Annotated in this window: 46 protein-coding genes and 1 pseudogene (2 of these 47 running past the window's edge); 26 read left to right on the top strand and 21 right to left on the bottom strand. The window is 64.7% G+C overall.

The features are described 5' to 3' along the window. From DVB37_RS24685 to DVB37_RS24675, 3 genes are all read right to left on the bottom strand, one after another. Positions 1-1,160, bottom strand: partial view of a CaiB/BaiF CoA-transferase family protein gene (locus tag DVB37_RS24685; RefSeq protein ID WP_120157640.1) — the 5' portion only. It extends 88 nt beyond the left edge of the window; the window shows 1,160 of its 1,248 coding nt (coding positions 1-1,160); its start codon is at positions 1,158-1,160; its stop codon lies beyond the left edge, outside the window. Positions 1,161-1,323: 163 nt separating this feature from the next. After that, entirely contained in the window at positions 1,324-2,505 is a 1,182-nt protein-coding gene (locus tag DVB37_RS24680; RefSeq protein WP_046806649.1) for a MaoC family dehydratase N-terminal domain-containing protein, read from the bottom strand. A 19-nt stretch (positions 2,506-2,524) separates the two neighbouring features. Beyond that, positions 2,525-4,171 (bottom strand): acyl-CoA synthetase, encoded by a 1,647-nt coding sequence (locus tag DVB37_RS24675; RefSeq protein ID WP_240433992.1) that lies wholly within the window; start codon positions 4,169-4,171, stop codon positions 2,525-2,527. Between the two features lie 169 nt (positions 4,172-4,340). Between DVB37_RS24675 and DVB37_RS24670 the strand changes: the two genes are divergently transcribed. Together DVB37_RS24670 and DVB37_RS24665 are read left to right on the top strand one after the other, a co-directional pair. Next, positions 4,341-5,141 carry an IclR family transcriptional regulator gene (locus DVB37_RS24670; RefSeq protein ID WP_104141841.1) on the top strand — a complete coding sequence of 267 codons (801 nt, stop codon included), beginning with the start codon at positions 4,341-4,343 and terminating at the stop codon, positions 5,139-5,141. A 4-nt stretch (positions 5,142-5,145) separates the two neighbouring features. Further along, positions 5,146-5,595 (top strand): PaaI family thioesterase, encoded by a 450-nt coding sequence (locus DVB37_RS24665; protein WP_120157036.1) that lies wholly within the window; start codon positions 5,146-5,148, stop codon positions 5,593-5,595. Between the two features lie 15 nt (positions 5,596-5,610). Here the strand turns inward: DVB37_RS24665 and prpF are convergent, their stop codons facing one another. The 12 genes from prpF to DVB37_RS24605 all read right to left on the bottom strand — a co-directional run bounded on the left by prpF (position 5,611) and on the right by DVB37_RS24605 (position 23,666). Beyond that, positions 5,611-6,795, bottom strand: coding sequence for a 2-methylaconitate cis-trans isomerase PrpF (gene prpF, locus DVB37_RS24660; protein WP_120157035.1), 1,185 nt, complete (start codon positions 6,793-6,795; stop codon positions 5,611-5,613). Between the two features lie 49 nt (positions 6,796-6,844). Continuing rightward, positions 6,845-9,463: a Fe/S-dependent 2-methylisocitrate dehydratase AcnD gene (gene acnD / locus DVB37_RS24655; protein WP_120157034.1), complete on the bottom strand. Its 2,619-nt coding sequence runs from the start codon at positions 9,461-9,463 to the stop codon at positions 6,845-6,847. After that, on the bottom strand, positions 9,463-10,173 hold the full coding sequence (locus DVB37_RS24650) for a GntR family transcriptional regulator (protein WP_104141845.1): 711 nt from the start codon (positions 10,171-10,173) through the stop codon (positions 9,463-9,465). The genes acnD and DVB37_RS24650 overlap by 1 nt, the downstream gene beginning before the upstream one ends. Positions 10,174-10,335: 162 nt before the next feature. Then, complete coding sequence (locus tag DVB37_RS24645; protein WP_120157033.1) at positions 10,336-12,138, bottom strand: NAD(P)/FAD-dependent oxidoreductase; 1,803 nt, start codon at positions 12,136-12,138, stop codon at positions 10,336-10,338. A gap of 359 nt (positions 12,139-12,497) precedes the next feature. After that, complete coding sequence (locus DVB37_RS24640; protein WP_120157032.1) at positions 12,498-14,396, bottom strand: sigma-54-dependent Fis family transcriptional regulator; 1,899 nt, start codon at positions 14,394-14,396, stop codon at positions 12,498-12,500. Between the two features lie 178 nt (positions 14,397-14,574). Further along, on the bottom strand, positions 14,575-15,183 hold the full coding sequence (locus DVB37_RS24635) for a hypothetical protein (RefSeq protein ID WP_046807580.1): 609 nt from the start codon (positions 15,181-15,183) through the stop codon (positions 14,575-14,577). Beyond that, positions 15,180-17,750 (bottom strand): M23 family metallopeptidase, encoded by a 2,571-nt coding sequence (locus tag DVB37_RS24630; protein ID WP_120157031.1) that lies wholly within the window; start codon positions 17,748-17,750, stop codon positions 15,180-15,182. The genes DVB37_RS24635 and DVB37_RS24630 overlap by 4 nt, the downstream gene beginning before the upstream one ends. A 49-nt stretch (positions 17,751-17,799) precedes the next feature. Continuing rightward, the gene (locus DVB37_RS24625) at positions 17,800-19,878 is read right to left on the bottom strand and encodes a type VI secretion system Vgr family protein (protein WP_120157639.1); all 2,079 of its coding nucleotides are present in this window, start codon (positions 19,876-19,878) and stop codon (positions 17,800-17,802) included. A 212-nt stretch (positions 19,879-20,090) separates the two neighbouring features. Beyond that, positions 20,091-20,945, bottom strand: coding sequence for a hypothetical protein (locus DVB37_RS24620; RefSeq protein ID WP_120157030.1), 855 nt, complete (start codon positions 20,943-20,945; stop codon positions 20,091-20,093). A 136-nt stretch (positions 20,946-21,081) separates the two neighbouring features. Next, positions 21,082-22,077 carry a tripartite tricarboxylate transporter substrate binding protein gene (locus tag DVB37_RS24615; protein WP_120157029.1) on the bottom strand — a complete coding sequence of 332 codons (996 nt, stop codon included), beginning with the start codon at positions 22,075-22,077 and terminating at the stop codon, positions 21,082-21,084. A gap of 126 nt (positions 22,078-22,203) precedes the next feature. Continuing rightward, positions 22,204-23,076, bottom strand: a complete 873-nt coding sequence (locus tag DVB37_RS24610) for an alpha/beta fold hydrolase (protein WP_120157028.1) — start codon at positions 23,074-23,076, stop codon at positions 22,204-22,206. After that, positions 23,073-23,666, bottom strand: coding sequence for an amino acid synthesis family protein (locus tag DVB37_RS24605; protein ID WP_104141856.1), 594 nt, complete (start codon positions 23,664-23,666; stop codon positions 23,073-23,075). Before DVB37_RS24605 ends, DVB37_RS24610 begins: the two co-directional genes overlap by 4 nt. Positions 23,667-23,786: 120 nt before the next feature. On the opposite strand from DVB37_RS24605, the gene DVB37_RS24600 reads away from it, so the two are divergent. From DVB37_RS24600 to DVB37_RS24525, 16 genes are all read left to right on the top strand, one after another. After that, positions 23,787-24,695: a LysR family transcriptional regulator gene (locus DVB37_RS24600; RefSeq protein ID WP_120157638.1), complete on the top strand. Its 909-nt coding sequence runs from the start codon at positions 23,787-23,789 to the stop codon at positions 24,693-24,695. A 280-nt stretch (positions 24,696-24,975) separates the two neighbouring features. Next, the gene (locus DVB37_RS24595) at positions 24,976-25,842 is read left to right on the top strand and encodes an N-acyl homoserine lactonase family protein (protein WP_120157027.1); all 867 of its coding nucleotides are present in this window, start codon (positions 24,976-24,978) and stop codon (positions 25,840-25,842) included. A gap of 68 nt (positions 25,843-25,910) precedes the next feature. Continuing rightward, a complete protein-coding gene (locus tag DVB37_RS24590; RefSeq protein ID WP_052946134.1) occupies positions 25,911-26,879 on the top strand; it encodes an ABC transporter ATP-binding protein in 969 nt (322 codons plus the stop codon). Further along, positions 26,876-27,589, top strand: a complete 714-nt coding sequence (locus DVB37_RS24585; protein ID WP_046807575.1) for an ABC transporter permease — start codon at positions 26,876-26,878, stop codon at positions 27,587-27,589. The genes DVB37_RS24590 and DVB37_RS24585 overlap by 4 nt, the downstream gene beginning before the upstream one ends. Further along, positions 27,586-28,971, top strand: coding sequence for a Gldg family protein (locus DVB37_RS24580; RefSeq protein ID WP_240433991.1), 1,386 nt, complete (start codon positions 27,586-27,588; stop codon positions 28,969-28,971). Before DVB37_RS24585 ends, DVB37_RS24580 begins: the two co-directional genes overlap by 4 nt. Continuing rightward, complete coding sequence (locus DVB37_RS24575; RefSeq protein ID WP_120157026.1) at positions 28,968-29,582, top strand: electron transporter SenC; 615 nt, start codon at positions 28,968-28,970, stop codon at positions 29,580-29,582. The genes DVB37_RS24580 and DVB37_RS24575 overlap by 4 nt, the downstream gene beginning before the upstream one ends. Positions 29,583-29,848: 266 nt before the next feature. Next, positions 29,849-30,754 carry a branched-chain amino acid ABC transporter permease gene (locus DVB37_RS24570; protein ID WP_120157025.1) on the top strand — a complete coding sequence of 302 codons (906 nt, stop codon included), beginning with the start codon at positions 29,849-29,851 and terminating at the stop codon, positions 30,752-30,754. After that, positions 30,754-31,770 (top strand): branched-chain amino acid ABC transporter permease, encoded by a 1,017-nt coding sequence (locus tag DVB37_RS24565; protein ID WP_104141864.1) that lies wholly within the window; start codon positions 30,754-30,756, stop codon positions 31,768-31,770. The genes DVB37_RS24570 and DVB37_RS24565 overlap by 1 nt, the downstream gene beginning before the upstream one ends. A gap of 2 nt (positions 31,771-31,772) precedes the next feature. Continuing rightward, positions 31,773-32,513, top strand: coding sequence for an ABC transporter ATP-binding protein (locus DVB37_RS24560; protein WP_046807570.1), 741 nt, complete (start codon positions 31,773-31,775; stop codon positions 32,511-32,513). Positions 32,514-32,516: 3 nt separating this feature from the next. Next, positions 32,517-33,173 carry an ABC transporter ATP-binding protein gene (locus DVB37_RS24555; RefSeq protein ID WP_120157024.1) on the top strand — a complete coding sequence of 219 codons (657 nt, stop codon included), beginning with the start codon at positions 32,517-32,519 and terminating at the stop codon, positions 33,171-33,173. 17 nt (positions 33,174-33,190) lie between these two features. Beyond that, the gene (locus DVB37_RS24550; protein WP_120157023.1) at positions 33,191-34,627 is read left to right on the top strand and encodes an aldehyde dehydrogenase family protein; all 1,437 of its coding nucleotides are present in this window, start codon (positions 33,191-33,193) and stop codon (positions 34,625-34,627) included. Between the two features lie 25 nt (positions 34,628-34,652). Then, positions 34,653-35,405 (top strand): glucose 1-dehydrogenase, encoded by a 753-nt coding sequence (locus DVB37_RS24545; protein ID WP_046807567.1) that lies wholly within the window; start codon positions 34,653-34,655, stop codon positions 35,403-35,405. A gap of 132 nt (positions 35,406-35,537) precedes the next feature. Then, a complete protein-coding gene (locus DVB37_RS24540) occupies positions 35,538-36,662 on the top strand; it encodes a zinc-dependent alcohol dehydrogenase family protein (RefSeq protein WP_046807566.1) in 1,125 nt (374 codons plus the stop codon). Positions 36,663-36,698: 36 nt separating this feature from the next. Then, a complete protein-coding gene (locus DVB37_RS24535; RefSeq protein WP_046807565.1) occupies positions 36,699-38,003 on the top strand; it encodes an ABC transporter substrate-binding protein in 1,305 nt (434 codons plus the stop codon). Between the two features lie 529 nt (positions 38,004-38,532). Next, positions 38,533-41,790 (top strand): T6SS effector BTH_I2691 family protein, encoded by a 3,258-nt coding sequence (locus DVB37_RS24530; protein WP_120157022.1) that lies wholly within the window; start codon positions 38,533-38,535, stop codon positions 41,788-41,790. 329 nt (positions 41,791-42,119) lie between these two features. Beyond that, complete coding sequence (locus DVB37_RS24525) at positions 42,120-42,623, top strand: DUF6708 domain-containing protein (protein ID WP_240433990.1); 504 nt, start codon at positions 42,120-42,122, stop codon at positions 42,621-42,623. Between the two features lie 252 nt (positions 42,624-42,875). Here DVB37_RS24525 and DVB37_RS24520 read toward each other — a convergent pair whose 3' ends face one another. The 3 genes from DVB37_RS24520 to DVB37_RS24510 all read right to left on the bottom strand — a co-directional run bounded on the left by DVB37_RS24520 (position 42,876) and on the right by DVB37_RS24510 (position 47,628). Continuing rightward, positions 42,876-43,916: a DUF2235 domain-containing protein gene (locus tag DVB37_RS24520; protein ID WP_120157020.1), complete on the bottom strand. Its 1,041-nt coding sequence runs from the start codon at positions 43,914-43,916 to the stop codon at positions 42,876-42,878. A gap of 298 nt (positions 43,917-44,214) precedes the next feature. Next, a complete protein-coding gene (locus DVB37_RS24515; protein WP_120157636.1) occupies positions 44,215-46,566 on the bottom strand; it encodes a cytochrome P450/oxidoreductase in 2,352 nt (783 codons plus the stop codon). 72 nt (positions 46,567-46,638) lie between these two features. Beyond that, entirely contained in the window at positions 46,639-47,628 is a 990-nt protein-coding gene (locus DVB37_RS24510; protein ID WP_104141876.1) for a tripartite tricarboxylate transporter substrate binding protein, read from the bottom strand. Positions 47,629-47,946: 318 nt separating this feature from the next. On the opposite strand from DVB37_RS24510, the gene DVB37_RS24505 reads away from it, so the two are divergent. The 8 genes and pseudogenes from DVB37_RS24505 to DVB37_RS29020 form a co-directional block, all read left to right on the top strand. Continuing rightward, entirely contained in the window at positions 47,947-48,738 is a 792-nt protein-coding gene (locus tag DVB37_RS24505; RefSeq protein ID WP_120157635.1) for an IclR family transcriptional regulator, read from the top strand. 96 nt (positions 48,739-48,834) lie between these two features. After that, positions 48,835-49,833 carry a tripartite tricarboxylate transporter substrate binding protein gene (locus DVB37_RS24500; protein WP_046807670.1) on the top strand — a complete coding sequence of 333 codons (999 nt, stop codon included), beginning with the start codon at positions 48,835-48,837 and terminating at the stop codon, positions 49,831-49,833. 51 nt (positions 49,834-49,884) lie between these two features. After that, positions 49,885-50,868: a tripartite tricarboxylate transporter substrate binding protein gene (locus DVB37_RS24495; RefSeq protein WP_120157019.1), complete on the top strand. Its 984-nt coding sequence runs from the start codon at positions 49,885-49,887 to the stop codon at positions 50,866-50,868. A gap of 36 nt (positions 50,869-50,904) precedes the next feature. Continuing rightward, positions 50,905-51,549, top strand: coding sequence for a flavin reductase family protein (locus DVB37_RS24490; RefSeq protein WP_046807672.1), 645 nt, complete (start codon positions 50,905-50,907; stop codon positions 51,547-51,549). Positions 51,550-51,585: 36 nt separating this feature from the next. Next, the gene (locus DVB37_RS24485; RefSeq protein ID WP_104141882.1) at positions 51,586-52,200 is read left to right on the top strand and encodes a glutathione S-transferase family protein; all 615 of its coding nucleotides are present in this window, start codon (positions 51,586-51,588) and stop codon (positions 52,198-52,200) included. A gap of 130 nt (positions 52,201-52,330) precedes the next feature. Beyond that, a complete protein-coding gene (locus DVB37_RS24480) occupies positions 52,331-52,945 on the top strand; it encodes a carboxymuconolactone decarboxylase family protein (protein ID WP_120157634.1) in 615 nt (204 codons plus the stop codon). After that, complete coding sequence (locus tag DVB37_RS24475) at positions 52,942-53,811, top strand: amidohydrolase (protein ID WP_120157018.1); 870 nt, start codon at positions 52,942-52,944, stop codon at positions 53,809-53,811. The genes DVB37_RS24480 and DVB37_RS24475 overlap by 4 nt, the downstream gene beginning before the upstream one ends. 15 nt (positions 53,812-53,826) lie before the next feature. Further along, positions 53,827-53,874: pseudogene (locus DVB37_RS29020) on the top strand (hypothetical protein); the annotation flags it as partial. Positions 53,875-53,955: 81 nt separating this feature from the next. Here DVB37_RS29020 and DVB37_RS24465 read toward each other — a convergent pair. The 3 genes from DVB37_RS24465 to DVB37_RS24455 form a co-directional block, all read right to left on the bottom strand. Then, complete coding sequence (locus tag DVB37_RS24465) at positions 53,956-54,918, bottom strand: LysR family transcriptional regulator (RefSeq protein ID WP_120157017.1); 963 nt, start codon at positions 54,916-54,918, stop codon at positions 53,956-53,958. 66 nt (positions 54,919-54,984) lie between these two features. Continuing rightward, a complete protein-coding gene (locus DVB37_RS24460) occupies positions 54,985-55,956 on the bottom strand; it encodes a tripartite tricarboxylate transporter substrate binding protein (RefSeq protein ID WP_046807676.1) in 972 nt (323 codons plus the stop codon). Positions 55,957-55,999: 43 nt separating this feature from the next. Beyond that, on the bottom strand, positions 56,000-57,671 hold the 3' portion of the coding sequence (locus tag DVB37_RS24455) for an acyl-CoA dehydrogenase (protein ID WP_120157016.1). The gene runs 692 nt beyond the window's last position; the window shows 1,672 of its 2,364 coding nt (coding positions 693-2,364); its start codon lies beyond the right edge, outside the window; it ends in the stop codon at positions 56,000-56,002.

Raw genomic sequence — 57,671 nt, 5'->3', positions numbered from 1 at the left:
ACTTCATCAGTGTGTTGCCCAAAGCCGGGCGGGGGGCGGCCGATGCGCGTGGGCGCTTCGGACAAGCGCGTGGCCGGTCCAATGCCTTGATAGCCGTCGCGCGACACGCGCATGCCGCGATGCACCGCGTGCGCCTGTTCAAACGCTTCGGGCACGCTGTTGATGGGGCCGGCCGGCACGCCCAGCCGCATCAGGTCGTGGCAGAGATCGGCACGCGAGCGGTGGGCCAGCGCTTGCTCGATGGCGGCGCGCAAGGCGTCGCGGTGGTCCAGCCGCTGGCGGTTGGTGGCAAAGCGCGCGTCCTCCAGCAAGGCGCCCAACCCGGCGTAATCGCAGAATTTGCGGAACTGGCGGTCGTTCACCACACCCAGAAAAATCTCGCCGTCGCGGCATGCAAACCGGTCGTATGGCGCGATATTCGGATGCGCGCTGCCCATCAGCGCGGGCGTCTGGCCCGTGTGCATCCAGTTGGCCGCGTGCGGCACCAGCAGGCTTAACGCGGTGTCGAACAAGGTCACGTCCACGCGCTGGCCCTGACCCGTGCGTGCGCGGTGGTACAGCGCCAGCAAGATGCCCGACTGCGCGGTGTAGCCGGTCAGGTGGTCGACGATGGGGATGCCGATGCGCGTCGGGCCGCCGGCCGCGTCACCGTTCACGCTCATCAAGCCGCACATGGCTTGCAGGATGGCGTCGTAGCCGGGCATGCCGCCCAGCGGGCCGTCTTCGCCAAAGCCTGAAATGGCGCAATAGATCAGCTGGGGAAAGCGCGGCTTCAAATCAGTTTCGTAATCCAGGCCCCACTTGGCCATGGTGCCGGGCAAGAAATTCTCGACCAGCACATCGGCCTCTTGCAGCAGGCGCAGCAGGACGTCGCGACCGCCGGGCAAGGACAAGTCCAGGCCAATGGCGCGCTTGCCTCGGTTGACCGCGGTGAAGTAGGCGGCGTCGCCGTCCGCGTTGACGGGCGGGCCTAGTGCTCGGGTTTCGTCGCCACCGGGCGGCTCGACCTTGATGACGCTAGCGCCCTGGTCGGACAACATCTGCGTGCAGAGCGGCCCGGCCAGCACCCTGGATAGATCGATGACCCGAATGCCTTCCAGCGCGCCGGCGGCGCGGGCGGGCGGGGCGTGTGCAGCATGCTCCGATGAACCAGACATCATTGACCTCGGTTTGGTCATGTCGGACGCGCGGGCGGCAAACCCGCGCGCGATCATGGCAAGCAGCGGCGGCCGGTCAGCCGTCGGAAATCAGGCAGCGGGGCGCGCGCTGCGCCCGCGCCGCCCATGCATCATGCAGTCATGAGGGCCATGTGCGCGATACGGCTTACGCACGGGTGGGCAATTCAACCACGCCCGAGCCCAGCACGGACAACTCATCGTCCTGGTTGCGCGCTTCCTGTTCGATTTCCACCAGGTGCCGGCCGTCTTCCACGTACTTGCGCTTGACGCGGCCCTTGAAGAACAGCATGTCGCCCTCGGGGTTGTGGCGGCGAATCTTGCACGTGGACTTGCGGAGGAAACCGTCATCGCCCATCCAGTTCGTCAGGTGATGCGTCAACCACGAATTGCGTTCCGGACCGTAGTCGTAGGCGCCCGGCGCGCCCACTTCCAGCGCGAATTCTTCTTCCCAGTGCACGCGTTCCGGCACGTCGGGAATGCCGAAGCGGTTGGTGATGCCCACGCCCGGGTGCGCGTCAATCAGTTGCCAGGCCAGCTTGTTGGCGCGGATGTACAGGCCGCCCCAGCCTTGCGCGTAGGCAATGAAGCCGGTCACCGTCATGGGGCCCTTGAACATCACGGGCAATTCTTCGCCTTCCTTCACGTCTTCCCAGTAACGGGGCGTGGCGCCGCGCACTTCTTCCTGCGCGTACAGCTTGTACGCTTCCTTGATTTCTTCAGGGCTGTAGCGGCGCGGTTCGCGGGCGCGCACTTCCTTGTACTTGCTGCCTTGTTCGCGGGCGTGGTCGCGTTCGGTGCGAAAGCACCAGCTGTCGGCCTCGGCCACCTTGTCGCCGTCCTGGTTGAAAAAATCCACGTGATAGATCTGTTGCACGGCGCGGCCGGCAAAGCGCGTCTGGTGTTCAACCAGGTCTTTAAGGTGTGCTTCGGTCGAGATCACGTCGTTGCGCTTGACGGTCTTGTGCCAGGTCCAGTCGGCCCCTGACCACATGGCGTGCACGCCGGGCAGGCCACCCACGTAGCCCGACACGATGCGGCTGGTGGAAAACAAAAAGCTGGGCAAGGCGATGATGCCGCCATGCTGCGTCTTGGCGGCGTAGTCGGGGTCCGACCACAGCGGGTTGTCATCGCCGATGCCGTGCGCGTAGTGGCGGATGTTGTCGCGCGTGGCTTCGTAGCACCACGGTTCGGCGGTGGCGCCGATCTTCACGCCGATCCGCGCGCGCAGTTCGTCCAGGCCGCGCTCGGTGATCTTCGGGAAGCTGCGTTCGGTCTTCGTGGGGGCCTGGGCTTGGGGCTGCACTTGCGGTTTGGTTTCGGTCAGCATGATGTCTCCTGGGGATGGGTCATACGTGCGCGGCGGGCGCGGCGGGTGTTTTGTTGGTGGGGGCGTCGGTGGAGCCGTCGGTAGGGGTGTCAGGGGAGGTGGCGGCGTTGATGTTCGCGGAGGGCGCTGCAAGTTCCTGTTCGCGCAGTTTGCGGCGATGAATCTTCCCGGCTGGCGTCTTGGGCAGCTCAGGCACAAACACCACCTGGCGCGGATATTCGTGTTGCGCCAATTGGCTGCGCACGGTGTTCTGGATTTCTTCCACGAAGGCGTCGTCACCCGGCCGGGCCGACACCACGAACGCCTTGACGACCTGGCCGCGCAGCGCGTCGGGCACGCCGATGGCGGCGGCTTCGGTGACGTCGCGGTGTTTCAGGATGGCGTCTTCGATTTCAACGGCGCTCATCGTCCACCCGGCGGAAATGATGACGTCGTCGGCGCGGCCGCCATGCCAGAAATAGCCGTCTTCGTCGACGCGGCCCAAGTCCTTGGTGGCTACCCAGGCGTCGCGTCGCCACAGTTTCAGTTCGCCCGTCACCCCGGGCGGGCAGGGCGCGCCGTTGGCATCCTGCACCTGGACGCGCAAGCCGGGCACGGGCTTGCCCAGCGATCCCGCCTTGACGGTGAAGTCTGGCGCGCCCGGGTAGTTCACCAGGCACACGCCGATTTCCGTCGTGCCGTACATGCTGCACACCGGGCGTCCAAAGGTTGCCTGGACAAAGGCAGAGGTCTCGCTGTCGATGGGTTCGCCGGTAAAAGACACCTTGTCTATCTGGTAGCGATATTGGCCCGCCGCGCCAGAGTTGCGCATCATCCGGTAATGCGTGGCGGCCGCCGAGATGTTGTTGAACGCGTGGTCCTGCAAGGCTTGCAGCAGGCGTTCGGCGTTGAACTTGCCGGCATAGGCGCCGATGGTCACGCCCATCGCCAGGGGCGCCAGCGTGCCGTGCCACAGGCCATGCCCCCACGCCGGGGATGATGGGCACATGTAGCGGTCGCCGGGGCGCACGCCGGTGCCGTACAGCGCGGCCAGCATCAAGGTGACCAGCGCGCGATGCGTGTGGCGCACGGCGTCGGGCAGTTCGCGGGTGGTGCCCGATGTGTACTGGAAGATGGCCAGGTCATCGGCTTGCGTGTTGCAGTCGTATTGCGCGGGGAATCGGTCCAGCGATGTCAGGAATGCGTCGTCCGCGATCACCACGCGCATGTCGTCGGCGGCCGGCACCATCGGCGCCTTGTCGGCGTTGGTGACCAGCATGCGCGGCTGGCAATCCTGCACGCGCAGCCGGATGCCGTCCGGCCCAAACAGGGTGAACAGCGGCACCGCGATCGCGCCGCGCTTCATGGCGCCGAACATGGCCACATAGAACGCCAGCGACGGTTCCAGCATGACGGCCACGCGGTCGCCGGCGCCGATGCCCTGATCCGCCAGGTAGTGCGCAAAGCGCGAGGACGCCTGGGCGATCTGTTGGAAGCTGAAGGTTTCATCAGCGCCGGTTGCACGCACCAGGATGATCGCGGGCTGGTCCTTGTGCGCGTGCCGGTCGATGCATTCGTGCGCAATGTTCATGCGGTCGCGGTTGCCATCGAACAACTCCCAAAGCTTCTCGGAAGTGCAAAGCGCGTGCGCGTCGGCGTATGAGGTGGTCTGCGTCAGCATCGTCATGTCGTCGTACCTGTGTGGGTCTGGCAAGCCGTTGAAGCGACTATGCGCGCCGGCTTTTAAATTGTCAATGACGTTTATCGGTTGTATATAGACAATTATCGGCGCCAATTAGGGGACGCGTTTTGTCCCGCGCAAGGTATGCTTGCCGCAATAAAAACCGGAGAGCCCGATGAGTGAAGCCAGTTCCCAGGAATCCACCGCCGCAGCGGGGCCGCGCGTGCGCCCCGTGCCGGCGGTAACGCGGTCAATCGCCATCTTGCGATTGCTGGGCCGTGGCGGCGAGGCCATGACCTTGAAGGCCATCTCGCAGGAGCTGGGCATGGTCACCAGCACCTGCCTGCACATACTTCGTGTGCTGGTGGAAGAAGGCTTGGTGAAGGTCGACACCGGCACCAAGCGCTACAGCCTGGGCGTGGGCATGTTGACCCTGGCGCGCAGCGTGATCGAAAGCAGCCCCTTCCCGGCGTTGGTGCAGCCGGTGCTGGACAAGCTGTCCAGCAGCGCGAACGTCACGGCCATCGGCGTCGAGGTCGCGGGCAGCGAACACATGGTGGTGCTGGCGCTGTCGCGCTCGACCGCGCCCTTCCGTCTGCACGTGGACGTGGGCAGCCGCTTCCCCGCGCTGATCAGCGCAACGGGCCGTTTGGTGGCCGCGTTTTCAGACCTGTCGGACAAAGAACTGGAACGCCGATTCAAGGCGTTGCGCTGGGATCAGGCGCCCGCCTATGCGGAGTGGAAAGCCGACATCGACGCGGTGCGGCGCGAGGGCTATAGCCTGGATCGCAACCACTACATCAACGGCGTCGTCGTCATCGCCGTGCCCGTGCTCGACAGCCACAAGCGCATGACGCATTCCCTGGTGGCCGCGGGCCTGGCCGAACAACTGGACGACGCCCGCGCGCACGCGCTGGCCAAGGAATTGCAAGCGGAAGCGCACACGCTGTCGCAACTGCTGTCCACACGGAGCTGACGCCATGTCGCACCCCGCCAATCCCGAATCCCTTGCCGCCGATGGCTGGCACCGCAAATCACTACCCGGCTTCGCCGGACTGATCGGCCCCTTGTGGGTTCGCAAGGAAGGGCAGGCGTGGGCCTACGGACTCTTGGCCACCGAGAACCACCTGAACCCGGCAGGCGTCGTACACGGCGGCTTGTTGACCGCGCTGCTGGACCACGGCTTAAGCGCCATCGCCTGGCAAGCCTTGGGCCGCCGCGCGTGCGTCACGGTGCAACTGGACACGCACTTCCTGGCGGCGGCACGCGCGGGACAGTTCCTGGAAGTGCGCGGAGACGTTCTGCGCGCCACGTCCAGCCTGGTGTTCATGCGGGGGGAGCTAAGCGTCGCCGGGCAGGTGTTGGCGACGGGGGCGGCGGTGTTGAAAGTGCTGGACCCAGGCCCAGGCGCGAAGCCCGCGCCTGCCTGATTGCGCCGCCCCGCCTTAGAAGCCGATTCGCGGCACGTGCACGCGGCCTTCCATCAGCACGCGCGCGCTGCGGCTCATGATGGCCTTGGTGACCTTCCATTCGCCGTCAACCAACTGCGCTTGTGCGCCTACGCGCAGCGTGCCGGAGGGGTGGCCGAAGTTGACGTTGTCGCGTTCGGTGCCGCCGGCGGCCAGGTTGACCAGCGTGCCCGGCACGGCTGCGGCGGTGGCGATGGCGACCGAGGCCGTGCCCATCATCGCGTGGTGCAGCTTGCCCATGGACAGCGCGCGCACCAGCACGTCGATATCGCCCGCGCCAATCTGCTTGCCGCTGGATGACACGTAGGCCTTGGGCGGCGCCACGAAAGCGACCTTCGGCGTGTGCTGGCGGCTGGCGGCTTCTTCCAGTTTTTCGATCAGGCCCATGCGCAGCGCGCCGTGCGCGCGAATGGTTTCAAAGCGCGCCAAGGCAGCGGCGTCGCTGTTGATGTCGTCTTGCAATTCCGTGCCGGTATAGCCCAGCGCAGCCGCTTCCAGGAAGATGGTCGGGATGCCGGAATTGATCATCGTGGCCTTGAACGTGCCCACGCCCGGCACTTCCAGGTCGTCCACCAGATTGCCCGTGGGGAACATCGAGCCGCCGTCCCCGTCTTCGGCCGGGTCCATGAATTCCAGGCGCAGTTCGGCGGCGGGAAAGGTCACGCCGTCCAGTTCGAAGTCGCCGGTTTCCTGCACCGCGCCGTCCGTCATGGGCACGTGAGCGATGATGGTTTTCTTGATGTTGGCCTGCCAGATGCGCACCACCGCCACGCCGTTGTCCGGCACGCGCGCCGGGTCGACCAGGCCGTTGGTGATGGCGAAGGGGCCGACGGCCGCCGACAGGTTGCCGCAGTTGCCGCTCCAGTCCACGAACGGCTGGTCAATGGAGACCTGGCCGAACAGGTAGTCCACGTCGTGATCCGGCTGCGTGCTTTTGCCGACGATGACGGTCTTGCTGGTGCTGGAGGTGGCCGCACCCATGCCGTCGATCTGCTTGCCGTAGGGGTCGGGGCTGCCGATCACGCGTAGCAGCAACGCGTCGCGCGCCGGGCCGGGCACGCGCGCGGATTCGGGCAGGTCGTCAAGCTTGAAGAACACGCCTTTGCTGGTGCCGCCGCGCATGTAGGTGGCGGTGATTTTGGTCTGAGGAGCATGAGCCATGGGGATGTCCTGGTGTCTGTGAGGTCAGGGCGGCGGTGCGCAGCCCGGTTTAGCCGGCCTTCTTGGTGTCGCCCGCAACGGATTCGGCTTCCAGGAAGTCCTGCGCAAAGCGTTGCAGCACGCCGCCGGCTTCGTAGATGGACACTTCTTCCGCGGTGTCCAGACGGCACGTCACCGGCACCTGCACGGTCTGGCCATCGCGGCGATGGATCACCAGCGTCAGGTCCGCGCGCGGTTGGCGTTCGCCGATCACGTCATAGCTTTCGGTGCCGTCCAGCGCCAAGGTCTTGCGGTTCACGCCCGGCTTGAATTCCAGCGGCAAGACGCCCATGCCGATCAGGTTGGTGCGGTGGATGCGTTCAAAGCCTTCGGCCACGATGGCTTCCACGCCCGCCAGCCGCACGCCCTTGGCCGCCCAGTCGCGCGATGAACCCTGGCCGTAATCGGCACCCGCCACGATGAGCAGCGGCTGCTTGCGATGCATGTACGTTTCGATGGCTTCCCACATGCGCATCTCGCGGCCTTCCGGCTCTACGCGCGCCAGCGATCCCTGCTTCACCGTGCCGTCTTCGTTGGTCACCATCTCGTTAAAGAGCTTGGGATTGGCGAAGGTGGCGCGCTGCGCGGTCAGGTGGTCGCCGCGATGGGTGGCGTAAGAGTTGAAGTCCTCTTCGGGCAGGCCCATCTTGTGCAGGTATTCGCCGGCCGCGCTGTCCATCAGGATGGCGTTGGACGGCGACAGGTGGTCGGTGGTGATGTTGTCGCCCAGCACCGCCAGCGGCAGCATGCCGCGCAGCGTGCGCTCGCCGGCCAGCGCGCCTTCCCAGTACGGCGGACGGCGAATGTAGGTGCTTTGCGGGCGCCAATCGTACAAGGGGCTGACGCCCGCTTTACGGTCTTCCTGAATGCCGAACATCGGCGCGTACACCTTGCGGAACTGCTCGGGCTTGACCGCCGTCTTGACCATGGCGTCGATCTCTTCGTCGCTGGGCCAGATGTCTTTCAGGCGAATCTCCTTGCCGTTGCCATCCACGCCCAGCACATCGCGTTCGATATCAAAGCGGATGGTGCCGGCAATCGCATAGGCCACCACCAGCGGAGGCGACGCCAGGAACGCTTGCTTGGCGTACGGATGGATGCGGCCGTCAAAGTTGCGGTTGCCGGACAGCACGGCCGTGGAATACAGATCGCGGTCGATGATTTCCTGCTGGATGACCGGGTCCAACGCGCCCGACATGCCGTTGCACGTGGTACAGGCGAAGGCGACGACGCCGAAGCCCAGCGCTTCCAGATCCGGCAACAGCCCGGCTTCCTCCAGGTACAGCTGCACCGCCTTGGAGCCGGGCGCCAGCGAGCTCTTCACCCACGGCTTGCGGGCAAGGCCGGCGCGGCGCGCATTGCGTGCCAACAGGCCGGCGGCAATCACGTTGCGCGGGTTGCTGGTGTTGGTGCAGCTGGTGATGGCGGCAATGATGACGGCGCCGTCGGGCATCAAGCCCGGTGCGTTTTCGACCACGCCGGAAATACCACGTTCGGCCAGGTCCGAGACGGGCAGGCGGCGGTGCGGATTGGACGGGCCGGCCAGCGTGCGCACGACCGTCGACAGGTCAAAGCGCAGCACGCGTTCGTATTCGGCGGTCGCCAGGCTGTCGGACCACAGGCCCGCCGTCTTGGCGTAGGTTTCCACCAGCGCAATCTGTTCGTCTTCGCGGCCGGTCAGGCGCAGGTAGTCGATGGTCTGCTGATCGATCGAGAACATGGCGGCGGTGGCGCCGTATTCGGGAGCCATGTTCGAAATGGTGGCGCGGTCGCCCAAGGTCAGGCTGGCGGCGCCTTCGCCGAAGAACTCCAGATATGCGCCCACCACTTTTTCTTTGCGCAGGAACTCGGTCAGCGTCAGCACCACGTCGGTGGCGGTAATGCCCGGCTGCGCGCGGCCGGTAAGTTCCACGCCGATGATGTCCGGCAGGCGCATCCACGAGGCGCGGCCCAGCATCACGTTTTCGGCTTCCAGCCCGCCCACGCCGATGGCGATCACGCCCAACGCATCCACGTGCGGCGTGTGGCTGTCGGTGCCCACCAGCGTGTCCGGGAACGCCACGCCGTCCTGCGTGTAGATCACGGGCGACATCCGTTCCAGGTTGATCTGGTGCATGATGCCGTTGCCCGGCGGCACCACTTCGATGTTGCGAAAGGCCTGCTTGGTCCAGTCGATGAAATGGAAGCGGTCTTCGTTGCGGCGGTCTTCCACCGCGCGGTTGCGGGCAAAGGCGTCGGGGTCGGTGCCGTCAAATTCCACCGCCAGCGAATGGTCCACGATCAACTGCACCGGCACCACCGGGTTGACCTTGGCCGGGTCGCCGCCTTTTTCAGCGATGGCGTCGCGCAGGCCCGCCAGGTCCACCAGCGCGGTCTGGCCCAGGATGTCATGGCACACCACACGCGCGGGAAACCACGGAAAGTCCAAGTCGCGGCGACGCTCGATCAGTTGCTTGAGCCCATCCGTCAACATCGCCGGGTCACAGCGGCGCACCAGGTTTTCGGCCAGCACGCGCGACGTGTACGGCAGGCCAGCGTAGGCGCCGGGCGCAATGGCTTCAACGGCGGCGCGCGCATCGAAATAATCCAGGCGGGTGCCGGGCAGGGTCTTGCGGTACGAGTGGTTCATCATGCCTCCGTGCGCGTCAGCGTGCTTTGCGCGATCTGTTGTTCGATGTTGATACGTGACGCGCGGATATGGCGGCGCATCAGGATTTCAGCCAGCTCGCCGTCGCGGTCTGCGATGGCGTCAAGAATGCGGTGGTGTTCGGCATAGGCCTGCCGGGGGCGGTTCGGCGTGGTCGAATACTGGATGCGGTACATGCGCGCCAGTTGGTAGAGCTCGTCGCACAGCATGCGAAACAGCATCTGGTTGCCGCTGCCCTTGACGATGCGGTAGTGGAAATCGTAATCGCCTTCCTGCTGGTAGTAACCCACGCCGGCTTGAAAAGCGGCATCGCGTTCGTGGGCGTGCAGTACCTCGCGCAGCTCGGCGATTTCAGACGGCGGCATGCGCTCGGCGGCCAGCCGGCATGCGGTGCCTTCCAGCGATTCACGAATCTCATAAAGCTCGGACAATTCCTGCTGCGACAAGGAGACCACCCGCGCGCCCGCATGCGGCACGCGCACCAGCAGCTTCTGGCCTTCCAGGCGATGCAGCGCTTCACGCAGCGGCCCACGGCTGACGCCATGGATACGCGCAAGTTCGGGTTCGGAAATCTTGCTGCCCGGGGCGATCTCGCCCTTGACGATGGCCGCCTGGATCTTCTTGAAGATGTGATCCGACAGCGTCTCGCCGTCCCCGGGCGCCGCGCCTGGCAGCGTCAGCACTTTGCTCATAGTGTCAACAATATGTCCGAATTGCGGGGTGAATATCGGGATAAAGCGTTGTGTGGACGCTGAATTGTCAACAATTTACCCCGCGGTGGGGCGGGGCGCAAGCTGGGGTAAAGCGGGTGCAAGCGGCCGGGGGCCGCCTGCGACAGGCACATCGACGCCAGGCTAGCGCTTGTGGTGCACCGCCTGCATGCCGTACACCCGCACCGGCAAGCCCACGTGGCGCGCCTTCAATTGCAGCGACAGATACTGCGAATAGTGCCGCGACTGATGCAGGTTGCCGCCATGGAACCACAGCCCTTCCTGCTGAGTCGGCTTCCACATGTTGCGCTGTTCGCCTTCCCACGGGCCGGGGTCCTTGGTGGTGTCCGATCCCAGGCCCCAGCACTTGCCTACCTTGTCGGCAACTTCCGGGCTGATCAGGTCGGCGGCCCAGCCGTTCATCGAGCCGTAGCCGGTGGCATACACAACCAGGTCCGCGGGCAAGGTCACGCCGTTGTTCAACACGACGGCATCGCGCGCCAGGTGGCTGACGTCGGTATTGGATTGCAGCTTCACGCTGCCGTCGATGATCAGGTCGCAAGCGCCCACGTCGATGTAATAACCCGAGCCGCGCCGCAGGTATTTCATGAAGAGGCCCGAGCCGTCGTCACCCCAGTCCAGCATGAAGCCGGCCTTCTCCAGCTTGCTGTAGAACTCGGCATCGCGTTCGCGCATCTGGTTGTAAAGCGGGATCTGGAACTGCGCCATGATCTTGTAGGGCAGCGACGCAAACGTCAGGTCGGCCTTGCGCGTGGTCATGCCGCTGGCCAGCGCTTTTTCGGAATACAGCCCGCCCAGCCCGATGTCCATCAAGGTGTCCGACCGCACGATGTGCGTGGACGAGCGCTGCACCATCGTCACGTTGGCGCCGCCTTCCCACAGCGCCGCGCAGATGTCGTGCGCCGAATTGTTGGCGCCGATCACCACCACATTCTTGCCGCGATAGGCGTCCGGCCCGGGATGTTGCGAAGAATGCTGCTGTTCGCCCTGGAACTCGTCCTGCCCGGGAAAGCGCGGCACGTTCGGCTTGCCCGACATGCCGGTGGCCAGCACCAGCTGCTTGGGCCGCAGCACGACGGGCTTGCCGTCGCGCAGCACGGTGACTTCCCATTCTTTCTTCGCCTCGTCATAGCGCGCCGATTCGCAGACGCTGGACGTCCAGTAGTTAAGCTCCATCACCTTCGTGTACATCTCCAGCCAGTCGCCCACCTTGTCCTTGGGCGCGAACACGGGCCAGTTTTCCGGAAAGGGGATGTAGGGCAGGTGGTCGTACCAGACCGGGTCGTGCAGGCACAGCGACTTGTACCGCTTTCTCCAGCTGTCGCCCGCGCGCTCGTTCTTTTCGATGATGATGGTGGGCACGTTCAGTTGACGCAGCCGCGCGCCCAGCGCAATGCCGCCTTGCCCGCCGCCGATGATCAGCACGTAGGGCTGCGTCTTGTAGCCGAGTTCCGCGGCTTCCTGCTCGCGCTTTTCCAGCCAGGTCTGGCGTTCGCGGCGGCTGCCGTGTTCGGCGCCCAGGGGGCGGCGCGTGCCGCTGGGTTCCTCGTGGCCCTTGAGCTCGGACATGGTGGTCAGCAGCGTCGAGATCTTGCCGTCCTTCACGCGGATGTGGCCGTAGCCGCGCGCCAGGTTCGTATCGATGTGCAGCCAGCCCTGCAAGAGGCCGTCGTCGTCGCTTGTCGCTTCACGATCGTCGCGCGTAAAGCGCACCGGTTCGACTTGCGACAGTTGTTGCGTGAGCATGTCGCGGATCTGCGCATGGCCTTCGAACGTGCGCAGGTTCCAGCTGAACAGCACCAGGTCGCGCCAATAGCATTCTTCCTGGAACAGGTCGGCGATGGCGGCCATGTCCTTGTTTCCCAGCGCGGTGTTCAGACGGGCAAGCACGGCGTCCAAAGCGGCGTCGGCGGGGGCGGTCTGCATAGCTTGTCTCCTTGCCCATGGCGGGCGTGGTTGGGGGGCGGACGCGTACGCCCGCGAGCGGCCCCGGCCTGTACCGGCCGGTGGCTGCCCAACCCCTTCCATGCAAATGCTGTGCCAGCTCGCCGACAACGCCGCGCGCCCGTGGCACGGGGGGAACGGGCGGATACGCTGCCGACCCACCGTGGCGCGACGCCACACCTGTGGCGCGGGGGTGTGGCGCCGTGGGGGGCTGGGTCGCGGGCAGGGGGCAAGTCGGGCGAGGCGCGGCAAGTTGCGGCCAGGCGCGCTAACTGGCGGCGGCGCGGCAAGTTACGGCCTGATCGAGGAAAGTCGCGCCAGGAACCGCAGTGCAGAAAGCCCTAGCGCCGCCCGCGAGCGCCCAGCCCGTAGCGCCGCATCTGGCGGTGCACGGTGGAACGGTCCAGGCCCAGCCGCCGCGCGGCTTCCGACACATTGCCCGCGCAACTGGCCAGCGTGGACCGCAGTGCCGCTTCCTCGGCCGTCACCGCCACGCCGCCCGGGGCCAGTGCGTCGGGCAGGTCGCCCGGCTCGATGACGCCGTGTTCGCACAGCGCGGCGGCCACGGCGATCACATTGGCCAGTTCGCGAATATTGCCGGGCCACGTGTGCGCCTTCAACGCCAGCAAGGCGCCAGGCGACAGGACGGGCGCACCCGACTCATCCTGGTGACGCGCCAGCATGCGCGCGATCAGCCAGTCCAGATCCTGGCGTTCGCGCAGCGCCGGCACCGTCAGCGTGGCGGCGTTGATACGGTAGTAAAGATCTTCACGAAAACGCCCCTCGCGCACCAGCGCGCCCAGGTCGCGGTGCGAAGCCGACACCAACGCCAGACGCAGCGCACGGGGCGCATTGGCGCCGATGGGCGTGACTTCGGACTCCGCCAGCACGCGCAGCAGCCGGCTTTGCAGCGCCAGCGGCATATCGCCGATTTCGTCCAGAAACAGCGTGCCGCCATCCGCCTCTTCGATCAGCCCTTTGCGACCCTTGGGCGCCGCGCCGGTGTAAGCGCCCGGCAGGTAGCCGAACAGCTCGCTTTCAATCAAGGATTCAGGAATGGCCGCGCAGTTCACCGCCACGAAGCGGCCCGGCCGCCGGCTGTCTTCGTGAATCGCGCGCGCCAGATATTCCTTGCCCACCCCCGTTTCCCCTTGCAGCAGGATAGGCAGGCCTTGCCTTGCAAGCTTGGCGGCGCGGCTCTGCAACGCCGCCATCCTGGCATCGCCGCCGTCCAGCCCGCGCAGTGCGGATGGCGTGCCGCGCACGGCCACGGTGGCGCCGCGCGTGCTGCGGTTCGGTTCGATGGCGTGGGCGAACAGGGCGTTGCCGTCGCGCGCGACGATCAGGCGGTCTTGCGGCGCATGGCCGCGCGTGTACCGCGGCAGGTCGTCCAACTGCACGTCGAAAAAACGCGTGACAGGTAGTCCGATCAGGCCGGCCGGTTGGCGCCAGTCCAGCCCGGCCGCCCGCGCCAGCAGCTTGGCGCCCGAATGCGTCATGCCCAGGATGCGGCCCGCGCCGTCCAGCGAGATGGCCGCTTCCGGGTCTACATCCAAGAACTCGGGCGACCGCGCAAAGCGCAGCACCCATTCATTGCGCGTGCGCGCCATCAGGTTAGCCAGTTCAATGCGGCGCGTCGTGCTGTTGACCAGATGCAGCGCGAGGTTCTGGCTGGTCTTCAGGCTGGGCGAACTGAGCAGGGATATGTCCAGCACGGCGGCCAGTTCCCCGTCGGCGTTATAGATTGGCGCGGCGGTGCAGGACAGCGGCGTGTGCGTATTGTCGAAGTGGTCGGTCTGGTGAATGGTCAGCGCCTCGCCCGTCTCCAGGCAGGCGCCCACCGCGCAGGTGCCGGCACGCGGCTCGGACCATTCCGATCCCAGGTACAGACCCGCCTTGCGCAGCTTGGATGTCTGCGCGGGGTCTCCCAGGAATTCCACGGTGACGCCTTGCCGGTCGGCCAGCAACAACACATAGTTTTGCCCCGCCACTTGCCGGAACAAATGGTCCAGCCCGCTGCGTGCAATGCGGATCAGCGCTTCGGATTGCTGCCGATGTTCTCGCAACCGGCCATCCGGCACGATATAGGCTTCACAAGCCTGCGCCGGGTCGAGCTGGTACTGATCCAGGCAGCGCAGCCAACTACGCACCACATGCGCATCGCGCTGCGTAGGCCGGCCTTGGCCCACCTGTTCGATCTCGCGAATGTGGGCGGTATGCGGGGATTCCTGACTAGGCATGTCGTCTCCATGTTGCGCCCGATCTGTGCCGGATCAACACGGCAGCATGCACAGAGACGAATCGGCTTGTAAATGGTGGTTATCCAGCGGTGGGGGGGGATTGCGGCGGGGGGGCGGGGTGCAGACAACGCCGGATTCAAGGACGCAAGACGTGTGGGCGCGGTTTCCCGCAGTCCTGTTATTTTTCCTGTTGTGAATTAATGAGTGCAGATGGCTTAAGTATCTGGATGGAGTTAATCGCTTCTCTTATTTTCTGGGTCTGAAGTTTCTTGGACTCGGTCACGGGGTAGCCGGACGAGACGAAAATGCTCAACGGGGTGGCCAAGTTCAGAAGGGGCTTCATCCCTGCAAAGTAGCAGTCTCGATAGGTAGGCTCTGGCAAGCTGGCTCCCAGATTACATAAGACGCCCACTGCCTCGTAGTACTGAAAGTGTGTGCTGACCTTTTTTGACGTTGGATGTAGCCAGTTTCCCGCGCTGACGACGTACGAATCTTCGGGTAAAGGGCCTGCTAGCTCTTTTTCATCATCGCTTAAAGATCGATATTCAAAGAACATGTTGGAAGCCGCCATGTCCTCGAAAGATCTTCTGTACAGGCAGATTCTCAACGCGAACGAGTGTCTGGACGCATCAATACATGTGCCACCATTGACGGAGTGGGTGTCTGCGCTGTGGGCGGGTACCAGGACTTCTAATCCATCGTGGAAGGATATAGAGTCCGCCGCAGCCATGCCCGAGAATAACAACGAGGCTGCAATGGAGCCCAAGGCATACCGTATGGTGTTCATGGGGTGTCCAAAATTATTTTCGATATCCTCCTGGTCTGGGCGGTGCGTTCCGGTAGACCGTTGGGCTCTCCCGACGCGCCGATTCCGTTTATCGCGGCCGAGACTGCGAATATGGCGCTATCCGATACGTCAAGCTCGACTATTTTCGAGTTTATGGTGAGGAATCGGTTGGACGCTGCCCCCGCCGTCCAATACCAGCCACCTGCGTCGGCGCAGTTATATGCATCCTCACTCAGGGCATGAGGCCTTTCAATTGTTGGACGCTTCTTTTGCGAAGATGTCCACCACGCTCGATTGAACGACGAACCTTCAAGCCATCCCCTGTAAACCCAGTATTTGGCGTAGTTCTCTCTACCGGTCAGGTGCTTTATTCCGCGGCCGCGATATTTTCGTCCATCTCCGCTGTCTACGTTTCCCAGCTTGTTATCCAGATAGTTGAAGTGCTCGTCTTGCGGGTTGTTGTAGTAGCCTCCTCGCTCTGGTTGCAGGCTGGCTGTGAAATGGGTGGATGACGCTTCCATCATTCGCGCGAAGCTATAGGACTCTACTGCTGCCTGGCCGAGGAAGTGAGCCATCTGTGTTGGCGTGACGATGAAGTACTTTCGCATTGCCTTATTTACAGAGGCACGATATTTTTCCCTGAGCATCTCCGGATCGGGGGTTTCTTTTTTGTTGTACAAGGCGTCTGGATAGATTCGCCGCAGGTCACCTTTGGAGAGCCACCCACACTTCCTGAACTCCTCAATAAACTGCAACGGATGAAAGTGGTAATGCACCTTATCCAGTGCCAGTCCTCGCGCCTGCGCGTCTTCCCAGAACGCCAACGCCTCGTGATGCCGCTTCAGCCGGCCATAGGCCTCATCACTAAGGCATACACTCGTCCTCAGCACATTCGCCGGGCGTTGGTCGGGATCGTCCACCTTCAGCCAACCCCATCGTTTGTCAAAATCATCCCGTGACCATTCCGTGGGGATCTTCACCACACAGCGGCGCAATGCCTTGGATACTTGCGCGGTGCGGATCTTGGCGGTGGCGCGTGCCAGGCGGTCTTGGTATTGCATCAAGGCGTGTACGCCAGTGGCCATTTTGTGAAGCGTGTCTCCCAAGACTCCCCTCAGCGTCGGCGCTGGATGCGCAGTGGGTTTCAACGGTTCTATCAGGTTCAGCAGCGTGCCCGAGTCGCATCGGCTATTGCCGTCCAGATCGTCGTCAATAAACGTCCAACCTTGCCAATGCGGAAAATCTGCATCGCTGTATACCTGGACGTCGGGTGCATTCAGGTCAACGAAGAAGATGCTGTCGTCAGACAGCCGGACTCTGCGGATGTGGGGCAGTCGGCCGTGATACAAATCGCTTTGTGCCGGCGCATCAGGACCCAGCACACGACCAAAGCGCAGCATTTCAAACCCCGCGCTGGGGCAGCCTGGATACTGCTTGACCGCCGTGTTGTATAGCTCGTACGAACTTTCGGTTTTCTCGGCGGCGCCTTGCAGGACGCCAATTATCTTGCCTTGCCGGGTTCGCGCGGTGACCGTAAAGGCGCCCCGCAGTTCGCTGATGCTGATAATCAGCTCCGTCGTGGTCCGCGCGGCTACCGGCACCTGCCAGTTTGCCCAGTGATCGGGATTCGAACCGGAAGGAAAGCGGTCAACGAGCGCGCCGTAAACCCCCGGCACATAGATTGTTCTTTCCGTTGCGCTAGGCGTGGGTAGATCGAACATGCTCTGATGCGCGCCGTTCACCCAGTTCAACCACGTCTTCTCATCGCCTTCCCGATCCGCACCGCTCGGCGACTTGCGATTCATCTGCCATAGCCGGTCAGGGGTGGTGCCGAACTGCGAGGCAAGGGCGGCGGGGCGTTCCGCGCTGCCGGGCTGCCCGGTTTGAAAGTGGCGTATCAGGTAGGTGCTTCGAACCTCACGCGGATTCATGTCATACAGCGGCGTATTGGCTGGCAATACAAAGTGAATATCGCCCCACACGCAATCGCGGCGGCCCTCCTTGGCTTTCAGACCGCCGGCGCTGCGGCCCAGCAATCGCTCGACGTTGGCCCTGTCGGCCACTATTTCGAAATGAATGCGGTCGGGTTCGCCGTAGAGGTAGCCCGCGCGGGCAATCGCCTCTTTGCGGTACACCTTGTCGCCCGTGTTCAACGCGAGTTTTGTGCCCGTGTGCTTTTCCAGGGCGTGCAGATGCTGGTAGATGGAATAGAACGTGACGCTGACGTCTTCGCCGATCTCGGTGTCGTGCTTCAGCACCAGGACGCCGTTACTGGTCCAGCCCTTGTAGTACATCAACGGGTCGTCGGCGGGCGTGGTGGCATCGACCCCGCGCTTGGGTGAGTCGCTGGCCCTGGCATACACGACGACACCATCTGCAATTGCCCGCACCGGTTCGGGCTTCTGTGGAGACCCCGGTGCCACCAGATGCGCGCCGCCATGCCAGCCCAATTGGTGGCTGACGGGAAAGGCGCCTTTGCCTGTCTTCTCACCCAGGCTCCAATAGGCACTGCATTCCGCATCGTCGGCTTGCAGCACCGCGCGCAGGAAGGGTGCGCTGATCAACATGAGGCCTTGCTCCCAGGTTGGAACTCCGATGGATAGCCGCGCGCGTTGCCTACTCGGATAACGGAATATCCGCAGGGTCTACGTCGCGCGACACGGCGGGTACGCCCGCAATCTGTAGCGCGCTGCCTGCGCCCGCGCTGCTTTGGCTCAATGGCCCCTTGATCTTGATTTCGACGCCATCCAGCGTGATGCCCGAGCCGTCGATGGTGATGGTGCCGCCAGGGCCCTTGAAGACCACTTTCTCGCCGGTCTGTAGTTCGTAGACGGTGGTTTTGCGATGTATCTTCTGGCCGACTTCCAGCAGGTCATAGCCATCGATTCTTGTTTCGGCATAACCGCCGATGTCGGTCCAGTGGTTGGCGGCTGTCTTGTCACGCCGGCTGTTGCCGACCTCTTCCGTGCGGTCCTTGGCCGTATGGATGGTGTGGTTACGCCCCACGTTCAGAAAATCGTCTTGCCCGGTGCTGTGGCGGCGGTCTTGGCCGATATCGACCTGCTCGTCGGTAGCCACGGTTTCGCGGCGGTTGCGGCCGATGGCAATCGTCTCGTCGTTCTCGATCTTTTCGCTGCGGTCGTGTCCCACGAACGTGGTCTCGTCGTGATTGACGTGGATGTTCTGATCGCGCTGCGCATGCACGAAAATCTCTTCCTGATCGCGCTCGTCTTCAAAGCGCAGCTCGTTATAGCCCTCGCCTTTGTGCGTCTGGCTTTTGATCGTCATGCGCGTCTTGTGGCGTGGCAGTTCGTAAGGCGGCAGTTGCAGCGCCATGTGGGTGCGGCCCGTGATGACAGCCTGGTCCACGTCGCCGTCCAGGAAATTCACGATGACTTCCTGCCCGATGCGCGGTATGGCCATGTGCCCCCACATGGCGCCCGCCCAGTTTTGCGACACGCGGATCCAGCACGAGCTGTGTTCGTCATGGCTGCCCAGGCGGTCCCAAGGGAACTGCACTTTGACGCGCCCGTAGCTGTCGCAATAGATCTCTTCCCCTTTTGGCCCGGTCACCGTGGCAATCTGCGGGCCATCGATGCGAGGCTTGGGCAGCGGTTCGGGTCGCCATTCCGTGCGCTTGGAGACCAGCTCCGCCGTATAGCCATAACGGGTGCCTTGCTGCGCGTCGGCGCTGTCTTCCTGTTGGCTGCTGTGCTGCACGCCGTGGTGACGCATGCGTATGGGGCGCCAGCCTTGGTTCAGGTCGCCGCGTGGATGGCCTGCCAGTTCGAACGACAGCCCGGGGACCAAACGAGGGTCGTTTCCTTCCACCGTGGCGATGCGGGCATCCCGTCGCAGCCCGCGCAGGCGGTTCTCGGTAAACGGAATGCCCGCTTCGTCGCGCTTGTAGCGTCCCGGGTAGTCGTACCGTTCGTAGTGACGGTGCTGGTGGTGCATGTCGACACCGTCGCGGCTGTGTTCCTGTGTGTATTGCGGGTGCGTGTAGGTGTAGTCGCGCTGGGTCTGGCGGGCCGTGCGCACCTGTTCGGCGTAGGCGAAGCGGCGTAGCGCGGGTTCGGGTTGGTCCCCGCCCGGGGCGGGAAGATAGCGCACCGGGCCACCAGCGATGTTGCCGTGTATGTGCAAGCGGTCGCTGTGGACCAGACGGTGGCCTTTGGCGTGGTGATGAAACGCATGGAAGAAGCCTTCTTCGCGGGCCAGGCGTTCCATGAAGTACAGATCGGTGTCGCCGGCCTGCACGCAGTATTCGCGGGGCAGGTGTTCGTGCGTCACCGTCTGTTCGTAGTCCAGGACGCCGTGCTCTTTAAGCACCGCATGCAGGATTTCGGCTACGGACAACTGCTGGAAGATGCGCCAGTCGGAACACAGGCCGGCGCGCGCCAGTAGCGGTTCAACGGTGGCGCGGTAGCGGGTGCGGCGAAAGCCGGTGGCGCCTTGCTCGAAGCGCGAGACCACGCCGTGCACGTAGCGTACCGGGGCGCCTTGATACCAGACGGTCAGCAGCGCCGCCTGGTCCAGCACCAGGCCGAAGTCCACCGACGATTCGTGGCTGGCCAGATCCAGTTCCAGGCGAAACGGCTCGGACAAGCCCTCGTCCAGTGTGAACTCGACCACGTCAAAATCCATGCCGCCTACGATGCCAAAGCTAAATCGGAAGTCATGTTTGTGACTCACGATGCCCCCTTTGAATGCGTCATGCGGCACATCTTGGACAGCGGGTCAGCGTATGGCTATAGGACGACTAAGAATACTGAAGGGGAAAACTGGGAAATATGCGAACGCCGAAGCGGGGCGGGGATCAAGCGGGCCGGCCTGATAGCGGTCTGGCCGGCCGCCGGCGCTGTTGCCGCCTGCTGGGTTGTTCATTGCGCTGCGGCAAATCTGGCCTATCCAGCGCTGTCGCGATCCATGGACCGTAGCGCGGCCGGGATGCGGTAGCGCTTGCCGTCGAATTTCAGCGTGTGGCGGGTCTTGCCTTGCTTGACGGTCTTTTCCTTGCAGTCGCCTTGCTGCACCGAAGCGCGGCTGGCCGAGTGGGATTCGGTGGCGATCAGGTCACGGTAGCCGCGGCGTTGCGTGTCACCTATTGCCAAGCTGACGGCGCTTTCCGAGAATTCGCCCGCGCACGTGGTGTCCCACACGCCCGACGAGCGGTTGACGGACATGCCGTCCAGCACCAGGCGCAACTCGTTGTCGTGCACGGTGAATAACCGCAAGCTGGTTTCATCGAACGGGTTGGCGCGCGATGCGCCTTCGCGTTCGATGCGGATGCCGAAGGCGCGCTTGTCGGTTGCCACGTCGTAGCGCGCGGTGTCGAACGCCAGCCCGGCGATGCGCACCGCATCGTCCGACATCAGGCCCACCAGGCGCCGCCGTTGGCGCACTTGCAACGTTTGCTTGTCCAGCACCAGCACGTCCAGATCGCCGACGTGGCCGTTCTCGGGGTCGGGGGTGTCTTGCATCAGCGGTACCGCCACCAGCAACAGGTCCGGTTTGGCGGGCCATGCCTTGCATGCCACGGCAAACGGCGCGCCCACGTCCGCGTCGGAAAGCGTGACGATGGCGTGCCCTTCCTTCAAGCGGATGCGGCCTTGGGCGTCGGGCTTGTCGGTATTGTTGTAGACGGTGCGCACGATGCCGGCCGCTTCCGGGCAAGGCCCGCTGGCCGCTTGCGCCGCGCCGCAGGTCACCACGGCGGATAGAAGCAGGGCGGCGGGCAGACGCGAATAGGGACGGAACATGGCGGGCGGGCGGAAAGGAAGAAGTCCGAATTCTAATCAGGCCTTGCGGCGGCTGCGCGCCCCTTCGCTACCGCCCGCTACAGATCGCTACAGCTCGACCCGCACGTTGCCGCTTGCACCGACGCGGCAACGATCGCTACAGATCCACCCGGACCTTGCCCGCCTGCACCAGCCCAGCCACGTTGCGGATCTCGGCCAGCAGCGACTGTTGCAACTGCGCGGGCGTGCCGCCCGTCGGCGCAAAGCCCTGTTCGGCCAGCTTGCCGCGCACGGCCTCGGTTTGCAGTGCGCGGTTGATGCCCTGGTTCAACGCAGCGATCACCGCGTCGGGCGTGCCGGCCGCGCAATACGTGCCGAACTGGATCTGCGCGTCGAACCCGGCGTAGCCGCTTTCCGCAACCGTGGGGATGTCGGGATACTTGGGCAGCCGCTCACGGCTGGTAACGGCCAGCACGCGCAGACGTCCGCCCTTCATATACGGTTCAACGGCGGCCACCGTGGCTACCACCAACTGGATCTGGCCGCCCAGCAGGTCGGTCATCATCGGGCCCGTGCCGCGATACGGCACATGCAGCAGGTCGATGCCGCACGCGGCTTGCAGCAGTTCGGTGGCCAGGTGCTGTGGCGTGGCGTTGCCGGGCGACCCGAACGTCAAGCCTTTGGGATCGCGCTTGGCCTGGGCAACCAGGTCGGCCAGCGTCTTGGCGGGCAGGTCGGCATTGACGGCCACCATGTACGGAGAACGCGCGATGGGGCAGACGGGCGCCAGTTGCTTGAGCACCTCTTCGGGCGGACGCGCGTAGTAGCGCACGGACGGCACCAGTCCGGCAAACAGCAGCACGCTGCCATCCTTGGCGCCGTTGGCGGTGTAGTCGGCGCCCAGCATGCCGCTGGCGCCGGGCTTGTTTTCCACGACCACGGGGCGGTCCAGCGCGCCTTCCAGGGTGGCGGCAATGACGCGGCCCAGCACGTCGGTGCCGCCACCCGGCGGAAACGGCACGATGACGCGCAGCGGCGCCTCGCGCGCGGCGGCATTACGGCTTAGCGACAAACCGAACGACAAGCCCAGCGATGCGGCCAGCGGCGTCGTTGCGCCCAGGGCCAGGTGCTTCAAAACGGTTCTGCGATTCATGCATTTGTCTCCATCTGCGCTCCGTCTTCAGAGCGTTGGCCGATCGCCTCTGTTGGGCGGGCGATTCAGCGGGGGGCTGCGTGGTCGGCGGTGTGGGCGTGGCGGCCGGCGTTGGGCCTGGGTTTCCTACATCCTAGGGCCAGGAAACGGGCTTGATGACGGGCCCCGCAGTGGCTGGGCCGCCGGGTCATTCGTCCGGTCGGGCATACCGTCCGGTCGCGCATCCGATTGCCCCCCCGGCAATAAAAAGCCGTGCAACGCCGAGGCCAGCGCCTCGGGCGCTTCCACCGGCAGCATATGCCGTTGCCCATCCAGCACGCGCACTCGGGCGTCCGGCAGTGCCCGCCCCAACGCGCGCGTCATGCGAGGCGTGGACCCGACGTCATCCCCGCCTGTCATCACCAGCGTGGGGCAGGCGATATCCGGCGCGGCTTGCGCCAGCAGCGCGTCGCCATGCGCGAACAGACGATAGGCCGCCAGGAAGTTGGCGCGGTTGTTTTTTATCAAGCGGTGGCCGATGGCAGCGACGCGTTCGGGGCGGGCGGCCTCGAACGCGGGCGTGAACCAGCGTTGCAGCGAGACCGCCGCCGACGTCGCCACGTCCTGCGTGGCAGCCGCCACCAGACGCGCCTTCACGGCCTGCACCTCGTCGGGCGTGCGCTGGAACACCGTGCTGAGCAGCACCAGCCGGGTCACGCGATGGGGCCGCGCGGCGGCGTAGGCGCCCGCGATCAAACCGCCCATCGAATAGCCCAGCACGTTGGCTTCGCCCCAACCCGCCGCATCCAGCTCGGCATCCAGCTGCTCGATAAATTTCCCGATGTTCGCGGCACCCTGGATGCCGGGCGCCGCGCCATGGCCCAGCAGGTCGTAACGCAGCACGTCGAAGCGGGGTTCCAGCAGCGGCGCCAGATCATCCCAAAGCGTGTGGTCCAGCCCCACGCCGTGCAGCAACACCAGCGGCGCGCCACGACCGGAACGTCGACGTGGCGTGCTCATTTCGATTGCGCCTCTTGCGCCAGTTCCTGCAAATCGGAATAGCGGTTGCCGATGCGGTGGTGCGGCCGGCCGGACGTTGCCGCGCCCAGCGCAATAACGATTTCGTCGGGCGCGGGGGCGTCGTTGATATTGGTCTGCACGGTCAGGTAGTGCGAACGCAAGCCTTCGTCTTCCTTGTGCATCAAGGGCACGGAAATCACGCAACCCGGGCCGCCGCGCGTGTTGGTAAAGGCCAGGTAGCTGGTGCCGCCCACGGCGTTGCGATAGGCGTTGCCAAAGCGCAGCGTGTGGATCAGTGCGGACGCGTGCTCGACCTCGCCCGACGTGCCCACCACGGCGGCCTTGCCATAGGCTTCGATCTGGTCTGCCGACCCCGCCTGCCGCAGTATTTCGGCCACCAGCAGTTCGCCCAGGGGCGGCGCGTTTTCCAGGATCCGCGGGCGCAGGTCTTCCTGAAACGGCAGGCCCGCCCACGGGTTGCGGATCACGGCGGCGGCAACGATCATGATCAGCGGCCGCTCGGCCGGCTTGCCGCCTTCGATGCAGGTCTTTTCCACATAGCTGATGATCTTTCGGACTTGCAGGGCCATTCGATTGCTCCAGTGCATAAGGGCTGACGATGGACCTATTGTTCAAGCCATGCCGGAATTTTGACAATCCAAATTAACTCAAGTTAATTTCGGAAAACCTGAAGTCAACCGATGCCCGCCATGCCCGCACCCTTGAAGATCCAGCACCTGCGCCAATTCCTGTTGGCGGCCGACCACGGCAGCTTTCGGCTGGCGGCCGAAGGCACGCACCGCTCGCAAGCCGCCGTGTCCGCCGCCATGCAGGACCTGGAACAGCAATTGGGCGCGCCGCTGTTCGAAGCCGGCAAGCGGGCGCAGCTGACGCCACTGGGCCTGGCGGTGGCGCCGCTGCTGCGCGAATTGCTGGCCACGCATGACCGCGTGCTGGAGGCGGCGCGGCAGTTGGGCATGGGCAATACGGGGCCGGTGTCGCTGGCGGTGATGCCGTCGTTGGCCGACGAATGGCTGCCTCGCCTGCTGGAACGCTACGCGCGCAGCCATCCCGACATCCGCATCCGCGCCGTGGATGAATCCTCGCAGGACGTGCACCGGCTGGTGCTGACGGGCGAAGTACAGGTGGGCGTTGCCGGGCAGGTGCCGCGCACGGCCGAGGTCGCGTTCACCCCCGTGGCGCGAGATGCCTTCGGGCTGGTGTGCCGCAAATCGCATCCGCTGGCGCGGCGGCGCGGAGCCGTGCCGTGGGCGGCGCTGGAAGGCGAACGCCTGATCGGCAACGCCACCTTCGACACGCTCAAGAACCGGCAGCTGGGCAGCGCCATCGACGACCCGGCCATGGTGGTGTCGAACCGCGCGTCGTTGCTGGCCAGCGTGGTCAGCGGCCTGGGCGTGACGGTGCTGCCGGTGCTGGCGCGACCCGCCGTCAGCAGTGGCTTGGCCTTCGTGCCGCTGGGCGAGCCCACCGTCGAGCGCATCGTGGGCGTGCTGACCCGCAAGGAAGAAACCTTGTTGCCATCGGTGGCGGCCATGCACGCGCTGGCCTTGCGGTCGCTGGCGCAGTTCACGCGCCGCAAGGGCGCAGCGCTGGTGTAACGCCCGGCTGCCTTGCCTGCCTCCGGCCTAGGGTTGTCACTACTTCGGCCGGCGTGAAGCCCAGCTTAATAAATCCTTAATTGGCAGCCTCCCGGCGCTGCGTCAGAGTGCGCAACAGAGAAAACGGCCGTCAGATGCCGTCCGGGCCGGCGAACCGATCCGCCGCGCCATCCCCCCGCACAGCAGAACCCTATCGAATGAAAACCCGGGGCATACCGGGTGGCTTGCTATCGACCGTCGCCATCTGGCGGCGGTTACCCGTGGGTCCGAGGAGACGACAATGAGCAAGAGCTGGAAGAAGTTCGCAGGGGCGGTGGGCATGGTGGCGGTGTTGGCGGGGGCGGGCGCGCAGGCCGCCGACGCGCCGCCCGACATCAAGCTGATGCAGCTGTCGGTCGGCAAGATCGAACTGGACAAGGGCTTCATGACCGCCATGGTCGACGTGGGCACCAAGATCAAGATCCCGGTGCCCGCCTATGTCATCCAGCACCCGCGCGGCCTGGTCCTGTTCGACACCGGCATGAACCAGGCCACCGCCGACGGCAACTGCGCCAACTATTGGGGCCAGGGCCTGTGCGGCGCGTTCAATTCCATCCAGGGCCGCGACGAGGTCGTCGACCGCCAGCTCAAGGCCGCCGGCTTTGACGTCAGCGACGTGAAGTACGTGGTGTATTCGCACTTTCACCTGGACCACGCCGGCAACATCAAGATGTTTCCCAAGGCCAAGCACGTCGTGCAAAAGGCCGAACTGCGCGCCGCCTGGTGGCCCGAAAAATTCCAGCGCGCCGCCTATGTCATGAAAGACTTCGACACCACGCGGGACTACGACTTCATCCAGGTGGAAGGCGACTTCGACCTGTTCGGCGATGGCACCATCGTGCTGCTGGACACCAAGGGCCACACGCAGGGCCACCAGTCCTTGCAGGTCAAGCTCAAGAACACCGGCACCGTGCTGCTGGCGGCCGACGCCATCTACACCGCCGAGAACGAGGCGGGCGTCATCCCGGGCATCACCTGGAACACCGCGGCGTCCATGCTGGCGATTGACCGGCTCAAGCAGATCCGCGATGCGCGCCAGGGCCAGCTTTGGTACAGCCACGACGCCGAGCAGCACGCGCAAAACGCCAAGACCAAGGTGTTCGATTAACGCGTTGCTGGATGCCGCATTCCCCGTCGATCGACCTCGACTAACGCAAGTCTGACCGAAGGCGCCCCATGCAGCCGGCCGTTGCTTTGCACCAGGTCTGCAAGTCGTTCGGACCCCGTCAGGTCCTGCATTCCCTGAGCCTGTCCGTGGCGCCCGGGGAAATCGTGGGCCTGCTGGGGCCGAACGGCAGTGGCAAGACCACCACCCTGCGCCTGATGGCCGGGTTCTACACGCCCGACAGCGGCCGCGTCACCGTGTGCGGCCGACAGCCCGCGCCGGGCCGGGGCAACGCCGACATCGGTTACCTGCCCGAACGCGCGCCGCTGTATGACGCGCTGACGGTCATGCAATACCTGCAATTTGGCGCGGGGGTGAAGGTGGCGGGCGGGGCGGGCGCGCGTCGTCTTGCCATCGAACGCGCCATCGACGGCTTCGACCTGCAAGCCGTGGCCCGCAGCGCCATCGGCCGTTTGTCCAAGGGCCAGCGCCAGCGCGTCGGCCTGGCGCAAGCGGTGCTGAACGATCCGCCCGTGCTGTTGCTGGACGAAGCCACCAATGGCCTGGACCCGGTCCAGATCGTCGAGGCCCGCGCCATGATCCGCCGCTGCGCACAGGGCCGGGCGGTGGTGTTCAGCAGCCACCTGATGCAAGAGGTGGAAGCCTTGTGCACGCGCATCGTCATCTTGCAGCAGGGGCGGCTGGTGGAAGACGCGGTGCTGGGGCAGGCGCAGGCCGCGCTGCAATTACAGCTGGCCTTGCCGACGGCCGGCCACGCCGCCTTGCGCGCCGCGCTGTCGGCCTGCGACGGGATACGCGGCGTGGACGCTACCGTACAAGACGCCGCGCTGAGCAAGTGGCGCATCAGCTGGGACACGGCCGGCGCGGGCGATCCTTCAGGCGCGATGTGCGACCGCGTGCTGCGCATCGTGTTGGCGCACGCCCAGGTGCGCGCGGTGCTGTCGCTGCATGACGCCGTGGAAGCGCGCCTGCTTGCCGCGCTGGCGCCTAACGACCCGGTGATGCGGAGGCGGGCATGAAAGGCTTTTTGGCGTTGTACCGAAAAGAGCTGCGCACCGATTTCGGCTCGCCCGTGGCGCTGGTGGTGGTGGCCGTGTTCTGGGCCTTGTCCGGCTACCTGTTCAGCTTCAACCTGTTCTTTGTCAGCACGGGGCAGATGGTTACCGCGTTTCACAACATGACCATCCTGCTGATCCTGGTGATGCCCCTGGTCAGCATGCGCGCCTTTGCCGAAGAAGCGCGTCAGGGCACGCTGGAGATGCTGCTGACCTTGCCGCTGTCCGACGCGACGCTGGTGGCGGCCAAGTACGCGGCCGGGTTGACGGTCTTGGCCTTGATGCTGGCGGGCACGACCGCCGCCGTGCTGCCGCTGGCGTGGTACGGGCAGCCGGACTACGGGCCGATCGTGGGCGGTTACGTCGGCGTGTTCCTGTACGGCGCGCTGTTCCTGGCCATCGGCATTGCCGTGTCCAGCGCCTGCACCAACCAGATCGTGGCGGCCAGCGCCACGTGGGGCATCCTGGTGCTGCTCTGGTTCATTGATTACCCGGCCGCGCTGGACGCCTTTCCCGCGTTGTCGCCGTTCTTTCAGGCGCTGTCTTTGTCGGCGCAACACGTGGACTTTATTCGGGGCGTGTTGCCCGGTCCGGCCACGGTCACGCTGGCCAGCGTGGCGGTGCTGGCCTTGATGGTGGCCGCCGTCAACCTCAAGCGCTGGAGGCTGCGATGAACGCAAACCCTCGCATGCTGCGCACGGGCCGGCGCCTGTTGCTGTGGCTGCCGGTGCTGGCCGTTGCCGCCTTGCTGGTGGCGCTGAACCTGTGGGCCTCGCGCCATCTGGGCCGCTTGGACCTGACGGCGCAGCGCCTGTACAGCCTGTCGCCCGAAAGCGTTGAAGTAGCCCGCCAGATCAAGCAAGCCGTGGACGTGACGTGGTTCTACGACTTGCGCAACAAAAGCATGGTGGACGCGCTGGAGCTGCTGCGCCAGTACGAACATACCAACCCACTGATCCGTGTGCGCGGCGTGGACCCGGCACTGCGTCCGGCCGAGGCGCGCGAAGCGGGCATCCAGTTCGCCGGCAGCGCGGTGCTGGCCGCCGACACGCGCAAGATGACGATCAACGGCGGCACCGAAACCGACTTCACCAACGCGCTGATCCGCATCAGCCAGCGTGGCGCGCAAACGGTGTGCTTTACGCAGGGGCATCGCGAAGCCATGCTGGACAGCCTGACGTCGCTGGACGATCTGGAAGACCACGGCGACGATGAAAACCTGGTGGCGCGCGTCGAGGTGCACGAGCAGCACGGCATGGCGATGGCGCGCAATGCCTTGCAGACCTTGGGCTTTGCCACGCGCGGTATCAACGCGGGCAGCCTGGCGCAAGCCTTGCCGGCCTGCGCCGTGGTGGTGGCGGCGGGGCCGCGCGCGCCGTTCGGTAGCGACGACGCAGAGGCGCTGCGCCGCTGGACGGCCGACGGCGGCAAGACCCTGTTGCTGCTGGAACCGGACACGCGCCACGGGCTGGATGCGTTGCTGGCCGACTTCGGTATCGCGCGGCCGATGGGCGCGCTGGTCGACCCCGGCAGCCATTACCGCAACGACCCCGGCAGCCCAGCCGTCAGCGACTACACGCGGCACAAGATGACGCGCGGCCTGCCGTTAAGTTTCTTTCCCGGCGCGGCAGGCCTGGAACCCGCCGGAGAGGCGCTGCCGCAAGGCGTGACGGTCACGCCGCTGGCGCAGACGTCGGCACAGGCGCAGTTGCCGGGGCAGCCGGCGGGGCGCTACACCTTGATGGCGCTGGCCACGCGCAACGCGCAGGCCGCCAGCGCGGACGGGTCGGCGCGGCCCACGCTGCTGGTCGCGGGCGATAGCGATTTCGCCACCAACCGCCATTTCGCCACGCTGGGCAACGGCGCGCTCTTTACCAGCGCCGTCACGCTGCTGGCCGGTGAAGACGCCTTGTTGACGATACGCCCGCGCCATTACGAGAACCGCCGCGTTGAACTGACCAATCGCCAGATGCGCACCGTGTTCTGGACCAGTACCGTGGCCCTGCCATTGCTGGCCTTGATGACGGGCCTGCTGCTGTGGTGGAGGCGGCGATGAACGCGGGGCGTGCCTGGCTGATGTTGCTGGCGGCGGGCGTTGCGCTGTCCGCCTGGCAATGGCACGAGGCCATGGAATCGCCCGCCACCCACAGTGGCCACACGCACCTGCATGACGATACCGGCAAGCCGGCGCGGCTGTACGCGTGGAACGCCGCGCAGGCGGCGCGTATCACGCTGTCCACGCCAGCATCCACGACGACGTACACACGCGCCGCTCAGGGTTGGGCCACGATGCCGGGCAGTGCAACCTCCACCACACCCCCCGCCTTCGACGCAGACGACTTCCTGTCGCTGTTTTCGCAAGCCCGCAGTGACCGCGTGCTGGCCCCGCACCCCGGCGAATCGTATGGCCTGAATCCGCCCGCGCTACGCATCGCCATCGATGACGATAAAGGCGCCACGCTGGCCCGGATGGACGTCGGCGCGCTCACGCCGGATGGACTAGGCCGTTATGTGCAATTGCCCGATGAACCGCACCTGCGCATCATCCCCGATTACCAGACGCGCGCGCCGATGGCCGCGACGATTCAGGTAAACCCGCATGCGCCCGGCACGGCGACCACGGCCTCTCTATCGCTTGTGAAACCCGGCTTGCGCAAAGATAAATAGCCGCTCAAAAGGGGCGTCCCTATACTTCGCTGCACATCGGACTAGTACGAAAAGTGGCGCTTGCCAGTGATCGCGCCGGTCCATAAAAGTGCCTTCCGTTCCGCTTCGATTCGCGTTCGAAGTCAAGGCGGCAAGGTTGATAACGAGACAAGGGCGCGCCACGCGCACGCCCGGGCCATGTGCCCACGCCGCCTTGCCGGCGATGCCCGTTGCCCCGGCAACGCATCGCGGACGGGGCAGGTGTTTAGCGTATTGGGAGAAGACGCTTGACCTTGGATCTACTGCCTCTCGCCTTGGTGGATGGCGTGGCGTACGCCAGTCTGCTGTTCCTGGTGTCGATGGGGTTAACCCTGGTGTTTGGCGTGATGGGCATCTTGAACGTTGCCCATGGCGCCTTCTACGCCTTCGGCGGTTATGCCGCGGCCAGTCTCGTCATGTTTCTGGCGCCCAAAACCGATTCCCCATTCCTGCTGTTCGCCGCGTTGTTCGTGGCCGCCATCGCCATCGGCCTGGCGTTGGGCAGCATCATGGAATTCGTGCTGATCCGCCGCGCGCAGAACTACGACCCCATCCTGAAACTGCTGATCACCTTTGGCGGCTTCCTGATGCTGGAAGACATCCAGCGCCTGCTGTGGGGCGCGCAGCCCTACAGCGCCAGCGAAGTCGTGAACCGTCTGGGCAATATCGAAATCGGCGACATCACCTACACCACCTACCAGCTGGTGGTGGTGCCCGTGACCGCCGTGCTGGCCTACGTGTGCCTGGAGTATTTCCTGCGCCACACCAAGCTGGGCAAGCAGACGGTGGCCACGACGCACAACCGTGAAGTGGCCACGTCGTTGGGCATCAACGCCAAGAAGATCGGCTACGTCACCTTCGTGATCGCCACCATCCTGGGCGCGTTGGGCGGCGCGCTGGCCGCGCCCACCACGTCGCTGGTGCCGGGCGCGGGTACCGACATGACGGTGCTGTCGTTTGCGGTGGTTGCAACGGCGGGGCTGGGCCAGATCACCGGCGCGCTGATCGCGGCGCTGCTGATTGGCGTCATGCGTTCCATTGCCGTCTACGCCGCGCCCGAACTGGAAGTGGCGGTGCCGTACATCATCATGGTGTTGGTGCTGATCATCCGGCCGCATGGCTTGTTCACCGTCGCCCAAGCCCGGAGGATCTGATGAAAGTCGTCGTACTCAGCCTCGTGGCCGCGATGGCCACGCTAGCTCTTGGCTATAGCCTTTCCTGGACAATCACCCCCATCGTCATCGGCCTGACCTACGCCATCGCGGCGCTGGGCGTGTCGGTGATGGCGCGGGCCGGCCAGATCTCGTTTGGCCATGCCATGTATTCCTGCATCTCGGCCTACACGGTCGCGTTCCTGGCGCGCGCCATGCCGGGCACCGACGCGCTGCTGCTGATTATGGCGGGCGTCGTTGCCAGCTTCCTGGCGGCCATCGTGATCGGCCTGTTCGTGGTGCGCTATCGCGGCATCTTCTTCGGGATGCTGAACCTGGCGTTGAGCATGGTGCTGTTCGCGTTGCTGGGCAAGCTATACACGCTGACCGGCGGCTCGGACGGGATGCGCATCGTGCGCCCGACAATGGCCGGCGTGCTGATGGAACGCGAGTCCTTCGAACGCGCGTTGCTGGTGCTGACGCTGGTGTTGTCACTGGTGCTGGCCTGGTGGGTGCAGCGCTACTTCCGTTCGGGCAGTGGGCAGGCGTTGTCCGCCATCAAGACCAACGAAACGCGCATTGAATACCTGGGGTTTTCCGCGTACTTCATCATGTGGAAGGGCTACCTGCTGTCGGCTGTCGTCGTCGGCTTCTCGGGCGCGATCCTGGCCTTGATGCAGGGCCTGGTCACTCCCGAAATCGGCTCGTGGCTGCGCTCGGGCGAATTCGTCTTCATCACCATTCTGGGCGGCGCGGGCCATGCGGCCGGTGCGTTCCTGGGCGCCGTCGGTTTTGAAACGGTGAAGCTGGTGTCGGCCGCTTACTTCCCCGGCCTGTGGCAGTTCTTGCTGGGCCTGACGCTGATCCTGGTGATCTTCATGTTCCCCACCGGCTTTGTCGGCCAGGTCATGAAGCGCATCGCCACGCGAAAGCGCGATGAGGCCCGGGCCCGCGCCCGCGCCAACGCCACCTTGCAGGCGCGCGTTTCCGCCAACACGCACGCGCCGGTCAGGAACTGATGATGAAACCGCTTATTCAAACCACAGATCTTTACCTGGCCTTCGGCGGCGTGATCGCGGCCGACAACATCAACTTCGAATTGCATGAAGGCGAACGCCTGGCCGTCATCGGCCAGAACGGCGCGGGCAAGACCACCTTCATCAACATCTGCACGGGCTACCTGGCGCCGTCCAAGGGCCGCGTGATTTTCGATGGGCGCGACGTCACCGCCATGGCGCCGCGCAAGATCGTGCGCCTGGGGCTGGGCCGTTCGTTTCAGTTGCCGCAGCTGTTCACCGAACACACGGTGCGCCAATGCGTGCAGATCGCCGCCGCGCGCCGCAACAAGGAACTGAGCTGGTTCCGTTCGCTGGAAAGCACCATCGACGAAAAAGAAGTGGACGCCACGCTGGACCTGGTGGGCCTGTTGCCGGAAGCCGACGAGGCCTCCATCGAGCTGCCCGAGGGCAAACGCAAGCTGCTGGATGTGGCCATGGCGCTGGCGCTGCGGCCCAAGCTGCTCATCATGGACGAGCCCACCAGCGGGGTGGCGTCCGAAGACAAATTCGCCTTGATGGAAACCGTGATGCACGCCCTGGACGAGCGCCGCGTGACGAGCTGGTTTGTCGAGCACGACGTGGACATCGTGTCGCGCTACGCCACGCGCGTGGCCGCCTGGATCGCGGGCAAGGTGGCCGCCGACGGCACGCCGGACGAAGTCTTGAATAACCCGCAGATCAAAAGCGAAGTGCTGGGGGCCTGAACCATGCTGAACCTATCGGCCATTAACGTAGACCTAGCAGGCAACCGCATCCTGCGCGACGTCAACGCCAGTTTTGAATCATCCAAAACCATCGGGATTGTGGGGCGCAACGGCGCGGGCAAGACCACCTTGCTGCGCACCATCATGGGCCTGACCAAGATCAAGTCCGGCAAGATCGCGTTCGACGGGACCGACCTGACGGCCATGCCCGGCCACAAGCGCGCGGCCTTGAAAGTGGGCTACGCGCCTGAAGACCGCGTGATCTTTCCGACCATGACCGTGGCTGAAAACCTGAACCTGCCGTGCGAAGTGCAAGGCCAGTCCAAGACCGAAATCGCCGCCCGCATCCAGACCGTGCTGAAGGTGGTGCCGCAGCTGGAACCCATGCTGGGTCGGTCTGGATCGGCGCTGTCGGGCGGGCAGGGAAAGATGGTGGCGCTGGCGCGCGCCATCATGGTCGGCACGCGGCTGTTGATGTTGGACGAACCCTTTCAGGGCCTGGCCCCCAAGCTTGCGCGCGACTACACCGAAGCGTTGGGGCGCCTGAAGGAATTGCAGCCCGACCTATGCGTCGTCATCACGGAATCCAACGTGAAGCTGCTGGGCGACATCCCTGACCAGATCTGGACGATCGAGCGCGGCTCGATCACCTTGAATTGAACTTCCGGAGACATTGCATGACGCAGATGATTATCAACGGCCGCCAGGTCGATGCCCATGACGGGCGCACCATAGACGTGGTGTCGCCGGTGGACGGCGACGTATTCACCACCATTCCGCGCGGTCAGCAGGCCGACGTGGATGCAGCTGTTGGCGCCGCCCGCGCCGCGCTGGAAGGCGATTGGGGCCGCATGACGGCGCTGGAACGCGGCCGCCTGCTGCTGCGCCTGGGTGAATCCGTGCTGGCGCATCACGAAGAGCTGGCGCGGCTGGAATCGCGCGACACCGGCAAGCCCATGTCCACCGCGCGCGGCGACATCACGGTGCTGGCGCGCTACTTCGAGTTCTACGGCGGCGCGGCCGACAAGGTGCACGGCCAGACCATTCCTTTTCAGAAGGACTATTCCGTCCAGCTGATCCGCGAGCCGCTGGGCGTGACCGCCCACATCATTCCGTGGAATTACCCGGCGCAGATGTTCGGCCGCAGCGTTGCCCCGGCGCTGGCCATGGGCAACGCCAGCGTCGTCAAGCCGGCCGAAGACGCCTGCCTGTCCATCATCCGCGTGGCCGAACTGGCTTTGGAAGTGGGTTTTCCCCCGGGTGCGCTGAACATCGTGACGGGCCTGGGCGAAGAGGCGGGCGCCAGCCTGTCGCGTCACGCCGACATCAACTTCATCACCTTCACCGGCTCGAACGAAGTGGGCGTGCTGATCCAGCAGGCCGCCGCCGTCAACGCGGTCAAGTGCGTGCTGGAACTGGGCGGCAAGTCGGCCCACATTGTGTTCGACGACGCCAACTACAAACTGGCCATTCCCGCCATCGTCAAAGGCATCGTCCACAACACCGGGCAGACCTGCACGGCGGGCAGCCGCCTGCTGGTGCAGCGCGGCGTGTATGCCGATTTCATGAAGGCGCTGGCCGCCGAGTTTTCCAAGGTGCGCGCCGGCACGCCCGACATGGACCTGACCTGCGGCCCGGTCGTCAACAAGGCGCAGTTCGACCGCGTCAACCGCTACATCGCCAAGGGCCTGGCCGATGGGCTGACCGTGGCGGCCGAAGGCGCCATTGCCGACGGCGTGCCTTCTGGCGGCTACTTCGTGAAGCCGACACTGTTTTCCGCGCCCTCGCACGACAGCACCTTGCTGACCGAAGAAATCTTCGGGCCGGTGCTGGTGGCGCTGCCCTTTGACACCGAAGCCGACGCCATCCGGCTGGCCAACGCCACCGACTACGGCCTGCTGGGCGCGGTCTGGACCGAGAACGGCGGACGCCAGCAGCGCGTGGCGCGCGGCATCAAGTGCGGTCAGGTCTACATCAACGGCTTTGGCGCGGGCGGCGGCGTGGAACTGCCGTTTGGCGGCGTCAAGAAAAGCGGCCACGGGCGCGAGAAGGGCTTCATCGCGCTGGAAGAAATGAGCACGACCAAAACGCTGATCCAGTTCTACGGCGAATGATCGCCACGCATATCGGAGTCAAGTCATGAGTCAGTTGCAGGGTAAGGTCGCCATCGTCACGGGCGGTGGCAGCGGTTTCGGCGAAGGCATCGTCAAGCTGTATGCGAAAGAGGGCGCCAAAGTCGTCATCGCCGACATCAACAAGGAAGCCGCCGACCGCGTGGCCGCCGAAGTGGGCGCCGCCGCGCTGGCGGTCAAGGCCGACGTGTCCAGCCGCGCCGACATCGACAACGTCGTGCGCGTCTGCCAAGAAAAATTCGGTTCCGTCGACATCGTGGTCAACAACGCCGCCATCACCCACAAGAACCAGCCCATGCTGGACGTGGACGAGGCCATGTTCGACCGCATGTTCGAGATCAACGTGAAGTCCATCTACCACATGGCGCAGGCCGTGGTGCCCGTGATGCGCAAGCAAAAGCGCGGCGTGATCCTGAACGTCGGGTCCACCGCCGGCATCCGCCCGCGCCCCGGCCTCAGTTGGTACAACGCGTCCAAGGGCGCCGTCAACGTGCTGTCCAAATCGATGGCCGTGGAGCTGGGCCCCGACGGCATCCGCGTCAACGCCATCTGCCCGGTGATGGGCATCACCGGCATGTTCGAACTGTTCATGGGTCTGCCCGACACGCCCGAGAACCGCGCCAAGTTCGTGTCCACCATTCCGCTTGGCCGCTTCTGCCAGCCGTCGGACGTGGCGGCGGCGGCCTTGTTCCTGGCCAGCGACGCGGCGGAATTCATCACCGGCGTGGAGTTCCCGGTGGACGGCGGACGCACGGTGTAAAGCTGTGATCGGGGCGGTGCCTGCCGGCCGGTTGCCGGTCGGCATTGCTACTGGTCCGTATTGCTTTCGGTCCGCATCGCTTCTAGCCCGCATCGCTTCTAGCCCGTATTGCTTCTACTTGGATGTCAGCGCATGAAAATCAAAGCGGCGTTGTTGCGTAACGTAGGGGTGCCCGGCCCTTATGCCCAGACCCGGCCCCTGACCATCACCGAGGTCGACCTGGACCCGCCCGGCACGGGCGAGGTGCTGGTGCGCATCAAGGCGGCCGGGCTGTGCCATTCCGACCTGTCGGTCATCAACGGCGACCGCCCGCGCGGCGTGCCGATCGTGTTGGGGCACGAGTCGTCCGGCGAAGTGGTCGAAACCGGCCCCGGCGTCACCGACCTGAAACCCGGCGACCACGTGGCCATGGTGTTCGTGCCCAGCTGCGGCTGCTGCAATCCCTGCATGGAAGGCCGCCCCGCACTGTGCGAACCCGGCGCGGCCGCCAACACGCAAGGCACCTTGCTGGGTGGCGACCGCCGCCTGCACATCGGCGACGAATACCTGAACCACCACACCGGCGTGTCCTGCTTCGCGCAATACGCCGTGGTGTCGCGCCGGTCCTGCGTGAAGGTCAACGTTGAACTCAGCCATCGCGAAGCCGCGCTGTTCGGCTGCGCCGTGTTGACGGGCGCGGGCGCGGTGCTGAACCGCGCACGCATCAAGGCAGGCGACACCGCCGCCATCGTCGGGCTGGGCGGCGTGGGCCTGTCAGCCTTGCTGGCGGCGGTTGCGGCAGGTGCGCGCCGCGTGGTCGCCATTGACCTTAGCGACGAAAAACTGGCGCTGGCCAAGGAGCTGGGCGCCACCCACGTCGTCAACCCCAAGCAGGTCAAGACGGACGATGACTTGTTCGATCTGGCCGGCGGCCGCGTGGATTACGGCTTTGACATGGCGGGCGCCGTGCCCGCCTTTGAAACCGCCTACAAGCTGACCCGGCGCGGCGGCGCGACCGTTACCTCGGGCCTGCCCAACCCCAAGTTCAGCTTCCCGCTATCGCTCTCGCAGATGGTCGGCGAAGAGCGCGACATACGGGGCAGCTACCTGGGTTCCGGCGTACCCGCCATCGACATCGGCCGCTATATAGACCTGTACAAGGCGGGCCGCCTGCCGGTGGACAGGATGATGGGCAAATCATTTTCGCTGGACCAGATCAACGAGGGGTTCGATCACCTCGCCACCGGCGGCAGCCTGCGCGACGCCATCGTTTTCTAAGGGCATAGACCCGACTACAACACTGGAGAGACAACCATGAAAACCTCAAGACTGGCCGCGCTGTTAGGCGCCACCCTGCTGTCCGGCTTCGCGGCGCTGGCCGGCGCCGCCGACAAGCCCAAAGAACTGAACATCGGCATCTCGACCTTTCTGTCGGGCTCGGCATCGGTGTTCGGCGTGCCGGCGCGCGACGCCGCTGAAATCCTGATTCAGGACATCAACGCGGCAGGCGGCATCGACGGCGTCAAGCTTGTGCCCAGCTACATCGACGAAGGCGGCGGCGGCGAAAAACTGTTGTCCGAATACCGCCGCCTGGCCGAAGGCGGCACGCGCGTGATGCTGTCGGCTATTTCAAGCGGCCACTGCAACATCGTGGCCCCCGTAGCCGAAGACCTGAAGGTGCTGAACGTGCTGTGGGACTGCGGCACGGAAAAGGCGCTGGAAGGCAAGAAGTACAAGTACGTGGTGCGCACGCAAGCCAACGCCACCACCGAGATGGTCGCGCAGGTGCTGTACCTGATGAAGGTCAAGCCCGACTTCAAGACGATCGCCATCGTCAACCAGGACTACGCCTGGGGCCGCGATTCGCGCGACATTTTCCTGGCCGCGCTGAAGAAGTTCAAGCCCGACGTAAAGGTCGTGGCCGAGATGTTCCCCAAGTTCGGCGCCGCCGACTTCTCCACGGAAATCAGCCGCCTGCAAGCACTGCGACCCGACGTCATCGTGTCCACGTCATGGGGCGGCGACCTGGACAACTTCGTGCGCCAGGCCTCGCAGCGCAACCTGTTCAAGAACTCTACCTTCGTGCTGTCGCTGGCAGAAAGCTCGCTGGAACGCCTGGGCAACGCCTTGCCCGAAGGCGTCTACGTCGGCGCACGCGGCGATCACTACTTCCTGCACCCGGAAACCAAGGACGACCCGCAGCACCAGGCTTTCGTGAAGAAATTCCACGACAAGACCGGCGCGTACCCGATCTACTCGGTCTACCACATGGTGCAAGCCATCCAGGGCCTGAAAGCAGGCTACGAGAAAGCCATCAAGGACAACAACGGCGCCTGGCCCACCCCGGAACAAGTGGCCGCCGCCATGCACGACGTGTCCTTCAAGGGCTACGGCCGCGAAGTCAAAATGCACCGTGCTGACGGCCAGGGCCTGGAAGCGCAATTGTTCGGCGTGACCAAGAAGAGCGACAAGTATCCGTTCAAGGTGCTGGCCGACATTACGATCGTGCCGGCGGAACTGGTGACGCCGGGGGTGGAAGACACGTCGATGGGCTGGATTGAAAAGAACCTGACCCCGGATGTCTTGAAAAGCGACCAGATCAAGGTGTATTCGAACTGAGCAAGCTGTGTTGTGTGTGCAGGGACTCCCCCGGCGAGAAATCGTCGGGGTTTTTTTTTTGGTTTTTTTAAGGTGTCAGACTGCATTTTTTATTCAGAAAAACATAGTGCGATGACAGATCGAGCGCCATGGTTCGCATCCTTAGGGAAGAGGGGCGTGCGGTCATTCTTCACAGCGTGGGCCAGATTTGACCCGATCGGGCCAATTTTGACCCACTACAAGCCATTGATTCAATAGCGATATTTTTTTATCGGGTCAGAACTGGCCCGTTTTCTGGGGGAAAACGGCGGTTTCGCAGGGATTCCGATCAGAGAGCTCCGTCGTAAGTGTCTTAGCCGCATGGCAAGCCGTTGATTTCATGGAGCTTATTGACAAGACGTGACGCTCGGCATGGATGTTGCATGAGTCCGGCTAGCGCTTCCTTCGGAAGCCCCCCGGCCGCCATGGCCGACACGACGACGGAGCCCGTCATGCCTACCCCCGCAACGTTTTGCATTGCCAGCAAGAGCCTTGGCCTTCGAGTGTTCGCATGACGCTCAGCCAATCGCTTATCGACATCGTCGAAGAAACTTTGCCGCTGCCATCCGGCAGTTGCAACGCCTGCGACCGCAACGGCGTGCCGATTCTGCTGCTGCGCCCGGCGGTGGTGGCCAAGAGCCCGTTCTTACATGCGCGCGGTGCGCTGTCGCATCCTGGTCTGCAAGAATCGCTGCGCATCATGCGCAAGGGCTATGTGTATGTGCTGCTGGACCGCAGGGTATGGCATGCCTATCAAGTGACCGATGCGGGCCATATGCGGCATTTCAATCCCTACGAGATGGCGCGCGACGAGCCTGCTCCGCTGGCCGAGCGCTGCGTTCAGGCCGCCCACGACTTGCCCGCGTCGTTCATCGGTATCGACATTGACAAGTACAAGCTCGCCTGGATCGCGTATTCGCAAGACCCTTGGCCGACGGCGGTGCTGGATGCGTACAAGTCAGGCGACGGTTTGAATGCCAATTACCCGCTACGGTTTGTCATCGTGGATCTGCCCAAGTTGCGGGACGATCCCACGGCGGGTAGCACCGCGCTGGCGCTGGAACATGCGCATCCGTTGAACAAACACGTGGCGGAGTATGTCAGCGGTGTCGACGACTTCGGCAGTGTTCACGGCTGGTCATCGCGCGTGACGCAAGCCACGGGCATGCGTAACTACCTGACGCTGATGGAACGGCAGCACCGCTTGCCGCAAGGCGTGACCGGGCTGATTCTGCCCGACCCGATCGGCATGGCCGAAGAACTCAACAACGTCCGCCTGGCCGCCTATACGCAGAAGCGCTTGTGGTCCGAAGAGCCGACTCGCCGCTATGCCTACCTGACCTCGCAATGCCTGCTGGCGATTCAACAGATGTACGCCGTGCAGGCCGACGCCGAGACGATGGATAGCCCGACACCCTTGCTCGACATCATGCCCAGCGAGTCCGGCACGCCACCCGTGTTCTGGGACCCCGCGCGTGAACGGCAAGAGCGGGTGCAGGCCAAGATCACCGATCGCGTTGAACGATTGAAAGAACTCTACTGGGAAACCAATCCCCCCGCCGAACCGCGCCGCCATGGCCGGGCGAGCTTTCAGTCGCGGTATGACCGCGACATCAAGCGGTTTGAAAAAGATATCGATGCGTATGGCAAGGATTGGGCGCAGGTAGTGGGTAGCGCGGCGTGGAAGCGCATCGTGGCAATGGACTATTCCGATACCGATGAACGGTCGCGTCTGCTGCGCTTGATTACGGTTGGTGCGTGTTTGGACGGCGGGATCACCGATGCGATGCCTGCGCCTGATGCCGCGTCGGCGGAGCCTGAAACGCTGGGGCCTACCAGCACCGCGTGGCAGTCGTTGCTAAGCGATCCCGACAGCGCCGCCTACCTGGCCTTGAACGGCCATCAATCCTTTTTGCAAACCACCTTTATCCCTCTGTTCGGCGCCGGGGCGGTTGCCAACGACGCCGGAAAAAAATACTTCGACGCCGTCAAGAGCATCATCAGCAGCAAAGAAATCGGTGCATGGCGAGAAGGCCGCGCGGCAGACGCCGCCGACCAACTGCTGACCGCCATGCACGGCGCCAGCAAGCGCCTGAATCAACATTTGAGCGCCGGTTCCAAAGCCGCCGTCGATGCGGTTCACGTGGGCGGTGCGTGGCTGTACCGCAAGGCGCAGATGGCGCAGGTGGTGATTCAACTCACGGTGGGGGAACTGCTGTCCATCTGCGCCGAAGAGCTGCAACGCGTCGGCGAGCCCCTGCAACAAGACGCCAGCCGGCGCGTGCGCGCGTTTGTGTTCGCCGGCTTGATCAGCATCCCGGACCCGGCGGTGCGCAATACGCTGATTGACGTGACGCTGTGGATGGAAGGCAGCGCGGAAGAGATCCGGAAGCGAATCAACGCCTTTGAGAAAGTAGCCGGCGATCAAGTAGAAAATGTGGCGCGCCAGGTGGAAGGTGTGGTCCGTCAAGCGGAAGATGCGGCGCGCAAGGCGTCGCATGGCGCGATGCGAAAGATCTCGGTCGGCATGAAGAACCTGGAAGCCCCGGCGGCGCAAATGCTAAAGGGTTTGGAGTTAAGCGCGGCCCACGCGCAGGAGTTCGCGAAGAATGGGCTGACGAGTCTGAAGCGATTGTCTGTCGGGTCGGGTTATGGCGCGCTGTCACTGGTCAGTTTGTATTTTCTGCATGACAGCGTGCGTACCAGCCTGGAGGCGGCGCGGGAGACTGTCGGTGCAAGGCATCCGGAAGCGATGGCCGCGTTGTATGGGGCAGGGGTGGGGCTGCTGGGGGCGGGTGTGGAGGCGGGTGGGTTGACGCTGAGAATTGGCGCGGAAAGTGTGCAGCCGTTCATGCGACGAGTGGCGGCGGAGGGCGGGGCGGTGGTAAAGGCGATTGGGATGGGGAAGACGCGGATCAAGGCGGGAGGGGTAATCGCGGCGTTGGGCGGGGTGGCGGATGGGGTGGGGAGTTTTGAAGCAATGGGGCGGACGGAGAGATTGGGCGACCATCAGGCGGCGGGCTTCTACTTCACTAGCGGAGCTTTGTCATGGTTGGGGGCCGCATTCTCCGCATATGGGGCGGCGACGTCAGGAGCGCTGCTAGGCCCGCTAGGTGTAGGGATAGGATTGATGCTGCTGGCATTCGGCACGTTGAATGTTGCAAAGTCCAAGGAGTCTTCCAGCCTGGAGTTATGGGCGCGGCGATCCTATTTTGGGCAGGGTGTTTCTAAACAACGCTGGGATAGTCCCGATCAAATGGATGCTGCCGTCTCCGCATTGAATGCGGCAGTAATCGGCATGGAGGCAGAACTCGGTTTTGACTCGGCCAAGCGTCCTATCGAACCTGATCTGTTAATAACGATGGATATCCTTTTGATCAAGGAAACAGGAGGAATTGAGACAGGAACCGAGTTGCGCTATCGAATTGTTCTTCCCGGCTTCGACCCCCTTCGATCGCGTTACGAGTTCACGCTATCCATTGATCGGTTTGGGTTGGCGAAGGGGAGGCGGACGCCTGCAATCACATCCGCGGTACTCGCTGCTTGCTCTCACAACAGCCCGCTTCGCGCGCCCATCCTGGACGAAGTTCGAGACTTGAAGCCAAACGATCAACGCATGCCGCACGGAGAGAGCCCAGTCTTAAGTTGCAGATACTGGCTTGAGCCGCTGCATTCCATCAAGTCTGCAGTAATCGAGATCCGCTACTGGCCGGACAAGGACGATGTGGCCGGCTACGCGAGTCTTAGCGTGACGGAGGACGCGTCATGATCAAGCCCCAGCTCAATCCGCCATGCGCCGGTTGGAAGCGTGATCTTCCGGGTCCGAACGAGCCGCCGGAAGTGGCTCCGACGCTGCGCGAATGCGCCCCGAACTATCTGGACGACACGTATCTGGAACTTTCTCGACGATCTTCGGCGGTGAGAGGCCTGCTCGTGCTGACACCGGTTTTCTTGTGCCCCCTGCTGTTTGGTCTCGTTTTCCGTATATCTGATGCAATAGGACACGCAATCAATTCGGGACCTAGCCAGTCATGGACAGGTTTAATAATTTGGATGTGCGCGACTTTTTTGATCGGATGGTATTCGGTCTTTCTCTTTGTGAAGGCTGATGTTCTGCCCCCACGCGACCTCCCCATCCGCTTCAACCGCGCCCGCCGCCGCATCTACGTCTACGGCTTCCACATGGTCTGGTGGAACCCGTTCACCCGCTGGTACGTCACCACCGCCAGCTACCCCTGGGACGACGTGCGCGCCGAACTCTGGGAGCAATGGGGCGTCACCTCCGGCGGGGGCTTGATGATCAAGTGGGGCGTGTCCCTCGCCATCGTCAAACCCGGTACCAACGACGTCATCGAACGCTTCCACCTCAGCACCTACAACCACGACCTGGACAACCTCTGGGCCTACGTCTGCACCTATATGCAGCAAGGCCCGCAAGCCTTGCCGCTGTGCGACATCGAACCGCGTGATGCGAACGACGTGCCGGCGTACAACCTGGCGTTGCGGTGGGCGCCTCGGGTGGAGTGGCCGGAGGCGATGGATTGGGAGTCGCGATCTAGCGAATATTCGCGTGGGTTGGAGGGCAGGGGAGAAGGGCGGTGATGAGATCAATCACGATTGCGCCTGACGTGGATGACCTTACCGGCTATGCCCGCATCAGCGTGACGGAGGAAGCGTAATGCCCAGATCGATGCTCAATCCTCCCTGCGCCGGTTGGAAGCGTGATCTTCCGGGTCCGAACGAGCCGCCGGAAGTGGCTCCGGCGCTGCGCGAATGCGCCCCGAACTATCACTTCGGGACCTAGCCAGTCTTGGATAGGTTTAATAATTTGGATGTGCGAGGCAAGCGTCTGGGCTACCCCCGCCCCACCGGCAAGGCCGCCACCGCCTCTCTGAAATTCGGAAACTCCTTCAAATACTCCGCGTTCCCTTCCACCCGCCTCACCACTCTTTCATCCACCGTCAGATTCAACACGGTCTCGCCATCCCAAATCCGCGCCTGCTTTTTCACATGGATCAGCACCTTCTCGGTGAACTCCTTGTACGAGTCGTGCGGATTGCACTGGTCATAGTCGGTGGAGATGCGCTGCGCGGTGCCGGCTTCCAACCCCACCTGCCGCGCCTTTTCCTGGATCCACGCTGCCGGCAGCGTCTGCAAACTCCCGTCGCGATATCCTCCACCGATATCCGAGTGTGCACCGATGAACCAGCGCTGTTCAACCGGCCTGTCCGGCGGGCGCGGTTCGGATGTTGCCAGCCTTGTCCATAGCGTTGGGAAATACGGCTCGCGGTATTCGTTCGTTGCGATGGCGTGATAGGCGTTGCGGACGTGGTTGCTCAGTTCGGTGTCGTGGAAGTTATAGAACTTGGAAAACCCGGGAAACGAAATGCCGCCGACGGGTATGCCCAGGCTGCCCACCGTGTCCCAGACGCCGACGAAATGCAGGTCGGTGTCGCGCGAGAACTGAGCGCGAAACGAAATGGCGTCGATGGACGAGGGCAGGCACTCATCGCGGTAAAGCGCGTACGCTTCGGCGACGTTGTCGTCGGTGGGGTTTTTGAGCAGGCCACATTTGCGGACCATGCCGGCCAGGCTGCGTGCCGAGTACGCGCCACGGCTGAAGCCGAACAGGAAAATGTGGTCCCCAGGTTCTTGGCGTTGGCACAGCCATCGGTAGCCCTGGCGGATATTGGCGGACAGGCCGGCGCCGAATGCGCCGCCCAGAAATTTATCGATGGCGGCCCACAGGCCTTGGCCTTGGGTGCCGACGCCTTCGATATACAGGGTTTCTTGCGTGCTGGTTTCCGGCGCGGCTTTGTAAAGCTCGTAGGCGTTGGTGCGGTCGTTGGGTTCGTTCCACGTGCCGTCAAAGAAGATGGCCAGATTCTTCATCATGTTCAGCTCCCCACAGATCGAGTCTTCCGATACATCTGTTGCTGGCTGGGATGACGCCCGCGTGAGGCACGCTATCACGCGGGTTACGCGTTTGCCGCCCGCGTGGTTTCCCTGCTGGCGGCATGTACACCGCTTTTTTTACTAGGGGGTGGCGGACGCAAAAACGCCCGCGCGGGCGCTTGGGCGCCGGCGGGTCGGGAAGGGGGATAAACGAACTAATGAATGCGTAGCCATCCGCCGTACAGGCGGATGGTATCCACGATTGGCGAGGTTGGTAGCCGGGTCGGTCAGTCCACCGTCACAACTCCAACACCACCTTTCCACCCCCGCACGAGCGTGAGCAGCAGGCCATCATCTTGTTGTTCGCGTCGCGTTCGGCGCGCGTCAGCACGACGTCGCGGTGGTCGATCTGCCCCTCCAGCACCCGCACCTCGCACGATCCGCACAGGCCTTCCTCGCAGTCGCTTTGCACGTCGATATTGGCGCCGCGCAGTGCGGTCAACAAGGTCTGATCGGCGGGCACGTTGATGACGATGCCCGAGTCCTTAAGCACGACTTCAAATGGCTGTTCCTTGGACGGGTCCAGCGTGCCCAGGGTGGAATGAAAATGCTCCACGCGCAGCGCATCTTCCGGCCACGCGGCGCAGCACGCCGCCAAGCCATCCAGCAAGCCTTGCGGGCCGCACGCATAAATCTGCGTGCCGGCATCCGGCTGGGACAACAGCGCTGCGTAGTCCGCGCGGGTGCCTTCGTCTTTAACATGAACATGCAGGCGGTCGCCGTGCAACGCGACAAGTTCGTCCAGCATCGCCATGCACGTGCGCGCGCGGCCGCTGTAATGCAGTTGGTAATCCAGGCCCAGTTCCTTGGCGCGCCGCGCCATGGCGCTGATGGGGGTGATGCCGATGCCGCCGGCAATCAAGATCAGCTTGTCGGCCGCTTCGTTCATGCGGAAGTGATTGCGCGGCCCACGGATGCGCAAGCGTGCGCCGACCACCGCGTTCGCGTGCATCCATGCGGAGCCGCCTCGGCCTTCCGTTTCCTTCAACACGGCAATTTCAAATACACCGGCTTCCGAAGGATCACCGCACAAGGAGTATTGGCGCGACAAGCCCGTGTCGCCGCATTCCACATCAATGTGCGAGCCTGGCGTCCAGCGCGGCAGCGGCTTGCCATCGGGCGACACCAGGCGCAGGCGCAGGATGCCGTCAGCGGCTTCGACTGCGCTTTGCACGACGACGGGCCGCGTGATGGCGTGCGACGAGGGCTCGCCGATGCGCACGGGGTGCTGATCATTTAGCAATTCCGGCGACGCCAGTTCCGGATTCTGCTTCGGGTCCCATTCCACCCACAAGTGCTCCGGCCCACGAAACGAGGTATTGGGCACATAGGTAAACGCTTGATCCGACAGCTTCATATGCGGCAGGCGGCGGGTGAGTTCTTCCAGGAAGATCTGCATTTCCATGCGGGCCAGGTTCTTGCCCATGCATTGGTGCGAGCCGTAGCCGAAGGTGAGCTGGTCGCTGGCGTTTTCGCGGCGGATGTCGAAGAGGTCGGCGTCGTTGAATTGGCCTTCGTCGTGGTTGGCGGACGACGTGACGATCAGCAGCTTGGAGCCTGCCGGAATCGGCACACCGGCGATTTCGGCGTCGCGCGTGGCCAGGCGGCGCCATGCCGCGACCGAGCCGTTATGGCGCAGGCATTCTTCGACGGCGTTGGGAATCAGGTCGGGGTCTTCGCAGATTTCGCGCCAGGCGTCGGGGTGTTGCAGCAGCAGCTTGATGGCGTTGGCCGATGCGTTGGCGGTGGTTTCGTGGGCGGCGACGATGCCGGCCATCATCATGGAATGCAGGTAGGAATCGGTGACGACTTCCGGATGCGTCTGCTGCTTGCGCAGGCCGTATTGCATCCAACCGGGGCCGGACGGGTCCTGGCGCATCTTGTCCAGGATCTTGCCGGCCAGCTGCCAGAAGTTGCCCACGGCATGCGCCACGGCCACTTGTTCTTCAGGCTTGGGGCGGCCCCAGGTGTTGACCGTGTGCGCGATGGAATATTGGCGCAGCAGCTCCATGTCTTCTTCGGGCACGCCAAGGAAATGCAGCGCCACGGTCAGCGGCACTTCCCACAGCATCTGGTCGACGAGATCGGCGCGGCCGTCGTTGATGAAGCGGTCGACGTATTCGCGGGTCAGGCGGCGCACCATGGGCTCGTGGTGCTTGAGTTCTTCGGGCGTGAACGGGTCCATCAGCACGCGGCGGCGCGGCATGTGGGCGGGCTCGTCTTCGTTGACCAGCGTGCGGTTCATGGCATAGCCATACGACTCCAGCACGGCGTTGGCCTCGGGGCCGGTGGGGGTGATTTTTTCCAGCGCGATGGACGGGCTGAAGGTGATGTTGTCGCGAAAAATCGCCTTGATGTCTTCGTAGCGGGTCACCACCCAGTAGCCCAGCTTGGGGCTGTAGAACACGGGTTCCTGCTCGCGCGCCCAGCGCACGTATTCAGGCGGGTCTTGCTGATAGCCATCGCCAAAGGGGTCGAACTCGGCCGCGCGCGAGCTGACGGGGCAGCCGGTTGGGCTTTGCATCGCGGCAAGCGCCGCGTGATCGATGGGACAGCCCGACGGGCGCGAGGAAGAGGGCGATTGGCTCATGTTGCTTTCCGTGTATTCGTGATGCATCGGCCTGCCGCGTGGGCGGCAGGCCGCGGGTGGTGATGGCTGCGCTTAGTCCAGCGTGATCTTCAGATCGCTGATCAGCTTTTGCCAGCGGGCGCGTTCGCCTTTCAGCATGTCGGCGTATTCGGCGGGCGTGTTGCCGACCGGCTCGATGCCGAATTCCACCAGGCGCTGGCGCGTGGCCGGGTCGTTGATGGTGGCGACCACCTGCTTGTTCAGCGCGTCGATGACGGCGGGCGGCGTACCCGCCGGCACCACGACGCCCACCTGCGCGGCGGCCTCGACGTTCTTCAGGCCGATCTCGGCAAACGTCGGCACGTTGGGCAATTGCGGCAGGCGCGTGGGGTTGGCAACGGCCAGCGCGCGCACTTTGCCGCCGTTGATGAAGCCCGCGCCGGCCGCCAGGTCGACCATCATGGCGGGGATCTGGCCGCCCGCCACGTCAGCCAGCGCGGGCGATGCGCCGCGATACGGCACGTGGGTCATGGTCAGGCCGCTTTCGACTTTCAGCAGTTCCATGGCCAGGTGGTGCGGGCTGCCCGCGCCAGCGGAACCGTAGTCCAGGCCTTCCTTGCGTGACTTGGCCTCGGCCAAAAATTCCTGAACGGTGTTGACCTTCATGGACGGCCCCACCACCAGGATCATGGGAAAGCGGCCCATCAGCGTGACGGGCGCCAGGTCCTTGACCGGGTCATACGACAGCTTCTTGTACAGCGCCGGGTTGAACACCAGCGTGCCGTTGTCGGCGGACAGCATGGTGTAGCCGTCGGCCGGGGCGCGCGCGGTTTCCGAGGCGGCAATCGCGGTGTTGCCACCGGGTTTGTTCTCGATGACGACGGGTTGGCCCAGGCGGCCGGTCAGGCCCTGGCCGATGCTGCGGGCCAGGAAGTCGGACCCGCCGCCCGCCGCGTACGGCACCACCCAACGCACGGGTTTGGACGGGTAGTTGGCCGGTGCGGTTTGGGCAGACGCGCTGGCACAGGCCAGCAGGGGCAGGGCCAAAAGGCCGGCAAGCAGGGGGTGTTTCAGGGCGCGCATAGGCTGTCTCCGTATTGGGATGACCTGATGGCATCCCTTCTTTTGCGTAAATCATATACGCAATGCGTAATTTTTCAAGAAGGGTTAACCTTGGATCCGCGCCGGCAGGCCCCCAGCCGCCCCGCGCGCCCGCATTCGCCAGGAATCACCGCTGATATGACCCCATCCAAGCCGTCCAAGAAGATGCCCGCCAAGTCCGCCCGGACGTCCGACGAGGTTGCCCCCAAGGCGTCGACAAAGGCGTCCACGAAGGCATCCACGAAGGCATCCACGAAGGCATCCACCAAGGCATCCACGAATGCGGATGTGAATCCAGAAATGATGGGCGCCCGCCCGCTCGAAAGGCGCCAGCGCGTGCAGGCCGCCGAGACCGGCATGGTGGTGTTGAAAGGCCTGGCCCGAATGGGCGGGCGCGCCAGCCTGACCGCGCTGGCCGCGCACGTGGACGAAAGCCCCGCCAAGGTGCATCGCTACCTGATGAGCCTGATCGCCGAGGGCCTGGTGGACCAGGAAGTGGCCACGCAGCAGTACCACCTTGGCCTGGAAGCGCTGATGGTGGGTGTGGCCGCGATGCGCCAGGCGGACCCGTTGCGCATCAGCGAACCCGTGTTGATCCGGCTGCGCGAAAGCCTGGCGGTGACGTGCTTCATCGCCGTGATGGGCAACAAGGGCCCGACCATCGTGCGCTTCGAGGAACCGGCGCTGCCCGTCACGGTGAACGTGCGCGTGGGCTCGGTACTGTCGATGCTGTGGTCCGCGACCGGACGCGCGTTTCTGGGCGCTTTGGAGGAAGCCCCGATCCAGCGGATGGCCCTGGCGGAACTGGCCGAGGCGCCCGACGATTTGCGCGCCTTGCTGGACCACGACGATCCAATCGGTGGGCTGCGGCGTCAGGTGCAAGCGGCCGGCTGCGCCACGGTCAAGGATACGAACCTGCGCGGCATCAGCGCCGTGTCGGCGCCCTTGTATGACCACACGGGCCGGCCCTGCGCGGTGTTGACGGCGCTGGGCGCGACGGGTGGCTTTGATGTGTCGCCCAACGGCAAGGTGGTGGCGGCGGTAAAAAAAGAAGCCGCGGCCGCCAGCGCGGCGCTGGGTTACGTGGCGTAGCCCGCGCAAAGCAGATATGCGATACCGCGCATAGCGCCGGCCCGGCCCGCCGCATACCATGCTTCAAACACAAAAATCACAAGGTTTGGAGACGGTATGAAGATCGCAAGGGCGCTGACCTCGGTCGGCCTGTGGCTGCGGGTGGGGGCGGCGGTATCCGCCGTCGGGATGATGGGGCCGGCCGTGGCGGGCGCCTATCCCGACCACTCCATCCGGATGGTGGTGCCGTTTCCGGCGGGGGGCGCAACCGATCTGATGGCGCGCGCGCTGGCGCAGGGGCTGGGCGACAAGCTGGGCCAAGCCATCGTGGTGGAAAACCGGGGTGGCGCGGGGGGCACGATCGGCGCGGAAGCCGTGGCCAGCGCGGCGCCCGACGGCTACACGCTGCTGTACTCGACGATGGGCGTGCTGACCATCAACCCGTCGCTGTACCCCAAGCTGCGCTACGACCCGCAAAAGAGCTTCGCCCCGATCTCGATGACCAACCTGACGTCGAATCTGCTGGTGGTCAATTCCGATCTGAAAGTGAATTCCGTGGCGGAACTGGCGGCGCTGGCGAAGGCGCGGCCGGGCGAACTGACGTTCAGCTCATCGGGCAACGGCACGACCAGCCATCTGGCCGGCGAAATGTTCAAGTCCACGGCGGGTGTGGACATCCGCCATATCCCGTACAAGGGCACGTCGGGCGCCATCAACGATTTCCTGGCGGGCCGGATATCGATGATGATCGACACGTCATCGAACTTCATCGAACAGGTCAAGCTGGGCAAGGTGCGCGCGCTGGGCGTGACCAGCCGCCAGCGCTTGCCGGTGCTGCCCGATGTGCCGTCGATTTCAGAAACGCCGGGCTTTGAGTCGTACGAAGTCAGCCTGTGGTCAGGTGTGCTGGCGCCTGCCGGTACGCCGCGCGCGGTGATCGACAAGCTGAACCAGGACATCGCGGCGGTGATGACGTCACCGCAAATGGTCGAGCGCATGGCGGCCTACGGCATTCAGACCACGCACAGCACGCCCGAAGCGTTTGCCGCGCAGATCAAGACGGACACGGCGAAGTGGGCCAAGGTGATCGAGCAGTCCGGCGCCAAGTCGGACTGATTGCGAGACGGCCATGGGCGCGCGCTTGACCGCCCTTCAACGGGAAATTCCATGACATCGATGAATCCGTTTCGCTTGGCCAAAGCGGCCATGGTGGCGGCGCTGGCTGCACTGCTGATGCCGGCCGCCCAGGCCGCGTCTTATCCTGACCGCCCCTTGACGCTGGTGAATCCGTACGCGGCGGGCGGCCCGGCCGATGTGGTGGCGCGCAGCCTGGGCCGCGCACTGGAAAAGCGGCTGGGCCAACCGGTGGTGGTGGAAAACAAACCGGGCGGCGGCGCGTCCATCGGCACGGGCTTTGTGGCCCGCGCCAAGCCGGACGGCTACACCTTGCTGCTGGGCACGTCGGCCGGCCACGTGGTGACGCCGTTGATGCAAAAGACGCCCTACGACGGCGTGGACGGCTTCGCGTTTTGTTCGGTGGTGGCCGTGCAGCCCATCATGCTGGTGGTGAACCCGGCGCGTAGCATCACCACGGTTGCGCAATTGGTGGAACGCGCCAAGGCCGAACCGGGCAAGCTCAGCTACGGGTCGGCCGGCGTGGGCGGCGCCACGCATCTGGGCGCGGAACAGTTCCAGCAGGCTGCGCACGTGCAGCTCAATCACATTCCCTACGCCGGCGCATCGCCCGCCATCAACGATGTGGTGGGCGGCCAGATCGACCTGGCCATGCTGAACCTGTCGGCCAGCCTGCCGTTCATTCGCCAAGGGCGGCTGGTGGCGTTGGCGTACGCAGCCGACAAGCGTTCGCCGCTGTTGCCCAACGTGCCCACGCTGGCCGAAGCCGGCGTGGCGGGCGCCGAGGCCGCTACGTGGTACAGCCTGGCCGCGCCCGCCGGCACGCCGCCCGACATCGTGCAGCGCCTGAGCAGCGCCGTGCAGGCCGTGAACGACGACCCGGAATACCGGCGCGTGATGCAAGAGCAGGCGATAGAGCTGATGTCCTTATCGCCCGCCCAGGCCGACGCCTACGTGCGCCGTGATCGCGCCGACATGCAGCGGTTGCTGGGCTCGTTGGGGCTGCTGGCAAAATGAAAAACCTTCGTAACGCCGCCGCAGGGCGATGCCGCCATGAATTTTGATTTCAGCCAACTGGCGTCCGCCGATGCGTTCAAGCTGCTGTCCAGCGTGGTCGTGCCACGGCCTATTGCCTGGGTGGTGACCCAGTCCGCGCGCGGCGATCTGAACGCCGCGCCGTTTTCGTTTTTCAACGTGGTCAGCAGTGACCCGCCCATCGTGGCGCTGGGCATCGGCCCGCGCGCGGGGCAGTGGAAGGATTCGTCGCGCAACATCATGGACACGGGTGAATTCGTGATCAACGTGGTGTCCAGGGAATTGGCCCGGCAGATGAACCAGACCAGCCTGGATTACGACGCCAGCGTTGACGAGCTGGCCCGCGTGGGGCTGTCCACGCAGCCATCGACGCTGGTCGCGCCGCCGCGCATCGCGCAAAGCCCGGCGGCGCTGGAATGCAAGGTGTGGCAGGTGATCGAGGCCGCGCCGCATCGCGTGATCGTGTTGGCGCGCGTGGTGGGCATGTATCTGCGCGACGACGCGTTGCTGAACCGCGATCGCTTTCATGTGGACACGCCCGCGTTGGGCTTGCTGGGCCGCATGCATGGCGCGGGTTGGTACGCGCACACAAGTGATTTGTTCCAGATGCTGGCGCCCACCGCGGCCAACGACCCGTCGGTGCTGCCCGCGCAAGGGCATTGATGCGCGCCCCGTCGCGCAACCCCAAGGAGAACCACGATGAAGTTGCATTGGTCGCCCAGGTCGCCGTTTGTGCGCAAGGTGATGATCGTTTTATACGAAGGTGGTATTGAAGACCGCGTGCAGTTGGTGCGCACGCCCGTCGCAATGGACAAGCCCAATCTGGATCTGGTGGCGGACAATCCGCTGATCAAGCTGCCCACGTTGGTGTTGGAAGATGGCACGGCCTTGTACGACTCGCGCGTCATCTGTGCGTATCTGGATGGGCTGACGGGCGGTCGGCTGATGCCTGGCGATGCCACGGCGCGGCTCGTGGCCGAGCGCCGGCAGGCGCTGGGCGATGGGTTTCTGGACGCGTTGTTGCTGTACCGCCAAGAGCGCAACAAGCCTGTGGAAAAGCAGACGGCGGCTTGGCTGGACGCGTTTGCGCTGAAGGTGCGTGCCGTGCTGGCCGCGCTGGAAGCCGAGACGCCCGCGTTGTCGGCCACCGGCTTCGACCTGGGGGTGATTGCCATCGGTTGCGCGCTGTCGTACATGGATTATCGTTTTCCGGATATCGATTGGCGCAGTAGCCACCCCAAGCTTGCCGCCTGGCATCAAGGCTTTTGCGCGCGCCCGTCGGTGGCGCGCAGCCAGCCGGATGAAGCGCCGTGAACGCGCCGTATCGAACGTGGCCCGATGATGCGCGGGTCGTTGCGTGGGTCGATGCGTGCGTCATTGCGTGCGTCGATGCACGCGGCGCGTCCGACTTGGCGCCGCGCCACAAACTGAACCGAGGATGATGATGAGCCGTATCCCGCTGCCTTCCCCCGACAGCATGACCGACGACCAGAAACGCGTGTACGAGAAGATCGTCTCGGGCCCGCGCGGGCGCCTTGTGGGCCCGCTGCGCGCGGCGCTGCACAGCCCCGAACTTGCCGAACGCTGGCAGGCGTTGGGCGCCCTGCTGCGCTTTGGCACCAGCCTGCCGCCGCGTGTCAGCGAGTTGGCCATTGTGGTGACGGCGCGCCGTTGGAACAGCCAGATCGAATGGCATATCCACGCGCAGGCAGCGCGCGCGGCCGGCATTGCAGACGCCGTGCTGGACGCCATCCAGGCGCGGGAGACGCCGCGGTTCGACACGCGCGACGATGAAGTCGTCTACGAGTTCTCGCGCCAGTTGCAGGAAACCGGCCAGGTCGATCCCGACCTCTATGCCGAAGCGGTAGCGCGATGGCAGGCGGTGGGCGTGGTGGAGCTGACGGCGGTGATCGGCTACTACACCATGGTGTCCATGACGTTGAACGCACACGACATCCCGATGCCGGACGACGCGCCCGCGCCGCTGGATATTCCGACGCAAGACGGCGCGCCTGCCTTGAGCCCATTGGCGGCGCTGCCGCGCAAGGAGCAGCCATGACGCCCGAGATACCGCGCATGCCCGTCACCCCCAGGCACGCGCTACCCGCCTTGGCCTGCGATGCGCATTGCCATGTGTTCGGCCCGTATGACCGCTTTCCCCTGCAACACGCCTCGTCCTATGCCGCGCCGGACGCGCCTGCGCCGCGCTACCTGCGCATGCTGGATACGCTGGGCGCGGCGCGCGGGGTGTTGGTGCAGCCCGCGCCCTATGGCGTGGACCCGGCGGCGTTGTTGGACGCTTTGGCGCAAGGCGGTGAGCGGCTGCGCGGCATCGCGGTGGCCGACCCGTCGGTGACCGATGCGCAGTTGCAGGCGCTGGTGGATGGCGGCGTGCGCGGTCTGCGCTTTCTGGAAGCGCGCGACCCGGCGGGCAATTTGTTCCCCGGCAGCGTGGGCTTTGGGCAGCTTGCCGCGATGGCGCCGCGCATGAAGCAGTTTGGCCTGCATGCCCAGCTATGGGCGCCTTGCGATGCGTATGTGCAGCATCTGCCGGCGCTGGCTGCGCTGGACGTGCCGATTGTGATCGACCATCTGGGCAGCCTGGTGCCTGCGCGTGGTGAACAGGATGCGGCCTTTCAGCTGCTGCGCGGCTTGCTGGCCGACGGGCGAATCTGGATGAAGCTGACGTTGTGCCGCGTGGGCGCCGCGCCCGACTATGAAAATGCCCGCTACATCCACGACGCCTTCACGGCCGCCAACCCCGATCAGGTGCTGTGGGGATCGGACTGGCCGTTCGTGCGCATGGGCGCGTCCGCGCCATCGGCCGATGCGCTGGTGGACGTGGCCTATGAATGGCTGGGCAACGACGGCTTGCGCAAGAAGGTATGGGTCGACAACCCGGCGCGCCTGTACGGGTTCGATTGAGCGCGGCAGGCGGACCTGCGGCAGGCGATCCTGCGGCAGGCGGACCTGCGGCAGGCGATCCTGCGGCAGGCGATCCTGCGGCAGGCGGACCTGCGGCAGGCGATCCTGCGGCAGGCGGTCCTGCGGCAGGCGATTCCTTGCCCCTCAAGGTTCCGCGTGCCACACGCCTTCGCCGCCGATTTCCCGCACCAGCGTTTCAATCTGCGCCGCCACTTCCATGACGGTGCGGCCCGGTCCCTTGGACCTGGAAAACGCCATGGAAATGATTCGGCCCATCGTCGGGTCACGAAGCGCCGCGATGCTTAATCGGCCTTCCTGCACCTCTTGCCAGACGGCATGTAGCGGCAGCACGGTGTACATGTTCTCGTGCTCCACAATCGACTTCATCAGCGGCAATGAATCCGCTTCGATCAACGGCGCGATGGTGATCTTGCGCGCTCGCGCCAGGCCGTCCAGCGCATTGCGCAAACCATTCGGCGCGCCCGGCAGGATAAAGGGCAGGCCGTCAAGCTGGTCGAACGTGACTTCGCCCGATGCGGTGCGCGTATCGCCCGCCGCGCCCACCAGATAGGAATCCACGTAGGCCAGCGCCTGCTCGCCCGGCGGGCACTTGTCGCCATAGCGGTACAGGATGGCGATGTCCACGCGGCTGTCCGTCAGCCACTCTTCGATCTGGCCGCTGGAGCCTTCAAGAATCTTCAGGTGCACCTTCGGAAAGTGTTTGCGCAAGCGCGAAAACAAGCGGCGGATCAGCGGATGCGCGGTGGAGGGCAACAGCCCCAGCGTGACTTCGCCTGCGGGCTCGCGCGCCTGGCCGTTAAGCTCAAGTTCCAGCCGTTCGGCGTCGCCCAGCAGCGTTTGCACCAAGGGAAACAGCCGCTGGCCCACCTCGGACAAATTCACGCCGCGACCGGTGCGGTTGAACAGCCGCGCGTTGCACTCGCGTTCCAGTGCGTTGATGCGGCGGCTGAGAACGGATTGGTCCTGGTCCAGGTAGAGCGCGGCGCGCGTGATGCTGCCCAACTCCGCAATCGCCAGGAACGCCCTCCATTTGTTCAGGTCGGCAGTCAGGTCCAGGCTTAGCCCGGTGGCTTTGGCGAATGGCATGATGGCGGGGCGGGGTCGCAGGCAGAAGGAACGGCATAAGCGTACGGCAAAGCGCGTGGCAACGGGTCATTCCAGCCCAAGCTTGCCGCGTCGGATCACGTCGCCCCATTTCTTGGATTCGGTTTCCATCAGCGTGCGGTACTGGTCCGGCGTGCTTGCCGCCGGAATGGCGCCCTGGTCGATCATCTTCTGGCGCAGTTCGGGTTCCGCCAGGGACTGGGCGATGGCCGCCGCCATCTTGTCGACGATGTCCTTGGGCGTGCCGGTGGGCGCGATGATGCCGTAGTTCGATTCCACGATCACGCCGGGAAAGCCCGCCTCGCGGGTGGTGGGCACGTCGGGCAGGCCCTCGAAGCGTTCGGGGCTGGCCACCGCCAGCGCGCGCAACTTGCCTGCCTTGATGAAGCCCAAGGCGGCCGACGCGTCACCCGGGAACATCTGCACTTCGTTGGACAGCAAGGCCGTCACGGCGGGCGCGGCGCCCTTGTACGGCACGTGCATGATGTCGATGCCCGTTTGCTGCTTCAGCAGTTCGCCGCCCAGATGGGGCGTGGTCACGTTGCCGGCCGAGCCGTAGTTGTATTTGCCCGGGTGCTGCTTGGCGCTGGCGACGAAGGCGGCCAGCGTGGTGTCGGGCAGCGACGGGTTCACCATGACCACTTGCGGAATGCGCGCCACCAGCGACACATACTGAATGGTGCTGACGTTGTAAGGCACCTTCATGACGTGCGGCAGGCCGGTGATGGCGCCCGGCACGCCGAAGCCGAACGTGTTGCCGTCCGGCTCGGCGCGCACGGTGGCGTCCACGCCGATGGTGCCGCTGGCGCCCGCCTTGTTCTCGATGACGATGGTTTGCCCCAGCCGCTTGCCCAGCGCGGGTGCCAGCAGGCGGGCCAGGTTGTCCACCGAGCCGCCGGGCGGGTACGGCACGATCAAGCGGATGGGCTGGCTGGGCCAGGGCTGCGCGGCCTGCGCCACGGGCGCCATCGTTGCGGCCAGCAATACCGCGGCCACCGTCAATGCGGGTGCTTTTTTCATTGTCTCTCTCCTGATGGCGCCCAGTCGTGCCGGCGCGATGTTGTTATGCGCCGTCCAGGCCCAGGACCTGTTTGGCGTAGATGTTGCGTTGAATCTCGTTGGTGCCGCTGAAGATGGTGGCGGCCAGTGCGTTGAGGTAGGGCGCCAGCGCCTGCACGCCGCCATTCCCATCCCGATCCCCATCGCCGTAGCCCAGCCGCATGTCGGCGCCGCCGTATTCCTCGGCAATCTGGATCAGCAGCGCGCCCAGTCGCTCATGCGTTTCGGTGGCCCAGATTTTCAGTAGCGACAACGTCGGCGGCAGCGGTCGACCGGCCCGGGCCATATCGGCAAACACGCGGTACATGGCGGTCAGGTCGGCGCTGTCCATCCGCAGTTCAGCCAGGCGGTCCGTAAAGGCGGGGTCGGCCAACAGGCCGCGTTGCCGCGCGATGCTGAAGATCTGTTGCAGCGCATGGCTCGCGTGCTTGGGGCTGCCGGAAAACAAGCGTTCGAAGCCCAGCAGCGCCTTGGCGATACCCCAGCCGGCGTTCAGTTCACCCACGAGGTTGGCGCGCGGCACACGCACCTGATCGAAGAACACTTCGCAAAACTCTTCGTGGCCGGACAGCGTGCGGATGGGGCGGCGGCTGATGCCGGGGCTGGCCAGGTCCACCAGCAGGAAGCTGATGCCCGCCTGCTTCTTCACCGTCTTGTCGGTACGCACCAGCATGAACATGTGCGTGGCGTCCTGCGCCAGCGTCGACCATGTCTTTTGCCCGGTCACGATGAGGTCGTCGCCGTCGATCACGGCTTCGCACCGCAACGCCGCCAGGTCCGATCCCGCGTTGGGTTCGGAATAGCCCTGCGCCCACACGGCCTTGCCCGACAGGATGCCCGGCAGGAACCGTGCGCGTTGTTCCTCGGTGCCGTAGCGGATCAGGATTGGGCCGAGCATGACCAGGCCCTGGTCGGGTGCGCGCGCCACGCCATGGCGCTCGGCCTCTTCGATGAAGGCGATCTGCCGCGCGGGCGACAAGGCCATGCCGCCATGCTCGCGCGGCCACGATGGTGCAATCCAGCCCTGGCGCGACAGCGTGAAGTACCACGGCTTGATCTCATCCCAATGCAGCCGCCACGGCACATGCCGCAGGTGCTGGGGATAATGCGCGTGAAAAAAACGGCGCAACAGCGCACGGAAGTCGGCTTCGGGCATGCCGTTCCAGTCGGCGTCGCGGGGAAATTCCCCCGGCGATGACGGCGGGGCGGTGTCGTCGGCCGGGGGCGAGGGCGCATCAGCCAGTGCGCCGTAGCGTTGACGATGCGCGGCGGCGTTGCCCAGCCACGCGGCCAGGTGCAAGGCGCTGCGAAAATACAGGCTGACGTCGCATTCCTCGGTGTAGCCGATGGCGCCGTGCAACTGAATCGCCAGGCGCGTGGCGTCCAGCCCGGCGCGCGCCGCGCGGGCCTTCACCCGGCTGGCGGCAACCTTGCGAGCGGTGGCGACGTCCGGGTCCGCTGCGTCGGCCAATGTCGTTAACGCGTCCTGCAAACTGCTGGCCGCCAACTCCACCTGTAGCGCCGCGTCCACCAGCCGGTGTTGCAGTGCCTGGAACGATGACAGCGGCTTGCCGAATTGCTGGCGCGTGTTCAGGTAGACCACCGTATCGGCCAGCACCTGCCGCGCCACGCCGATCAATTCGGCCGATTGCATTAGGCGGCCGTAATCCAGGGCA

The organism is Achromobacter sp. B7 (assembly GCF_003600685.1).
Lineage (GTDB): Bacteria > Pseudomonadota > Gammaproteobacteria > Burkholderiales > Burkholderiaceae_B > Achromobacter > Achromobacter spanius_B.
Note: the sequence above shows the minus strand (reverse complement) of the source record. Positions and strands in the feature narration are given on the sequence as shown.

What these genes read in the sequence shown, in the direction of transcription:
- DVB37_RS24680 (WP_046806649.1), bottom strand. Translation starts at nt 2,505, where the DNA reads ATGCTGACCGAAACCAAACCGCAAGTGCAGCCCCAAGCCCAGGCCCCC.
- DVB37_RS24675 (WP_240433992.1), bottom strand. Translation starts at nt 4,171, where the DNA reads ATGACGATGCTGACGCAGACCACCTCATACGCCGACGCGCACGCGCTT.
- DVB37_RS24670 (WP_104141841.1), top strand. Translation starts at nt 4,341, where the DNA reads ATGAGTGAAGCCAGTTCCCAGGAATCCACCGCCGCAGCGGGGCCGCGC.
- DVB37_RS24665 (WP_120157036.1), top strand. Translation starts at nt 5,146, where the DNA reads ATGTCGCACCCCGCCAATCCCGAATCCCTTGCCGCCGATGGCTGGCAC.
- prpF (WP_120157035.1), bottom strand. Translation starts at nt 6,795, where the DNA reads ATGGCTCATGCTCCTCAGACCAAAATCACCGCCACCTACATGCGCGGC.
- acnD (WP_120157034.1), bottom strand. Translation starts at nt 9,463, where the DNA reads ATGAACCACTCGTACCGCAAGACCCTGCCCGGCACCCGCCTGGATTAT.
- DVB37_RS24650 (WP_104141845.1), bottom strand. Translation starts at nt 10,173, where the DNA reads ATGAGCAAAGTGCTGACGCTGCCAGGCGCGGCGCCCGGGGACGGCGAG.
- DVB37_RS24645 (WP_120157033.1), bottom strand. Translation starts at nt 12,138, where the DNA reads ATGCAGACCGCCCCCGCCGACGCCGCTTTGGACGCCGTGCTTGCCCGT.
- DVB37_RS24640 (WP_120157032.1), bottom strand. Translation starts at nt 14,396, where the DNA reads ATGCCTAGTCAGGAATCCCCGCATACCGCCCACATTCGCGAGATCGAA.
- DVB37_RS24635 (WP_046807580.1), bottom strand. Translation starts at nt 15,183, where the DNA reads ATGAACACCATACGGTATGCCTTGGGCTCCATTGCAGCCTCGTTGTTA.
- DVB37_RS24630 (WP_120157031.1), bottom strand. Translation starts at nt 17,750, where the DNA reads ATGTTGATCAGCGCACCCTTCCTGCGCGCGGTGCTGCAAGCCGACGAT.
- DVB37_RS24620 (WP_120157030.1), bottom strand. Translation starts at nt 20,945, where the DNA reads ATGTTCCGTCCCTATTCGCGTCTGCCCGCCGCCCTGCTTCTATCCGCC.
- DVB37_RS24615 (WP_120157029.1), bottom strand. Translation starts at nt 22,077, where the DNA reads ATGAATCGCAGAACCGTTTTGAAGCACCTGGCCCTGGGCGCAACGACG.
- DVB37_RS24610 (WP_120157028.1), bottom strand. Translation starts at nt 23,076, where the DNA reads ATGAGCACGCCACGTCGACGTTCCGGTCGTGGCGCGCCGCTGGTGTTG.
- DVB37_RS24605 (WP_104141856.1), bottom strand. Translation starts at nt 23,666, where the DNA reads ATGGCCCTGCAAGTCCGAAAGATCATCAGCTATGTGGAAAAGACCTGC.
- DVB37_RS24600 (WP_120157638.1), top strand. Translation starts at nt 23,787, where the DNA reads ATGCCCGCACCCTTGAAGATCCAGCACCTGCGCCAATTCCTGTTGGCG.
- DVB37_RS24595 (WP_120157027.1), top strand. Translation starts at nt 24,976, where the DNA reads ATGAGCAAGAGCTGGAAGAAGTTCGCAGGGGCGGTGGGCATGGTGGCG.
- DVB37_RS24590 (WP_052946134.1), top strand. Translation starts at nt 25,911, where the DNA reads ATGCAGCCGGCCGTTGCTTTGCACCAGGTCTGCAAGTCGTTCGGACCC.
- DVB37_RS24585 (WP_046807575.1), top strand. Translation starts at nt 26,876, where the DNA reads ATGAAAGGCTTTTTGGCGTTGTACCGAAAAGAGCTGCGCACCGATTTC.
- DVB37_RS24580 (WP_240433991.1), top strand. Translation starts at nt 27,586, where the DNA reads ATGAACGCAAACCCTCGCATGCTGCGCACGGGCCGGCGCCTGTTGCTG.
- DVB37_RS24575 (WP_120157026.1), top strand. Translation starts at nt 28,968, where the DNA reads ATGAACGCGGGGCGTGCCTGGCTGATGTTGCTGGCGGCGGGCGTTGCG.
- DVB37_RS24565 (WP_104141864.1), top strand. Translation starts at nt 30,754, where the DNA reads ATGAAAGTCGTCGTACTCAGCCTCGTGGCCGCGATGGCCACGCTAGCT.
- DVB37_RS24560 (WP_046807570.1), top strand. Translation starts at nt 31,773, where the DNA reads ATGAAACCGCTTATTCAAACCACAGATCTTTACCTGGCCTTCGGCGGC.
- DVB37_RS24555 (WP_120157024.1), top strand. Translation starts at nt 32,517, where the DNA reads ATGCTGAACCTATCGGCCATTAACGTAGACCTAGCAGGCAACCGCATC.
- DVB37_RS24550 (WP_120157023.1), top strand. Translation starts at nt 33,191, where the DNA reads ATGACGCAGATGATTATCAACGGCCGCCAGGTCGATGCCCATGACGGG.
- DVB37_RS24545 (WP_046807567.1), top strand. Translation starts at nt 34,653, where the DNA reads ATGAGTCAGTTGCAGGGTAAGGTCGCCATCGTCACGGGCGGTGGCAGC.
- DVB37_RS24540 (WP_046807566.1), top strand. Translation starts at nt 35,538, where the DNA reads ATGAAAATCAAAGCGGCGTTGTTGCGTAACGTAGGGGTGCCCGGCCCT.
- DVB37_RS24535 (WP_046807565.1), top strand. Translation starts at nt 36,699, where the DNA reads ATGAAAACCTCAAGACTGGCCGCGCTGTTAGGCGCCACCCTGCTGTCC.
- DVB37_RS24530 (WP_120157022.1), top strand. Translation starts at nt 38,533, where the DNA reads ATGACGCTCAGCCAATCGCTTATCGACATCGTCGAAGAAACTTTGCCG.
- DVB37_RS24520 (WP_120157020.1), bottom strand. Translation starts at nt 43,916, where the DNA reads ATGATGAAGAATCTGGCCATCTTCTTTGACGGCACGTGGAACGAACCC.
- DVB37_RS24515 (WP_120157636.1), bottom strand. Translation starts at nt 46,566, where the DNA reads ATGAGCCAATCGCCCTCTTCCTCGCGCCCGTCGGGCTGTCCCATCGAT.
- DVB37_RS24510 (WP_104141876.1), bottom strand. Translation starts at nt 47,628, where the DNA reads ATGCGCGCCCTGAAACACCCCCTGCTTGCCGGCCTTTTGGCCCTGCCC.
- DVB37_RS24505 (WP_120157635.1), top strand. Translation starts at nt 47,947, where the DNA reads ATGATGGGCGCCCGCCCGCTCGAAAGGCGCCAGCGCGTGCAGGCCGCC.
- DVB37_RS24500 (WP_046807670.1), top strand. Translation starts at nt 48,835, where the DNA reads ATGAAGATCGCAAGGGCGCTGACCTCGGTCGGCCTGTGGCTGCGGGTG.
- DVB37_RS24495 (WP_120157019.1), top strand. Translation starts at nt 49,885, where the DNA reads ATGACATCGATGAATCCGTTTCGCTTGGCCAAAGCGGCCATGGTGGCG.
- DVB37_RS24490 (WP_046807672.1), top strand. Translation starts at nt 50,905, where the DNA reads ATGAATTTTGATTTCAGCCAACTGGCGTCCGCCGATGCGTTCAAGCTG.
- DVB37_RS24485 (WP_104141882.1), top strand. Translation starts at nt 51,586, where the DNA reads ATGAAGTTGCATTGGTCGCCCAGGTCGCCGTTTGTGCGCAAGGTGATG.
- DVB37_RS24480 (WP_120157634.1), top strand. Translation starts at nt 52,331, where the DNA reads ATGAGCCGTATCCCGCTGCCTTCCCCCGACAGCATGACCGACGACCAG.
- DVB37_RS24475 (WP_120157018.1), top strand. Translation starts at nt 52,942, where the DNA reads ATGACGCCCGAGATACCGCGCATGCCCGTCACCCCCAGGCACGCGCTA.
- DVB37_RS24465 (WP_120157017.1), bottom strand. Translation starts at nt 54,918, where the DNA reads ATGCCATTCGCCAAAGCCACCGGGCTAAGCCTGGACCTGACTGCCGAC.
- DVB37_RS24460 (WP_046807676.1), bottom strand. Translation starts at nt 55,956, where the DNA reads ATGAAAAAAGCACCCGCATTGACGGTGGCCGCGGTATTGCTGGCCGCA.